55 protein-coding genes and 2 riboswitches (2 of these 57 running past the window's edge) are annotated in these 57671 nt (G+C 46.7%); of the genes, 21 read left to right on the forward strand and 34 right to left on the reverse strand.

Features of this window, described 5'->3' with window-relative positions; translation table 11 throughout:
• The 8 genes from AC58QC_RS21725 to AC58QC_RS21760 all read right to left on the reverse strand — a co-directional run.
• A protein-coding gene (locus AC58QC_RS21725; protein WP_497417165.1) for a response regulator crosses the window boundary here: on the reverse strand, positions 1–1213 show its 5' portion. The gene continues 551 nt to the left of window position 1, outside the view; 1213 of the gene's 1764 nt are visible here — the first part of the coding sequence; it begins with the start codon at positions 1211–1213; the stop codon falls past the left edge of the window.
• Between the two features lie 59 nt (positions 1214–1272).
• Entirely contained in the window at positions 1273–1647 is a 375-nt protein-coding gene (locus tag AC58QC_RS21730) for a response regulator (RefSeq protein ID WP_497417166.1), read from the reverse strand.
• A gap of 90 nt (positions 1648–1737) precedes the next feature.
• A complete protein-coding gene (locus AC58QC_RS21735; RefSeq protein WP_497417167.1) occupies positions 1738–2121 on the reverse strand; it encodes a gamma-glutamylcyclotransferase family protein in 384 nt (127 codons plus the stop codon).
• Between the two features lie 100 nt (positions 2122–2221).
• Entirely contained in the window at positions 2222–2509 is a 288-nt protein-coding gene (locus AC58QC_RS21740; protein ID WP_028556449.1) for a CD3324 family protein, read from the reverse strand.
• Positions 2510–3816: 1307 nt separating this feature from the next.
• On the reverse strand, positions 3817–4578 hold the full coding sequence (locus tag AC58QC_RS21745; RefSeq protein ID WP_497417168.1) for a LamB/YcsF family protein: 762 nt from the start codon (positions 4576–4578) through the stop codon (positions 3817–3819).
• 166 nt (positions 4579–4744) lie between these two features.
• The gene (locus AC58QC_RS21750) at positions 4745–5737 is read right to left on the reverse strand and encodes a 5-oxoprolinase subunit C family protein (protein ID WP_497417169.1); all 993 of its coding nucleotides are present in this window, start codon (positions 5735–5737) and stop codon (positions 4745–4747) included.
• Positions 5727–6506, reverse strand: coding sequence for a 5-oxoprolinase subunit PxpB (gene pxpB, locus AC58QC_RS21755; protein ID WP_497417170.1), 780 nt, complete (start codon positions 6504–6506; stop codon positions 5727–5729). The genes AC58QC_RS21750 and pxpB overlap by 11 nt, the downstream gene beginning before the upstream one ends.
• Positions 6503–7306 carry an alpha/beta hydrolase gene (locus tag AC58QC_RS21760; RefSeq protein WP_497417171.1) on the reverse strand — a complete coding sequence of 268 codons (804 nt, stop codon included), beginning with the start codon at positions 7304–7306 and terminating at the stop codon, positions 6503–6505. The genes pxpB and AC58QC_RS21760 overlap by 4 nt, the downstream gene beginning before the upstream one ends.
• A gap of 99 nt (positions 7307–7405) precedes the next feature.
• On the opposite strand from AC58QC_RS21760, the gene AC58QC_RS21765 reads away from it, so the two are divergent.
• Entirely contained in the window at positions 7406–7726 is a 321-nt protein-coding gene (locus AC58QC_RS21765; RefSeq protein ID WP_497417172.1) for a YbjQ family protein, read from the forward strand.
• A 4-nt stretch (positions 7727–7730) separates the two neighbouring features.
• Entirely contained in the window at positions 7731–7967 is a 237-nt protein-coding gene (locus AC58QC_RS21770) for an HD family phosphohydrolase (protein ID WP_497417173.1), read from the forward strand.
• Positions 7968–8051: 84 nt separating this feature from the next.
• Here the strand turns inward: AC58QC_RS21770 and AC58QC_RS21775 are convergent, their stop codons facing one another.
• Positions 8052–9647 (reverse strand): bifunctional metallophosphatase/5'-nucleotidase, encoded by a 1596-nt coding sequence (locus tag AC58QC_RS21775; RefSeq protein ID WP_497417174.1) that lies wholly within the window; start codon positions 9645–9647, stop codon positions 8052–8054.
• A gap of 149 nt (positions 9648–9796) precedes the next feature.
• Here AC58QC_RS21775 and AC58QC_RS21780 point away from each other — a divergent pair, with 149 nt between their 5' ends.
• Both AC58QC_RS21780 and AC58QC_RS21785 read left to right on the forward strand, forming a co-directional pair.
• The gene (locus AC58QC_RS21780; RefSeq protein ID WP_497417175.1) at positions 9797–10774 is read left to right on the forward strand and encodes a phosphate/phosphite/phosphonate ABC transporter substrate-binding protein; all 978 of its coding nucleotides are present in this window, start codon (positions 9797–9799) and stop codon (positions 10772–10774) included.
• Between the two features lie 208 nt (positions 10775–10982).
• Positions 10983–11234 (forward strand): hypothetical protein, encoded by a 252-nt coding sequence (locus tag AC58QC_RS21785; RefSeq protein ID WP_497417176.1) that lies wholly within the window; start codon positions 10983–10985, stop codon positions 11232–11234.
• Positions 11235–11306: 72 nt separating this feature from the next.
• On the opposite strand, the gene phnE is transcribed toward AC58QC_RS21785, so the two are convergent.
• The 3 genes from phnE to AC58QC_RS21800 all read right to left on the reverse strand — a co-directional run bounded on the left by phnE (position 11307) and on the right by AC58QC_RS21800 (position 14851).
• The gene (gene phnE, locus AC58QC_RS21790) at positions 11307–12881 is read right to left on the reverse strand and encodes a phosphonate ABC transporter, permease protein PhnE (protein ID WP_497417177.1); all 1575 of its coding nucleotides are present in this window, start codon (positions 12879–12881) and stop codon (positions 11307–11309) included.
• Complete coding sequence (phnC, locus tag AC58QC_RS21795) at positions 12878–13651, reverse strand: phosphonate ABC transporter ATP-binding protein (protein ID WP_497417178.1); 774 nt, start codon at positions 13649–13651, stop codon at positions 12878–12880. Before phnC ends, phnE begins: the two co-directional genes overlap by 4 nt.
• 168 nt (positions 13652–13819) lie before the next feature.
• Positions 13820–14851: a HoxN/HupN/NixA family nickel/cobalt transporter gene (locus tag AC58QC_RS21800; RefSeq protein ID WP_497417179.1), complete on the reverse strand. Its 1032-nt coding sequence runs from the start codon at positions 14849–14851 to the stop codon at positions 13820–13822.
• Positions 14852–15058: 207 nt separating this feature from the next.
• Here AC58QC_RS21800 and AC58QC_RS21805 point away from each other — a divergent pair, with 207 nt between their 5' ends.
• The 3 genes from AC58QC_RS21805 to AC58QC_RS21815 all read left to right on the forward strand — a co-directional run bounded on the left by AC58QC_RS21805 (position 15059) and on the right by AC58QC_RS21815 (position 17299).
• Entirely contained in the window at positions 15059–15871 is an 813-nt protein-coding gene (locus AC58QC_RS21805) for a sensor histidine kinase (RefSeq protein ID WP_497417180.1), read from the forward strand.
• Positions 15871–16533, forward strand: coding sequence for a response regulator (locus AC58QC_RS21810; protein ID WP_497417181.1), 663 nt, complete (start codon positions 15871–15873; stop codon positions 16531–16533). The genes AC58QC_RS21805 and AC58QC_RS21810 overlap by 1 nt, the downstream gene beginning before the upstream one ends.
• Before the next feature lie 139 nt (positions 16534–16672).
• Positions 16673–17299, forward strand: a complete 627-nt coding sequence (locus tag AC58QC_RS21815; RefSeq protein WP_497417182.1) for a YcnI family copper-binding membrane protein — start codon at positions 16673–16675, stop codon at positions 17297–17299.
• Positions 17300–17766: 467 nt separating this feature from the next.
• Here AC58QC_RS21815 and AC58QC_RS21820 read toward each other — a convergent pair whose 3' ends face one another.
• Together AC58QC_RS21820 and thyA are read right to left on the reverse strand one after the other, a co-directional pair.
• Complete coding sequence (locus AC58QC_RS21820; protein WP_497417183.1) at positions 17767–18249, reverse strand: dihydrofolate reductase; 483 nt, start codon at positions 18247–18249, stop codon at positions 17767–17769.
• Between the two features lie 32 nt (positions 18250–18281).
• Complete coding sequence (gene thyA / locus AC58QC_RS21825; protein WP_497417184.1) at positions 18282–19076, reverse strand: thymidylate synthase; 795 nt, start codon at positions 19074–19076, stop codon at positions 18282–18284.
• Positions 19077–19298: 222 nt separating this feature from the next.
• Positions 19299–19342, forward strand: a riboswitch (PreQ1 riboswitch).
• An 11-nt stretch (positions 19343–19353) separates the two neighbouring features.
• Here thyA and queF point away from each other — a divergent pair.
• A complete protein-coding gene (queF, locus tag AC58QC_RS21830) occupies positions 19354–19851 on the forward strand; it encodes a preQ(1) synthase (protein WP_497417185.1) in 498 nt (165 codons plus the stop codon).
• 74 nt (positions 19852–19925) lie between these two features.
• On the opposite strand, the gene AC58QC_RS21835 is transcribed toward queF, so the two are convergent.
• The 6 genes from AC58QC_RS21835 to AC58QC_RS21860 all read right to left on the reverse strand — a co-directional run bounded on the left by AC58QC_RS21835 (position 19926) and on the right by AC58QC_RS21860 (position 27907).
• Positions 19926–23315 (reverse strand): cadherin-like beta sandwich domain-containing protein, encoded by a 3390-nt coding sequence (locus tag AC58QC_RS21835; protein WP_497417239.1) that lies wholly within the window; start codon positions 23313–23315, stop codon positions 19926–19928.
• 194 nt (positions 23316–23509) lie between these two features.
• Entirely contained in the window at positions 23510–23755 is a 246-nt protein-coding gene (locus AC58QC_RS21840; protein WP_497417186.1) for a hypothetical protein, read from the reverse strand.
• A gap of 52 nt (positions 23756–23807) precedes the next feature.
• Positions 23808–25865, reverse strand: coding sequence for a molybdopterin oxidoreductase family protein (locus AC58QC_RS21845; RefSeq protein ID WP_497417187.1), 2058 nt, complete (start codon positions 25863–25865; stop codon positions 23808–23810).
• 94 nt (positions 25866–25959) lie between these two features.
• Entirely contained in the window at positions 25960–26844 is an 885-nt protein-coding gene (sdaAA, locus tag AC58QC_RS21850; protein ID WP_497417188.1) for an L-serine ammonia-lyase, iron-sulfur-dependent, subunit alpha, read from the reverse strand.
• Entirely contained in the window at positions 26841–27521 is a 681-nt protein-coding gene (sdaAB, locus tag AC58QC_RS21855; protein WP_497417189.1) for an L-serine ammonia-lyase, iron-sulfur-dependent subunit beta, read from the reverse strand. Before sdaAB ends, sdaAA begins: the two co-directional genes overlap by 4 nt.
• Positions 27522–27664: 143 nt before the next feature.
• The gene (locus AC58QC_RS21860; protein WP_497417190.1) at positions 27665–27907 is read right to left on the reverse strand and encodes a hypothetical protein; all 243 of its coding nucleotides are present in this window, start codon (positions 27905–27907) and stop codon (positions 27665–27667) included.
• A 297-nt stretch (positions 27908–28204) separates the two neighbouring features.
• Between AC58QC_RS21860 and AC58QC_RS21865 the strand changes: the two genes are divergently transcribed.
• Positions 28205–28636, forward strand: coding sequence for a VOC family protein (locus AC58QC_RS21865; RefSeq protein ID WP_497417191.1), 432 nt, complete (start codon positions 28205–28207; stop codon positions 28634–28636).
• A gap of 412 nt (positions 28637–29048) precedes the next feature.
• Here AC58QC_RS21865 and AC58QC_RS21870 read toward each other — a convergent pair whose 3' ends face one another.
• The 3 genes from AC58QC_RS21870 to AC58QC_RS21880 all read right to left on the reverse strand — a co-directional run bounded on the left by AC58QC_RS21870 (position 29049) and on the right by AC58QC_RS21880 (position 30274).
• A complete protein-coding gene (locus tag AC58QC_RS21870; RefSeq protein ID WP_497417192.1) occupies positions 29049–29573 on the reverse strand; it encodes a DinB family protein in 525 nt (174 codons plus the stop codon).
• Between the two features lie 98 nt (positions 29574–29671).
• Positions 29672–29917 carry a hypothetical protein gene (locus AC58QC_RS21875; RefSeq protein WP_497417193.1) on the reverse strand — a complete coding sequence of 82 codons (246 nt, stop codon included), beginning with the start codon at positions 29915–29917 and terminating at the stop codon, positions 29672–29674.
• A 129-nt stretch (positions 29918–30046) separates the two neighbouring features.
• Positions 30047–30274: a spore germination protein gene (locus tag AC58QC_RS21880; RefSeq protein WP_497417194.1), complete on the reverse strand. Its 228-nt coding sequence runs from the start codon at positions 30272–30274 to the stop codon at positions 30047–30049.
• Positions 30275–30351: 77 nt separating this feature from the next.
• On the opposite strand from AC58QC_RS21880, the gene AC58QC_RS21885 reads away from it, so the two are divergent.
• On the forward strand, positions 30352–30513 hold the full coding sequence (locus AC58QC_RS21885) for a hypothetical protein (RefSeq protein ID WP_497417195.1): 162 nt from the start codon (positions 30352–30354) through the stop codon (positions 30511–30513).
• A gap of 242 nt (positions 30514–30755) precedes the next feature.
• Here AC58QC_RS21885 and AC58QC_RS21890 read toward each other — a convergent pair whose 3' ends face one another.
• The gene (locus AC58QC_RS21890) at positions 30756–31352 is read right to left on the reverse strand and encodes a sulfite oxidase-like oxidoreductase (RefSeq protein WP_497417196.1); all 597 of its coding nucleotides are present in this window, start codon (positions 31350–31352) and stop codon (positions 30756–30758) included.
• A 33-nt stretch (positions 31353–31385) separates the two neighbouring features.
• Positions 31386–31775: a glycine cleavage system protein GcvH gene (gcvH, locus tag AC58QC_RS21895; RefSeq protein ID WP_497417197.1), complete on the reverse strand. Its 390-nt coding sequence runs from the start codon at positions 31773–31775 to the stop codon at positions 31386–31388.
• A 155-nt stretch (positions 31776–31930) separates the two neighbouring features.
• Positions 31931–32027, forward strand: a riboswitch (glycine riboswitch).
• A 211-nt stretch (positions 32028–32238) separates the two neighbouring features.
• Between gcvH and gcvT the strand changes: the two genes are divergently transcribed.
• The 4 genes from gcvT to AC58QC_RS21915 all read left to right on the forward strand — a co-directional run bounded on the left by gcvT (position 32239) and on the right by AC58QC_RS21915 (position 38535).
• Positions 32239–33333, forward strand: coding sequence for a glycine cleavage system aminomethyltransferase GcvT (gene gcvT, locus AC58QC_RS21900; RefSeq protein ID WP_497417240.1), 1095 nt, complete (start codon positions 32239–32241; stop codon positions 33331–33333).
• 35 nt (positions 33334–33368) lie between these two features.
• Complete coding sequence (gene gcvPA, locus AC58QC_RS21905) at positions 33369–34721, forward strand: aminomethyl-transferring glycine dehydrogenase subunit GcvPA (protein WP_497417198.1); 1353 nt, start codon at positions 33369–33371, stop codon at positions 34719–34721.
• Complete coding sequence (gene gcvPB / locus AC58QC_RS21910) at positions 34718–36175, forward strand: aminomethyl-transferring glycine dehydrogenase subunit GcvPB (protein WP_497417199.1); 1458 nt, start codon at positions 34718–34720, stop codon at positions 36173–36175. Before gcvPA ends, gcvPB begins: the two co-directional genes overlap by 4 nt.
• Positions 36176–36435: 260 nt before the next feature.
• Positions 36436–38535, forward strand: coding sequence for an AAA family ATPase (locus tag AC58QC_RS21915; protein WP_497417200.1), 2100 nt, complete (start codon positions 36436–36438; stop codon positions 38533–38535).
• 105 nt (positions 38536–38640) lie between these two features.
• On the opposite strand, the gene AC58QC_RS21920 is transcribed toward AC58QC_RS21915, so the two are convergent.
• The 3 genes from AC58QC_RS21920 to AC58QC_RS21930 form a co-directional block, all read right to left on the reverse strand.
• Positions 38641–43068 (reverse strand): OmpL47-type beta-barrel domain-containing protein, encoded by a 4428-nt coding sequence (locus tag AC58QC_RS21920; protein WP_497417201.1) that lies wholly within the window; start codon positions 43066–43068, stop codon positions 38641–38643.
• A gap of 495 nt (positions 43069–43563) precedes the next feature.
• On the reverse strand, positions 43564–44490 hold the full coding sequence (locus AC58QC_RS21925) for a Gfo/Idh/MocA family protein (RefSeq protein ID WP_497417202.1): 927 nt from the start codon (positions 44488–44490) through the stop codon (positions 43564–43566).
• A 1-nt stretch (position 44491) separates the two neighbouring features.
• Entirely contained in the window at positions 44492–45769 is a 1278-nt protein-coding gene (locus AC58QC_RS21930) for an MFS transporter (protein WP_497417203.1), read from the reverse strand.
• Between the two features lie 129 nt (positions 45770–45898).
• On the opposite strand from AC58QC_RS21930, the gene AC58QC_RS21935 reads away from it, so the two are divergent.
• The gene (locus AC58QC_RS21935) at positions 45899–46453 is read left to right on the forward strand and encodes a hypothetical protein (protein ID WP_497417204.1); all 555 of its coding nucleotides are present in this window, start codon (positions 45899–45901) and stop codon (positions 46451–46453) included.
• Between the two features lie 144 nt (positions 46454–46597).
• On the opposite strand, the gene AC58QC_RS21940 is transcribed toward AC58QC_RS21935, so the two are convergent.
• The 4 genes from AC58QC_RS21940 to sigI form a co-directional block, all read right to left on the reverse strand.
• Positions 46598–48106, reverse strand: a complete 1509-nt coding sequence (locus AC58QC_RS21940) for a leucyl aminopeptidase (RefSeq protein WP_497417205.1) — start codon at positions 48104–48106, stop codon at positions 46598–46600.
• Between the two features lie 333 nt (positions 48107–48439).
• Entirely contained in the window at positions 48440–49453 is a 1014-nt protein-coding gene (locus tag AC58QC_RS21945; RefSeq protein ID WP_497417206.1) for an aldo/keto reductase, read from the reverse strand.
• Between the two features lie 249 nt (positions 49454–49702).
• On the reverse strand, positions 49703–51064 hold the full coding sequence (locus AC58QC_RS21950) for an anti-sigma factor domain-containing protein (RefSeq protein ID WP_497417207.1): 1362 nt from the start codon (positions 51062–51064) through the stop codon (positions 49703–49705).
• Positions 51065–51083: 19 nt separating this feature from the next.
• Positions 51084–51872, reverse strand: a complete 789-nt coding sequence (gene sigI / locus AC58QC_RS21955; protein ID WP_497417208.1) for an RNA polymerase sigma factor SigI — start codon at positions 51870–51872, stop codon at positions 51084–51086.
• 317 nt (positions 51873–52189) lie between these two features.
• Between sigI and AC58QC_RS21960 the strand changes: the two genes are divergently transcribed.
• Complete coding sequence (locus AC58QC_RS21960; RefSeq protein ID WP_497417209.1) at positions 52190–52831, forward strand: helix-turn-helix domain-containing protein; 642 nt, start codon at positions 52190–52192, stop codon at positions 52829–52831.
• Here the strand turns inward: AC58QC_RS21960 and AC58QC_RS21965 are convergent.
• Positions 52781–53431 (reverse strand): hypothetical protein, encoded by a 651-nt coding sequence (locus tag AC58QC_RS21965; RefSeq protein WP_497417210.1) that lies wholly within the window; start codon positions 53429–53431, stop codon positions 52781–52783. The genes AC58QC_RS21960 and AC58QC_RS21965 overlap by 51 nt on opposite strands.
• Positions 53432–53617: 186 nt before the next feature.
• On the opposite strand from AC58QC_RS21965, the gene AC58QC_RS21970 reads away from it, so the two are divergent.
• The gene (locus AC58QC_RS21970) at positions 53618–54391 is read left to right on the forward strand and encodes a LytR/AlgR family response regulator transcription factor (protein ID WP_497417211.1); all 774 of its coding nucleotides are present in this window, start codon (positions 53618–53620) and stop codon (positions 54389–54391) included.
• Positions 54392–54410: 19 nt separating this feature from the next.
• Entirely contained in the window at positions 54411–54845 is a 435-nt protein-coding gene (locus tag AC58QC_RS21975) for a copper amine oxidase N-terminal domain-containing protein (RefSeq protein WP_497417212.1), read from the forward strand.
• A gap of 267 nt (positions 54846–55112) precedes the next feature.
• On the opposite strand, the gene AC58QC_RS21980 is transcribed toward AC58QC_RS21975, so the two are convergent.
• On the reverse strand, positions 55113–55535 hold the full coding sequence (locus AC58QC_RS21980) for a hypothetical protein (protein WP_497417213.1): 423 nt from the start codon (positions 55533–55535) through the stop codon (positions 55113–55115).
• A 192-nt stretch (positions 55536–55727) separates the two neighbouring features.
• On the opposite strand from AC58QC_RS21980, the gene AC58QC_RS21985 reads away from it, so the two are divergent.
• From AC58QC_RS21985 to AC58QC_RS21995, 3 genes are all read left to right on the forward strand, one after another.
• Positions 55728–55940, forward strand: coding sequence for a KTSC domain-containing protein (locus AC58QC_RS21985; RefSeq protein WP_497417241.1), 213 nt, complete (start codon positions 55728–55730; stop codon positions 55938–55940).
• A 241-nt stretch (positions 55941–56181) separates the two neighbouring features.
• A complete protein-coding gene (locus AC58QC_RS21990; protein WP_497417214.1) occupies positions 56182–56736 on the forward strand; it encodes a DUF4912 domain-containing protein in 555 nt (184 codons plus the stop codon).
• Positions 56733–57671, forward strand: the 5' end (the start) of a protein-coding gene (locus AC58QC_RS21995) for a 1,4-alpha-glucan branching protein domain-containing protein (RefSeq protein ID WP_497417215.1). Its footprint extends 2073 nt past the window's final position; the window shows 939 of its 3012 coding nt (coding positions 1–939); the start codon lies at positions 56733–56735; its stop codon lies off the right edge, out of view. Before AC58QC_RS21990 ends, AC58QC_RS21995 begins: the two co-directional genes overlap by 4 nt.

The following is a 57671-nucleotide window of genomic DNA, read 5'->3' on the forward strand; positions in this document are numbered from 1 at the left end:
AAAACGTGATAGAGAACGTTTGACCATCGTTCTGAGCTACTGGTTTCATACGTACTATATCTAATATATCTTGCATAATGGAACGACCTTGTTCCACAGAGGTATTCGGAAGTGCAATGACAAACTCCTCACCGCCAAAACGCGCCAATAAGTCCGTCGATCGCAGATTGATCTGCATCAAGTGAGCCAAGCCTTGGAGCACCAGATCCCCTACGTGATGTCCATACGTATCATTAACGCTTTTGAAGCTGTCAATATCGATAAACACAAGAGAAATTGGCGCTGGGTAGCGCTCAATCCGCTGGAGCTCTAGGCCGATCTGCAGATCGAAATATCGGCGATTGAACACACCTGTAAGTGGGTCGCGGAAAGCTAACTGTTCAAAATTCCGAGTCCGCTTAAGGAGTCCATAAATGCGTGCCGCCAATTCCTCATACTGGAATGGCTTGGTCACGTAATCATCCGCTCCCAAATGAAAACAGCGTACTTTATCACTGACATCGTCACGTCCTGATAATACAATAAGCGGAAGCCATTTGAGCGTAGGATCTTCCTTCAGGAACTCAAAGAGCTCATAGCCAGACTGCGGGTGCATCATCAGATCTAACGTAACGAGATCATACGTATGCTCACGAAGTAATTTTTTAGCTGACTCCACGTCAGCCGCCTCATCAACCATACAATCATCCAGCTGCAATCTTCTTGTCAAATAGGAGCGCAGGGCATCGTCATCATCAACAAGCAATATGCGGCTTTTCAAAGTTCGAAGCATGGAACTCACTGTAGGATCCTGCTGCTCATCCATCTGAATTTCTGTTAAGCCGATATCCAGTTCCATTTTCAATTCAAGCAATAATCCAGCTGTTCGCTCTATGCTTTCATAAACAGGGTTCGTTGACGAGAGCAGCTCATCTTCCAGCATATTAGTCGCTAGTGTCCATTCCCACATCCGTACCAGGTCTTCCGCCAGTTTTCCGATTCTCACATAACCAAAAACGGGCGCACTGCCTTTGAGCGTATGCGCAATCCGATAGCACTGTTGTAAATCCTCTAGGACAGGCTCCACTTGAACCGCTGTCAGTAAAGTCTGCAGTTGCTGCAGCTGCTTGTCATATTCACGAATAAAAAGCTTTTTTCCTTGTTTAAGAATCCTTGCATCACGATCAGATTCTGAACCTGCATCTTTGGATCTCTCTATGTTACTATGGCTCATAACAGACAATCACCCTTTATAAGCTTAATTAAACTAATCTCATCACTTATCTGTTCGACCTATCGTTGCAACAGTTGCCCTATGGTGTCTAATAATTGAAGTGGACTGAAAGGTTTCACAATGTACGTGGTGACACCCGCTGCCTTAGCTTTCTCTTTATCTTTCTCTAGCGCTTTGGCTGTCAAAAGAATAACCGGCAAGTCCCGATTCACATTCTCACTTTGTCTCAACCAAGCGCAAACTTCGACGCCCGTACGCTCCGGCATCATGTAATCAAGAATGATTAAATCGTAGGCTTCCTTGCCGAGTTGATCGATCGCTTGTTGACCATCTTCAACCTCTGTAATGACGTAGCCTTCATCAGATAACGTTTCCGTCAGCAGAAAGCGAAGCGCCAACTCATCATCGGCAAGCAAAATTTTGTAAGCTGACATGTTCTCTCTCCTCGAGTCTATGAATTACGATTAATTATAGCACCATCGCAGGAGCCTAGATAGGAAAATGTCGGAAAAACTCGAAAGAAATCACACTTCCTTATCGTGAAGGTGGACCTTCCATGACGAGCCTTTTATTTCCGGCAATCCGCGAGGGCTTGTCCAACAATAGACCCAGCCTTCCCGCTCCCCATTGACATCCTTCACCCAAATCCGTTCGTAATCATTGTCCTCATGATCGGGACCAAAGTACGTTTCCAAGACATCCATGGCGGCTAAGCCTTCTTCGGTAACCTCGAGCCATTCCCCAACAACCGTATGATCATCTCCCGTACGTACTAGTGCTGGGTATGGTCCTACATCAAATAAACGTCCTTCAATCGCTCCAGGTTGCACGCCAAGTAAATACGGAGAGACAACAAAATGATTACTTTCTCCTACAAGTAACGTACCATACACAAATACAGCTATCATTTTCTGTTCCTCCCTGCCTTTATTTGCGTTATGTACATAAGTTCGTTAAGGAGTCTATGGATTCCTACAAAAAAAAGCAGCATCACGATGGATGCTGCTGCTATGCCTGATTGGCTGTTAATTCACGTGTTTTAACAATAATTTTGCGGATGCTGTCTTCGGACAAATGAAACACCTTGATCAGCTCCAAAACCGTCGAGCCCGTTTGGTACAAACGGAAAATCTCACGATTTCTCCGCTCAATGATGATGCGAGTGCCGTTGTTTTCTCCCCAGCCAGCACGTTTCTGCTCTTTCTTAGGGATATACACGATTTCGCCTTGGATATATTCTTGTAATTGTTTTAATAGGTTAGGGGGAAGAACATCTTTCCCGTTCTTGTAACTCATGGATGAAAACCTCCTCAAATTGTGCAAAGCTTACTTGACTTTGACTGATTTGCAGAGAGTATCTTCATCGCCCCTTAACCTCCTACCATTCTCAAAAATGGAATAAAAAAAACACGATCATAATCGTGCCTGTCGGTTGTATATGCAATTATACAATTCAGGTGAACGGTTATTCCACGAATGATATTCAGTTAGGAGACGAGTACCTCTGCGGCGGCCGCAACATTCATCGCTACTGTCATTGTCATTGTGTTCATTAAAAAGCACTCCCTTCACCGTAGTTTATTGTTGTGTTCACTTCGTGTTCACAATTCTCATTATATGTAAAAAGCTTCTCGCTGTCTACTCGTTCGTAAAAATTATGCGAGGGCCTAGGGGCCCCCGCTTGGAACAGTGATCTCTGCTTACGCAGAGATCACCTCTGTTTGCGTTGTAATCACCTTGATCACTCCTTTCCGAAGGAATTAGCCGGCCGGCTACATCTCTATATTACTCATATTGCCCAGCGCCTCTCAAGTGAAAGAATGGTTATAGGGATTCTTTCCTTGAGAGGGGTTGAAAATTGAGTGCGGACTGAGGAATGACGAAGGAATGGGAAAGAATGAGCATGGAGTGAGTACGGAGTGAGTACGGAGTGAGTGAGGAGTGAGTGCGGAGTGAGTGCGGAGTGAGTACGGAGTGAGTACGGAGTGAGTACGGAGTGAGTACGGAGTGAGTACGGAGTGAGTACGGAGTGAGTGCGGAGTGAGTGCGGAGTGAGTGCGGAGTGAGTGCGGAGTGAGTGCGGAGTGAGTGCGGAGTGAGTGCGGAGTGAGTGCGGAGTGAGTGCGGAGTGAGTGCGGACTTTCGTTGCGCATAGCTCACGGCTTCTGAGAATTAGCTGGAAAAACTCCAGTTATTTTCTTCATTTTTCGCTGAAATGCCCATTTAACTGGAAAAACTCCAGTTAAATTTGGAATATAGACCACTTTATAAAGCAATCAGTTAAATTAACTACAGGAAATCCAGTTATTTCTTCAAAAAGAGGAAAACCAATCTGATTAGCTGTAGTTATTCCAGTTATTTTACTTTTGAGGACATTTTTGAATGAATAAGGTAGCGGAACCAGCTAGGCGAGTGGGATTGTAGAACGTTTCTGTAATAGGAGGAATTTGTTAAGAGTAGGTTAGGGTGATGGTTGGATGAGTAGTGAGTGATTGGATGAATAGTGAGTGGTTGGATGAGTAGTGAGTGATCGGAGTTGATTGGTGATGCTGGATGAGCGGAGTTTGAGTTGTTTCAAGTGTAAAAAGGACCTAGCATTTGCGCTAGGTCCCAAGCGGCATGACGGCGATGCCGCTGCTGTTCAACAGCGCGCGGATATCGCGCGCGAACTCCACGGCGTGAACGCCATCGCCGTGGATACAGATCGTGTCCGCGCGCATGCTCAGGTCCTCTCCCGTGAGGGAGAGCACCATGCCTTCGCGGACAAGCCGCTCCACCTGCGCCGCAGCCTCGGCGGCGCTCACAAGCAGCGCCCCCGCCTGGTCGCGGGGCGTCAAAGAGCCGTCCCGCTGGTAGCTGCGGTCCGCGAAAGCTTCGCTCGCGGTCCGCAGCCCCGCGGCGGCGCCCGCCCGCAGCAGCTCGCTGCCGGGCGGGCCATACAGCGTCAGCTCCGCGCTGACGCTGGCCGTTGCAGCCGCAATCGCGGCGGCTAACTCATGGCGCTTCGCAGCCATGTGGTAGAGCGCGCCATGCGGCTTGACGTGCTTCAGGCGTCCGCCTTCGGCATGGACGAACGCCTGCAGCGCCCCGAGCTGATACAACGTCAGCTCGTAAGCCTCAGCCGGCGTGATTGCGATCTCGCGCCGGCCAAAGCCTTGCAGATCGGGTAGGCCCGGATGGGCCCCGATCGCAACGCCCTTGCGCACGCACAGCTGTACCGTGCTGCGCATGGTTGCGGGGTCGCCTGCGTGGAACCCGCAGGCGATGTTGGCGGAGCTAACGTAGTCGAGCAGCTCCGCATCGCGGCCGAGAGAGTAAGCGCCGAACCCTTCACCCATGTCACAATTCAAATCAATGCGTAGCATTTCCATCACACTCCCACCGATGATTTTGCCAACTCATCTTCGTCATTTACCTATGCACTGCCTCGCAGAATCAGCATCTCAAGACTTTCCCTATGCCTTCCCCGCAGAAAAGCATGTTATCCCATTCCTTTATGCCTCGAAGAATCAGCATCTCACGCCATTTTCCCTACGCCATGCCCCTCAACCAAGCCTTCATACCCGCCTCCAGCAGCTTCAGATCCATCGCCTGGAGCAACAACTGCTCTTGTGCTTCGAGATGCGTAACCTCTTGGAAGCGCAGCTCTCCACCTGGCTTCACCTGAGCGACCAACGGAAGGTCGGCCGTGATCACATGACCAATCCGTGGATATCCGCCTGTTGTTTGGCAATCAGCCATCAACAAGATGGGATTTCCACTTGAAGGCACCTGAAGCGTCCCCGCAACTACAGCTTCGGAGATCATTTCATAGGACATGCCTGCTTCAAGCTCAAGCTTGGGCTCACCCAACAGCCGATATCCCATGCGATCCGATTGTGAGGACACTAGAAAGCTCTGGGAAAGCAATCTAGTCCAACTTACTGTTGTAAATAAGGTGGCTTCCTTCCCTCTGACGATCCGTATTACAGGATTGTCACGGTAATCAGGACGAATCCATGGACTCACGGACTTGGATCGAAGCTCGACACTCTTCATGAGCTGAGAAGACAGTTCATTTTTCTCGATTTCCAGTTCATCCCCAGCACGAAGAGCTCTTCCCTCATATCCACCCATACCCGCTCTCTGGTAGGTACTGCGACTTCCCAGTACGTAGTCCGCCTTGAAACCACCATGCACAGCTAAATAGGCTCTACAACCGTGTGTTGCGTAGCGAAATTGCAGCTCACTTCCTGTACGAAGAACGAAGGGGCGCCACATTGGCGCTGAACTTCCATTCACTTCCGCTTCCATCTCTGCACCGCAAATGGCAATTAGCATATCTTTCTGGGCAACTATTGTAGGCCCACTAAGAGTCATTTCTAAGGTCACCGCTTCGCGACCATTGCCAACCAACAAATTCGCTGCACGATGGGCAAACCGATCCATCGGCCCTGCCACGATCACACCATGTTTCCGATAACCATAGCGCCCCTCATCCTGTAAAGTGGATAAAAGGCCAGGTTTTATTACTTCAAAGCCCATGGCTCGCATTCCCTTCTTCAAACGCTTGAAACTGCTCGGATGTGATGGCCACAAATTTCACTTGATCTCCAACTTTAAGTAAGGAAGGAGGAACGGTCTCCGGACGAAACAAGCGGAGTGGTGTTCGACCAATGAGCTGCCAACCACCTGGTGATTCAAAAGGGTAGATGCCTGTTTGCGACCCGCCAATGCCAACAGAGCCGGCTGGAATTTGTGTGCGAGGCACTGATTTGCGCGGTGTCGCTAGCCTTTCATCCATACCACCCAAATAAGGAAAACCAGGTGCAAAGCCAATCATATACACCGGATACACGCGAGAAGTATGCCAAGTCACGATTTCTTTTGTACCCACCTGATGATATGCCGCTACTTCCCTAAGATCAGGACCATATGCCGCCTCATAACAAACAGGGATCTCAATGATCGTTCCCAACTGCCCGGCAAAGCTACCGTCATTTCTATAGGCATCTAATAGCCGCTCTATGTACTGTAAGACATGATCATAGGGAAGCCAAGTCGCCGCCCTATAAGTACGCCCACTTTTTAACACAACTTCGGAAGAATAGTTATAAATACGGAAAGCATCATAATAAATTGTAATGGTTGTATACGCGGCCACTAGCTCAATGAAACCATTATGCCAGTTATTTTCCAAATAATTCGCTACTTGCCTGACCTTATGAAGATTCAATAACGATATGTCATCTCCTAATCGAATCACAATCGCCGAATCCCCTAGCGGATAGCATTCGTATACTAGCTTGGTCATGCAAATCGCTGCTTTTTCAACCAATTCGCACAAACCTCAGGCCAGATATACGCTTCTGGATGATCATCTGCAATGCCAATTCCGTGACGTCCCGACTCGAAAACATGCAGGTCAAAAGGAACTTTATTGCGGCTTAGTGCACTAGCAAAAAGCAAGCTATTTTCGACGGAAACTGCCGCATCATCGGCTGTATGCCATAGGAAGGTTGGCGGCGTATCTGCCGTTACTTGAAGTTCATTGCTCAAATCCTTGACTAACTCATCGCTGGCATTTTCACCAATCAGATTAATTCGCGAACCTTGATGAGCATTCATACTGAATGAAATGACAGGATAACACAGTACCATTAGATCAGGACGGGAGCTATGTTGCTCAATCGGATCCGCGGAGTTCTGATCTCCCGCATCGTAGTGTGTCCCCGCTGTTGCTGCCAAATGACCACCTGCAGAGAAACCAAGAATACCAACGCGGTTTGCATCGACTCCCCATGCCTCAGCATGATGTCTCACGGTTCGGATAGCCCGCTGCGCGTCTTGCAAAGGTATAGGATGTTTATATGGTGCTACACGATAGTTCAACACGTAGGCAGATATACCAAGCCCATTTAGCCATTTTGCGATTGGCTCTCCTTCATGAGGGGCTCGTACGCCGTAACCTCCACCTGGACATACTATAACTGCTGCACGCAAGCCATCTCCCTCTACTGGATATAAGGTTAGGCTTGGGCAGCCTTGATTCTTCTCACCTTGACATTCTCGCGTAGCTCCAAGCCATAATTCAATCGTTGTCCCTGCGTTCAACCTTGAAACCCCCTCATGCGAATAACGTACTAAGTTAATAATAGCCAATCCTTATCAAGTAGAAAAGCATCTATTTCTTCTATAAAGGAGCGATTCAAAATGATTGTAGTTACAACAGAAAACATTGCCAGTTATGAGGTCACTGAAGTTTTGGGAAGTACATTTGGCGTCGTGGTGCGGGCCAGAGGCATTGGCGGGGATATTATGGCCTCTTTGAAAGGCTTAATTGGCGGAGAAGTCACACAGTATACGCAGATGGTCGAAGACGGCCGCAGGCAAGCGATGGACCGACTCGTCAAAAATGCAGCTGCCATGGGCGCTGATGCTATTGTGATGATGCGTTTTGATAGCGGGGATATTGGTCAAAATATGAGCGAAATCGTCGCCTATGGCACAGCTGTTCGGGCGCGAAGGCTATGATCGAATGTCAACCATTTTGCTAGTATACGGCGTGTGGATTGTTGGCTTCATTATTCTATTTCTTCTAGGCTATCTAGTTTATGACAAACGCTACAAAACAGAGGGTGCCGCGACGCCCAAATCGCCTCCAAACGGCTTTGTATTTACAACCGAAGTGTTCATTGATCCCAAAGACGGATTCACTTATCGGGTCTACTACAATCCTCGAACGGGAGATCGTGCTTATATTCGTGAAAAGTAACTTTTTTACAAACTTAAAAAGCCTGACAAGAACTGAGACCTTAGATTCTCTCGCTCTTGTCAGGCTTATTGTATGCAGCAATAGCTACGCCCAAATCACTTTCCAGTTATGATTTACACTCGCTTCTATCGTACCTCGCTCCATGATATATCCCGCCAATAGCTCAGCTACGTCCGTTGGAATATCCTTGATCACCGGCTTATTCTGGAACATCGCATAATTACCTCCGCCTGCAGCGCGATAATTATTCATTACCACATCGAAAGAGGCTTCGAGCTTAATCGTTTCCCCCTCATAATCCAGCTGCACAACACGATTCCCGACAGGACGGGTAATATCTAACGTGTAGGAGATTCCCTCCCACATATCATAGTTGTAATGAGCAGGCTTCGGATCCATAAAAGCCTTACTTACTTGTAGATCTCCCTTTTCCGTCAATTCAAAATATTCCGCAGACTGCTCCAACGCATCCTTAATATCCTGACCGGAGATTCGAATGACCTTCAGCGTGTTCGGATAAATATAGTTGGAAACAATATCCCGCATGGTAATATCCGTTGGAAATCCAGGTGAAAAGTTATCAAACAACGCGGTGTTAGATATCGGGGCACCTGACAGCTCCATTTGGACTTTGTTTATAAACTCAATTAACGCATTGTCCTGAGTACGAATCTGCATAGGATCTCTCACGAGCATGTCCCCCGATAGCTTTCCGATGGGTTGATCCAGCCACAATTGGGTCTTCGACTCATAGGAACTGATTTGCTCCAACAAGACCCTATCTGCCTCAACATTCGCAACAGTTAGAAGCTCTGATTGCTTGGAAACAATACGCCAGCCCCCTTCAACTTGCTCCAGAGCGATGTTCACTTTCCCAAGCGTAACGCCTGCTGTACCTGGTTGAACGATGGTTACGCCATTAATGTCCACACCAGCGATACTTCTATGCTGATGACCTGTGAGTAGAACATCGATACCCGCTACTTCCATACAAAGCTGATAACCCTGATTCTCGCCTGTTAATGGCTCTGTAGGCTCTCCAGTTGCGATATCTCTTTCAAAACCGCCATGGTAGGAAACAACAACGACATCTACATGCTCCTGCTGTTTGAGAAACTGCACCCATGTACGAGCTGTCGCAATGGGATCTTCGAAACGCAAGCCGACAATATGCTTCGGGTCTTCCCAATTCGGAATGTAGGGAGTTGTCAATCCAAGAATCCCTACACGCAACCCTTCAGGAAATTGTTTAATGAGATACGGCTTTCCAAAGAATGGCTCTCCCGTCTCTTCGTTCACAATATTGGCACATAACCAGGGAAATTCAGATTCTCTGACTGCTTTCTGCAGGACATCCATACCATAATTAAATTCGTGATTCCCCAGCACAGCTCCATCATAGTTCAAATAGTTCAGACCCAGCACCATGGGATTCATAGGCTCATTATCCAAACGTGCGTGGTGATAAGCTAGCGGAGTGCCTTGAATCAGATCACCGTTGTCGATCACAATTACATGCGCTTCCTTCGCTCGTTCTTGTGCAATTAATGCTGCTATTTTCGACAATCCCACCTCATTGGGATGATTATTTGCGTAATGAATGGGAAGCATATTCCCATGGAGGTCGCTCGTTTCTAAAATCGTAATATGACTTATTTTCCCTTGCCCTGTCTGCGTCAAGCGATTCACTCCATTGCATTTTATTGTAAAGTTTTACATATCAATTGTCAGTTTAACAAATACTTCACACTATCTTCCATATCTCTTATGATAATGTTATAGTACAACATAGATAAAAAGTAAATATTTAAACGGAGGTCAAAAAAAACATGAAAAAATTAACAGTACTTAGCTTGTCCATGGTTGTAGCTGCAGGTGCACTTGTCGGCTGCGCGAAAAAAGAAGAAACAAAACCATCTGCTTCAGCTACTGCAGCAGCAACAGCGGCGGCAACGGCTACTCCAGCAGCAGCTGCAGGTTTCATTCCGAAAGAACTGAAAGTACAATTCGTTCCTTCCCAAAATGCAGAAACTCTTGAAGCAAAAGCTAAGCCGCTTGAGAAATTGCTTGGAGATAAACTAGGTATCCCGGTTAAGGTTTCTGTTTCAACGGATTACAACGTAGTAATCGAAGCGATGTCTTCCAAACAAGTTGATGTTGGTTTCTTGCCACCAAGTAACTATGTTGTTGCCCACGATAACCGTAAAGCTGCTGATCTACTTGTACAAGCACAACGTTTTGGCGTTGATGATGCAACAGGTCAACCAACGAAAGAGCTTGTTGATTTCTACAAATCCGAAATTCTTGTTAAAGCGGATTCCCCAATCAAATCCGTTGCTGATCTGAAAGGTAAGAAAATGGGCTGGCAAGGTGTTACATCCGCTGCTGGTTACGTTTACCCAGGTCTTGTTTTGAAAAACGCTGGTGTAGATCCAGTTAAAGATGTAACAGGCGTTCAATTCCAAGGACATGATAAAGCAGTTATCGCTCTTCTGAATGGTCAAGTTGATGCAGTAGGCGTGTTCCAAGATATTCGCACAAACATGTTGAAGGATTATCCTGAAATCTTCAAACAAACGAGAGTTCTTTCTTTCTCCGATAAAATTCCAAATGATACGATCGCTGTTCGTTCCGATATGGATGCAGCTTGGAAGAAGAAAATTCAAGATGCTTTCATCGCGATTGGAAACGATCCTGAAGGTAAGAAAGTAATCATCGATGTATACACACACCAAGGTTATGTTGCTACTACTGATGATAAATTCAACATCGTTCGTGAAGCTAACAAAGCAATGGGCTTGAAATAAGATTTCATTCACTACACACAAACAAACCACCGCAGCATGAGCCTTAATCCATGACGCGGTGGTTTTTTCCTTCTAATTTTACATTCTATACCAGACTTTCCTTGCATATTATGAATGTGGCACGCCCGTCCAAGCTTATCGTTTACTTTCAACTATCAAACGTTTACTAGTCGGTCGTGTCATAACTCATTGTGGGGTGAAAAATTGGATGTACGAAATGCTGATCATGCGTAAAACAGAAGTTATTATTCGGTGCGGCACCGATGAAGTACAGGGAGTCATTTCGCAGTATTACCCAGAATTCCAGCTTTTAAAAATAAACAACATTATGATTCCTCTCACGTTAATTGACCAAATTGAAATCTTGGGGCCAGACGAACGTCTCTCTCAAGCTTCTCATCGTCTTCGTGAGCCTCGTATTCTCCACTTGGTTGCGCAAGGTGGGAATGTTCATTCATGAATAAAAGGCAGTTCTTGAAGGTCTACAACCTTCAGGAACTGCCTTTTGCTTTGTAATGAATAGTTGATCGCTTTAAACGATCCGTTTACGCAATGTGCCCGAGATATAGTCAATGACGGAGACTGTAACAATAATCCCAATCAAGATAATACCGACTCGCGGCCATTGCCTTGCATTCAGGGCGAAGATTAACGGTGTTCCGATCCCTCCTGCACCAATGACCCCAAGCAAGGTCGCAGAACGGACATTGATTTCGAAACGGTACAGCGTATACGAAATGAAATCTGGTATGACCTGCGGAATGACGGCGAACGACATCCGCTGCCAGAAGTTCGCTCCTACGGCCGTCATAGCCTCTGTAGGCCCCATATCCATGTTCTCAATAGCCTCGGCATAGAGCTTGCCTAACATGCCCACAGAGTGCAATCCCAGCGCCATAACGCCCGCATATGCATTCGGACCTACCGCTTTAATAAAGATCAACGCCATAATGATTTCCGGAATCGTACGAACGACGCTGAGAAATAGTTTCCCAGTGCCAGAAACAGCACGGTACTTACTCATATTCGCCGCGGCCCAGAAAGCAAAGGGCAGACAGACAATCGCTGATACGAAATTTCCTAAATAGGAAATGGACAAGGTTTCAAGTAGGGAACGAAGTAAATCTTCGCCTTCAGGAATATAGACATATGCCCAGTCAGGATGGAATAATCCATTGATCATTGCTTTGGTCAGAATCCAAGTAGTTGGTTGGAAGCCGGTTAATTCCAAGCCAGTTAACGCCCATACAAGTAGAGCGATCACAGCCACTAAGCCAATAATTTTAAACGTGTTTGCTTGCGTTTCAGACATCGGCTTGGCACTGCCTTTTAACAAATACGTACGGAATCGTGTGCTCACCAAATCAATGATGACGACGATCAGCAACGTATAAATAACAATGGCACAAGACTGATCGTAACGGAACAGATCCAGTGTGTTTTTGAGCAATAAGCCGATACCTCCCGCGCCAACCAAACCGAGGATTGCGGAAGCACGAATGCTCACTTCAAACGTGTACAGAAAATGCGCTAGATACGTAGGTGCAACTTGTGGCAAGACACCGAAACGGATCAGCTTCAGCTTATTAGCTCCAACTGCGGTCATCGCTTCAAGCGGACCAGGATCGATGGCTTCCGTTGATTCATAAGAAAGCTTTGAAATAATCCCAAACGTAAAGAAAATTAGCGCTAACGTACCTGCTGTTGGACCAAAGCCTACTAATACGGCAAATAATGCTGCATAGAGCAGATCAGGAATGGTACGAACAAAATTCATAATAAAGCGAGCTGGATACGACAACCATGGTGAGGTTGTTACGTTACGAGCAGCCAGCAGCGCCATTGGGAACGCAAATAGAGCTCCAATGATCGTGCCCAGGATGGACATCTGTATGGTTTGTGCCATCGGCTTCCAAATGTCTGCGAAGAATAGCCAGTCTGGCGGAAACATTTCTGCGACGAATTTCAAGATCTCCGGCGTTCCCGTAGCTAATCTAGTCAGCGTCGCATCCGTCTGATAAATGCTGCCGATCAAGAATAGCACCATGATCGCGATGATCATATAAAACTTTGTGCGCGGAGGCTTTTTGACGGTTGCTACACTCATTCCTCCTGCACCCCCAGCAGCTCATCTTTCTTGATGGCGCGGCCGTAGATCTCGGAGAACACATCGTCCGTCGCATCGGCAACAGGTCCATCATAGACGACCTTACCTGCACGAAGTCCGATAATGCGTGTTGCGTACTCGCGAGCCAAGTCAATAAAGTGAAGGTTGACGACGGTTGTAATGCCGAGGTCCTTGTTAATTCGTTTCAGGTCATCCATAACTTGACGGGTTGTGAGCGGATCCAGTGAAGCAACCGGCTCATCTGCAAGGATGATTTTGGCTTCCTGTGCGAGCGCTCTTGCAATGGAAACACGCTGCTGTTGACCGCCGGACAATTCGTCGGCGCGCGAATACGCTTTTTCCCTAATGTTCACGCGTTCTAATGCTTTGAGTGAAAGTTCCATGTCCGCTTTAGGGAACAAGCCGAACATCGTCCGAAGTGTTGAATGGTAGCCAACGCGACCGGAAAGGACGTTGCGAATAACTGTGGATCTTTTGACTAGATTAAAGGTTTGGAAAATCATCCCGATATCTCTACGCATCCGACGCAGCTGCGCGCCGTTTGCTTTGGTAATGGATTTCCCATCGATTAGAATTTCACCGCTTGTAGTCTCATGCAGACGATTAATCGAACGAAGCAGTGTTGATTTTCCAGCCCCTGATAAACCTACAATAACTACGAATTCCCCCGGGTGTATGGTAAGGTTAATGTCATTCAAACCAACAGTACCATTTGGATATACTTTTGAAAGATTTTTAAACTCAATCATATTCGTCCTACTTTCTTTTACTCAATTTCTAATAGCTCGACAGACTACTTTCAACGAATAGATGAAAAATCCTTTTTTCTATCATTACCTTTAGAAAAAATTCATATTCCATTGTTCACCATGCACAATAAAATGGCCTCTTGCACGCTAGCAAGGGCCATTTTCTTCCTATGGATTGTACTTTGCACCCCAACGTTCCTCGATCTTCATCCCTCTCCAGACGGCAATCGAAACGATCCACGCGATGACGAACATCCCAACCAGAATAAAGCCTAACGTACCAAAATCAATCTCTTGCAGCCACGTCCAGAATGTACCTTCCATGCTGAACTCTTCGGAAAGCACTTGTCCAAGCTCGATCACACCAATGATTAATGCCGCAACCACCGCGAGCGCAGTAACGGTCAAATTATAGTAAAGCTTACGCACTGGCGTGTGGAATGCCCACTTGTAGGCTTTGGTCATGAACATGCCGTCCGCCGTATCGAATAGGCTCATCCCCGCTGCGAACAAGAGTGGAAGTGAGATCACACCGATAAAAGGAATTGCATCCTTCGCCGCGTGCGCGGAAATAGCCAACAACGCGATTTCACTTGCAGTATCGAAGCCTAAACCGAATAGAAAGCCTAACGGATAGACATGCCAGCTTTTGGTGATGAACGAGAATAGCGGTTTAATCAGGCGTGCAATAAAGCCGCGTGACTCCAACAGCTCTTCAAACTCGTTGTTGTCGTACTTGCCGGTGCGAAACTTCAGAAACATTTTATATAGGCTAATAAGAATGATCAAATTAATGATGCCAATGATGACGAGGAATAGTCCAGAAACAGAAGCCCCAATCACGCCGCCAAAGCGCTGCATCCAAGGAAGCTCACGCGCAGCCCATTGCACCGAGAAGGCAGTCACAATCGCCATGACGAACACGACTGACGAGTGACCTAGCGAGAAGTAAAAGCCAACACCTAGTGGGTTTTTCTTCTGTTGCACAAGCTTCCGAACCGTGTTGTCTATAGCCGCAATATGATCAACGTCGAACGCATGACGCATCCCTAACGTATAAGCCAGGAGTCCAATTCCCCAGAAGGCGGGCGATGTTTTGGCAACGGAGTATAAACCGATCAGCCCCATTACGTGAAGAAGGATAATAACGCCAACGTATCCGCCCCAGCTTTTTCTCTCTCTCAGCAAAGATTTCCACATAGGTATTCAACCCCACCTTTCCCATTCGTGTTACGATTTATTAATAATGTAGCACACGTGTGCATGAATTGAGAAGTACCGGGCCGATTATTTGTAAAGAATTCTAAATGAGATCTGATATAATAGAAACCGTTCCAAAAACGACACCTCATTTATCTTGTGAAGCCTATATATTTTTTTTATCTCGAAAAGGAGCTGACCCGCTGCATGTCCATGCGTAAGTATAAGCTTTTTACGGTGCTGGTGCCCGTCCTTATTATTGGTGGTTTTGAATATATCCGTCATGAATATTTACTACGCTATCTAACAATGGAAGCCGGTAATTTCACGATTACGGTGATTACGCTGCTCTTATCGTATCTCTTCGCCTCCTGGATGTTTGGAAGCATTGAACGCAGCAATGAGAAAATTCTGCTCAGTGAAGCCCGTAGAGCGGTCTTTGAGGAGCGTGAGCGGTTGGCTCGAGAATTACATGACGATTTGGCTCAAACACTCTTCTTCCTCAATGTGAAGCTGCGACAAGGGGACATTGAAGAAGCGAAAGCGGCTGTTTCCGAGATTGACAATTCGCTTCGTCAGGCTATTTTCAATCTACGAACGCCGCCAGAAGAGGGCACTTCATTTGGGCAACGGATTCATACCTACTTAGAGAACTGGCGGTTGGTAACCGGCATTGAGCTTCAGAAGACCGTGCAGATCACAGATCACAGCTTCTCACCTAGTGAAGAAGTTCAACTATTCGGCATTATGCAAGAGGCTTTCACGAACATTCGAAAGCATTCTATGGCAACAGATGCTACCTTTCATTTGGAAGCTGGAAACGATCACTGGAGACTACTCATTACGGATAACGGGTGCGGTATGGAGCTTAAATCGGCAACGGATGATAAAGGCAAAACCTACGGCATTGACCTCATGCAGAAACGGGCAGCCGAGCTTGGTGCAACGCTTGCGCTTCAGAGTGAGAAAGGCGCCGGCACGAAACTGATCGTACAAGCCGAAAGAAAGGTGAACAGCTAATGCCCGATCTCATGCCATTTCGCGTACTTATTGTTGATGATCATCCCTTAGCCCGCAAAGCGATACGAAGCATGCTGGCGCCGTGCTCAGATTTCTTCATCGTTGGAGAAGCCAGCACTGGAGAAGATGCCATTCGACTTTGCGGGGAGCTTGCTCCCGACGTCGTCTTAATGGACATTCATATGTCGCCGATGGACGGATTACAAGCCACACGGCACATTAAACAAGCGTATGGCGGGATACGCATCGTTATGCTAACGGTTTCGGATGATGTTGCCGATCTCTTCACGGCATTGCAGTTCGGCGCACAAGGGTATTTGCTCAAAAACATGGATCCCGATGAATGGCTAAGCTATCTGCGTGCCCTGCTTGACGATAATTCGGAGGTGGCCAGAGGAATGGCGGACAAGCTATTCGGACGCTTCCGCTCACCGATAGGAGCAAACACAGAAGGTCCAAGCCCACATATGCTCACTTCACGTGAACAAGAAATTACCGCTTATGTCGCACAAGGGGACAATAATCGGGTGATTGCCGAAAAGCTGCTCATCTCCGAGCATACCGTGAAAAATCACATGAAAAATATTCTCGTGAAGCTATCTCTAGAGAATCGCGTCCAGCTCACCGCATTCGCCATTAAGCACGGACTGACACGAAAATGAAAATATGAAACACATAAATGCTACTATTTAGACAAAACTAGTCGAAAAAATAGCCCAGTCGAGTCATACTCTTATGCTTGTCTATCAGGTAAGATGGACAACATGGTAAGAGTTGATATTGAAAGGGGAAATGAATGCCATGTTTAAAAAACTTATGTTAACCGCAAGCTCGATGATGATCGCATCTATGCTCCTCGTGGGAATTGCAAGTGCCCACGTCGTCGTCTATCCGAAAGAAGCCACACAAGGCGGCTATGAAGTTTTCACTGTGCGTGTACCTTCCGAGAAGGACAGTGCTACTGTTAAAGTTGAGGTCAAATTTCCAATTGATTCGGTAGCTGTTTCGCGTTTTGAACCTAAAGCGGGTTGGAAGTACGACATTGCCAAGGACGCTGCTGGGAAAATTACTGGCGTCACATGGACAGCAACAGGAGATGGACTAGGAAGCACGGAGTTTGGTGATTTCAGCATGCAGGGTAAAGTTGCTGATAACGCTACGCAAATCATCTGGAAGGCCTACCAGACCTACAAGGATGGCTCTGTTGTGGAATGGGTTGGGGCGAATGGCTCAGACAAGCCAGCATCAGTAACAACCGTTAAAGCCAAAGCAGCAGCTGGCGCAACGACAGATAGTCATGGGAATGTAACAGCCGGTGCGGCAGGAACGGCGGATTCAGACTCGAATACCTCGCTGTACCTTTCCATTGCTGGCGTGGTGCTTGGCGCGCTAGCCTTGATCGTATCGTTGGTTAGAAAACGTAGATAAGTGCGTGTAATGCCTTAATTCAGAAAGCCTCGAGACTCTCTGTGTGAAACAGAGGGAGTGCTCGAGGCTTTCTTGTTAGATCAGATCTTGTTCTTGTTCTTGTTTTTGTTCTTGTTCTTGTTCTTGTTCTTGTTCTTATTCTTGTTCTTGTTCTTGTTCTTGTTCTTGTTCAACGCTTTTTGCTACCTGCTCTTGTCAACAACTCATCCCATTGGATATATACAGTGTAATATCGGAATAGACGTCGAAAACGATTGCTTCATTGGACTTATCCAATGGAATAAGACCCAAAAGGGTCTATTTCCATGATTCGAGTGGATTTGTCCAATCAAATCACTTTTTTGGTGGCAAATTAGTGCAAATCAGTGGATTTATCCAATGGAACCGAGTTGCATACCATTTAACAAAAAGCCCTGAGCTATCTGGAAGATGCAGATAGCTCAGGGCTTCACTCTTACTCCAACTAACTAATTCCGTTCGTAAATCCGGAAATAGTACTCGTAGGGATTCTTCTCATTGCGCTCGCCTTGCTCACTTGACACTAAGGTCCAAGCAGACAAGTCCAAATCAGACATAAAGGTGTCGGCTTCGAACTCGTGCTCAATGAAAGTGATGTACATGCGAGTCACGCTAGCGGCAAAAAGATTAAAGATTTCTGCCCCGCCGATCACGAACAGTTCCTGGTCACGGAATGCTTCAATCGCTTCGTCTACCGAATGAAAAATTTCACAACCTTCAGCTTGATACGCGGTATTTTGCGTGAGAATGACGTTGCGTCTTCCAGGAAGCGGCTTGCCGATGGATTCGTACGTTTTGCGCCCCATGAGGATGGGGTGACCCATCGTCACGTTTTTGAAAAATTTCAGATCACCTGGCAAATGCCACGGCAATGTATTATTAACACCGATCGCTCGGTTGCGATCCATGGCAAATATAAATGAAATACTCAACGGGAAACACTCCTTTCGTTACAACACCTTGCTTAAATCGCAATCGGCGCCTTAATGCCCGGCAGAGGCGTGTAGTTCAGAAACTCAAAATCATCGAATTGGTAATCGAAGATGGAAGCTGGCTTCCTTTTGATATGAAGAGTTGGCAGCTCTTGTGGCTCTCTCAGCAGCTGCTTGTTCACTTGTTCAACGTGATTCTGGTAAATATGCACATCGCCGCCGTTCCAAATCAAATCCCCGACTTCCAGATCGCACTGTTGAGCAATCATGTGAGTTAAGAGGGCATACGACGCCAGATTAAATGGCAGACCTAAGAACGTGTCCACCGATCTCATCTGAAACATGCAAGATAACTTACCATTTGCTACATAAAATTGAAACGCATAATGACATGGCGGCAACGCCATGTGGTCCACTTCGGCAGGGTTCCATGCGGATACCAAGTGTCTGCGCGAATCGGGATTCGTTTTGATTTGATGAATCAGCTTCTCGATTTGATCAATAACCTGCCCGTTCGGCGCAATCCACGTACGCCACTGTGCGCCATACACGCGGCCAAGATTTCCGTTTTCATCAGCCCACTCGTCCCAGATTGTTACACCGTTGTCGCGCAAATATTGAACATTCGTGCTGCCGCTCAAGAACCACAGCAGTTCATGAACAATGGATTTGATATGCAGCTTCTTCGTTGTCAAAAGTGGAAAACCATCCTTAAGATTGATTCGCATCTGTCGTCCAAAAACAGAAATCGTTCCTGTACCCGTGCGATCTCCCTTCTCTACGCCTTGATCTAAAACATCTTTAAGCAGTTCCAAATAAGCTTTCATAATTCAACTATTCACCTCATAGATTAGCTCTCATCGCGATTTATTTTTCTATTATAAACATTATCCTTCTTATTGAACATCCACTTCGACAATTCATTCCAAAATCCACTGAACTGTAATAATTGCCACCCCGCTGCAAGGTGCTTTTTCCTGCGGAGTATGATACATTTTTTAAGAAATAGGAAGTCACCTCTATGAGCGGACCTACGGACCTATCTGCTAATAGAAGAGGTTCGCAAACTCCCTCTCTAAAAAACTATGAAATGAGGATTTACCCATGGCAGGCAGAAGCAATGAAGATTTGAAAGAGATTACCTTATTAGGTAATCAAGGCACGAAGTACATTTTCAATTATGACCCTACACTCTTAGAAGCATTTGATAATAAACACCCGGACCGGGCTTATTTCGTCAAATTTAACTTCCCTGAGTTCACGAGCTTATGTCCTGTAACCGGACAACCGGATTTCGCAACACTCTACATTTCGTATATTCCAACGGTCAAAATGGTCGAGAGCAAATCCCTGAAGCTTTACCTATTCAGCTTCCGCAATCACGGTGATTTCCACGAGGATTGTGTCAATATTATTATGAATGATCTGATCGAGCTGATGAATCCGCGTTACATCGAGGTTTGGGGCAAGTTCACGCCTCGCGGCGGTATTTCCATTGACCCTTATTGTAACTGGGGCCAACCAGGTACCAAGTACGAAGCTATGGCTGAACATCGCTTGATGAATCATGATTTGTATCCGGAGAAGATTGATAACCGTTAATCATGACAAAAGCTTAGTCAATCCCAGCTGTTTGCTGGAAATTGACTAAGCTTTTTTTTATTGCCTTGTCGATCTTATTTGTCCTTGTCCTTGCCACGGATTACCGTCAAGTAATACGTCTTCGTAGATGAATCTTCTGCGGTCACGACAATTTCAATCATATTTTCGCCTGGATGTAATTTAATTGTGTTAGACGCAGCGTTGCTAGTGACAGATACTCCGTCTACGGTCACAGTAGCCGTACTATCTGAGGTAGTTGGTGTTACTTGGATTTTAGAATTCCCAGTAGACACATTCGCTGAATAGGCTGTTAGCATAGGGTCAAATGCAGCAGTTAACGTACCTGAGCTGATAGCTAGGTTGCTTAAATTCGCATTGTCCGACAGTAACCGTGTTACCGTTAGTCGATACGTTTTCGTCGACGTATCTTCTGCGGTAACGACAATTTCAATGACATTCTCACCAACTTGTAGTTGAATCGTATTGGAACCAGATCCGCTAACGAGAGGTGCTCCGTTGATGGTCAACGTTGCTCCACTGTTCGTTGTTATTGGCGTTATGATAAGTTCACTCGTTGTTTTAGGTACGGATGACGAATAGTCTATCACGGCTGGATCAAATGCAGGACTCAGTGTCCCAGAACTGATACCCAAGCCACTTAATGTGTTGTCCGTCGAAGGCCATGCCACCGTAGCCGTTACGTCATCCGCCTTATCATAATTAGTGCCAATATTGTTTAAGATATTTTTACTAACAGTAATATTTGCACCTGCCTGGAGTTGAATCCCATTTGTATTTCCTGTAATCACATTTCCTGCAATTTGTACATTTTGAGGGTCTCCCGCACCGATAAAGTTAGCATTCTGATCTCCTCTATCATGTTCGAGTAAGATGCCCCAATAATTAGTCGCGGTATTATTTCGAATAATGTTATTAACAATACGGGTACCTGGTCCATTTAAAATATTGATACCTACTGCATTCTCGACGGAAGTTGTATTTTCGATGATATTATTCTCAATCAAGGTATCTGGTGTACCCATCGTGACAACAATGCCCTCGCGCGAATTGCTGATCACATTATCATGAATGTGGTTATTTGGGCCGGATTTACTATGATTAGAAGGAGCCGTCCCTCCTGTATTTCCTAGCCCTACGCCACCGCCAGTCCAAATATTCTCGATGGTATTGCCATACACTTCATTTAAGTACTCCAACTCACCATGTAGATCGATGGAGTCTAATTTGGTATTGATGTAATGATTGTTACGCAGAACGTTATTGTGCGCGACATTTTGGATAAGGGAACCATGACGTAAATAAGGTCCTTCAAACGTTGAGTCTTCAACAACATTCCAATACGTATCATTGTCGAAACCAAGTCTATCTACCTTTGGCATCCCTTGAATGGAGGTACCGTAACCCGCTCCTCCTCCGCCTAGATCGGTTGCATTACGGAAGGTACTATGACGAACAACCACATCATGACTATTCTCAATGCGAATGGCCATACGTCTAAAACGCTCGACGGTAACATGATCAATGGTTACATTAAAGGATGGCGCTTCCCCATAATTAGCTACAGCAATACTACTATCTGGACCACCAGCAGCTGGATTATTCGTCGCATGCTCGAGAGAAAATGAGCGATTCCAAGTCGATGTGATCGTCAAGTTAGACACCTTAATATCGTGTTGACTCGATGACTTCACAACGGAACTATTTTTAATATCATCGATGCTGGACTTCAGTATCGTGCCTGTTTCACTTTCTCCGCGTACATTCACACCAGACTTTAGCTTCAAATTTACAAATCCATCAGGTGAAGTGATTAGGTTATACACACCATTTGGCAGGTAGACTTCATCACCTGGTGAAGCGGCATTTATCGCATTTTGAATCGCAACACGGTCATCATTCGCATTATCGGCAAGATCCACCCCATAACTAGTTACATTAATAGTTGCTCCAGTGACGGGGTTCGGAGTATGCAGCGTATGAACAGTACCATCCGGATTTGTTAATCCTGGTTTGGTGAAAGGAACTGTTCCCGGAGGTGCAGTGGGTGTAATATTCGGAACAATAGCAACAGGTGTATCACCGGTCACATATGGCGCATAGATCATGACATCGGTTAAGCTGGTAAACGTGCTGCCATCTGAGTTGCCATGCCCAACGATACGTACGAAACGAGCGTCAGTATCCGGAATATCAAAAGCTTGCATATTCGCTGTGGTCGCACGACTGTTTCCACTCCATACATTTGTCCATGCTATAGCATCATTAGAGGTCTCAATATCAAGTCGAGTCGAACGTAGATCACCTTTATAAAAAGCGATACCAACATAGCCAATTCGTTTTGTTTGACCTAAATCAAACATCACATATTGACCATCGCCCGAGGCAGACCAACGGCTGAATAAGTTGTTATCTAATGTGTTGCTCTCTACATTCCCGTCGCTGCTGCTCGCATTTACATCGACAATCGGAATCGGCGTAACTGGCGCTGACAAGGTTGTTGTGTTGTAAGTCAAAGGTTCTGAAGAGTAATTTCCAGCTACGTCTCCTGCATAGACTGCATAAGATACACTAGTATTCGGTGTCAGGCCTTGAGCCGTATACGTAGTACCACCCGAAATGGTCGCTGTAAGTGCGCTATCTTGGTAGATCTTATAGTTTGCTACGGAGCTATCATCTGTCGCTGCCGGCCATACCAGTTGAACAAAGTCTGTTCCAAGATTGATCGACTTTAAGGCAGCACCTGCAGGCCATTGTGGCGGCGTAGTGTCGCTTTGCACAATGCGCTTCACAAGAAGCTGCGTTTCCGGATTAGAGGCGGAGGTATTATCTTTGGAATAGATGTTTACGGATTTCCCTGTTAATTGCGAATCTGCGACTACAAAGGATACAATACTATCCGCTAAATGTCGTCTTACATAATCAGTGACATCGATATCATGATAAATCGGCTTAGCGCCATTTATGGTGGTAATCGTAAATTGGCCTACCTGCTCCATTTGCAGAAGATCTTTTTGTTGGGCAGATGCATTGTTCCATGTAAACGTACTTTCCTGCCAAGAGCTATCGTTTAATCCGAAAACTTGCAAATCCGCTGGGGGCAGGCTGCTTCCTAGTTTAGCTGATACCTGCAATATATATTTATAGCTTGGGTCTGAAGCAGTTGCCACATCAAACTTAAAATACATTTGTTTCTTTTGAGTACTTGTTGAAGAGATATTGAATAGCCCATCTGTTGATCCATTTCTCTTATCATAGACGGTATCCGCGAGCGTTGGAATAGCCGTATCCGCACTCTTCCACGCGATCGCTGCATCCGCCGCAGGGGGAAGTTTCGTAACTTCTACCTCAAGATCTGCTGCCATTCCTGCTGCAGGAAGCAACATAAGCGAAAATATCATTGAAAAAATCAACATCATGCTTATCTTACTTTTGAACACATGCATTTTCACTATTCAAACCCCTTTTCATTCTAGCTAAGTTGTAAGCGTATACAAAATTATAATACATGCTATCCTTGCGATTGAATTGTCATTTATTTAGGTTGAGGAGTGACTAAATTAGGATTTCGCACAAAAAAACCGATCCAGAAGGATCGGTTACGTGTACAAGTTCATTTATTTTCTCCCCACTTAACTGCTTAGTACAACGGCTGTGATGGATACACAGGCGGATACGGCTGCGGGCATTGCGGGTATGGCAAAATATCTCTCACTTGATTGAACGTATAGTGCTTGGTAGCAAATTGCGTATGGTATAAATATTCAATTACATAAATAGAGCCACCTTGTACACTGCACAGAATGCCAGATACGCCGGTACCATCCATCAGGGAAATACCAACGGGTCTCCCGATTAAGGCGTAAGCTTTTTGCTGAATGGGCATAAGTCATCATCTCCTGATGTACCCTATGCGATAACTCGCCTATAGGTTCAAGCTATTTCAACTTTTCTACGCCTACCCTTCCTGAGAAAAAGGTCGCCCCTCCGCCCATATCAGCAACGCGATCTGGGGTCAGGACGTTCACGCGAGTTTTGCTGCCTGGCGCATCAGCCCAAAGCCCTTGACTAACTACAACGCCGCTTCGCACATCGCGCCCTGTCATAACGACTAGTTCACACTCGCCGCGCTCGTTCCACACACGTGCGAGATCGCCGCTCGCCAAGCCCAAAGCAGATGCATCGTCTTCATGCATGTGCAGCTTTGGCATTTTCTCCATACGGATATGCTTCTCATTATGTGCAAAGGTTGAATTCAAGAAATTATGATTTGGCGCTGGAATGAACATAAATGGCAAATCGCTGTCTTCGGCAAGCGGCACATATGTCGGAAGCGCTGGAAAGCCCTTGCTCGCCATTTCGGCTGAATACAGTTCGATTTTGCCGCTAGGTGTCCGCAGCTCCCCAGGAAATAAGGGCATGGTCGCTGCCTTCATGAATCCGGAATCCAACAAGGCATCGAACGATATGTCAGCTAAAGCTGGATTTCCAGGATGATTCAAAGCCTGACGAACCATGTCCTCATCACTGTCCCGCAGCGCTTCATCCTCGTAGCCCATCTTCTCTGCAAGCAGTCGGAATACGTCTACATTCGCTTTGCTCTCTCCATAAGGCTCTATCACAGGGAGCTGAAGATGTACATAGTGATGCCAATAGGAACGATAAAAGTCCGTATTTTCAAAAGAGGACGTCGCTGGCAGCACAATATCCGCATACTTGGCTGTCTCTGTTAGGAACAGATCATGCACGACGGTAAATAAATCCTCTCGCTCCAGCCCCTCCTTTACTTTATTGGCATGGGGAGCGACCAGAGCCGGGTTGGAATTATAGACGTACAACGCGTTAATAGGCGGATCTAGCTCGAGCAAGGCGCTGCCAATCAGGTTCATATTGATGAGACGCGCTTCCTTCGATCGCAAATCAGGCCGCTGCAAAGCCGCAATGTTGTGCTCCAAATAAGCGCCATTTCCTTTGATCGCACCGCCGCCTGGATGCAGCCATTGGCCCGTAAGCGCTGGTAAGCAGGCGATTGTCCGTACACACATGCCGCCGTTATCGTGGTGTTGAATCCCGTTTCCGATTCGGATAAAGGATGGTGAAGACTCACCATATAAGCGAGCAAGGCGATAAATATCCTCCACAGGCACGCCTGTAATCTCGGATACGCTCGCAGGATCGTATTGCTTGACATGCTCCCTTAGCTCCTCGTGCCCAATCGAATATTGCTGTAGGAATGCTTCATCCGTCAACTTCTCAACGAATAGAATGTGCATCATACCAAGTGCTAGAGCCGCGTCCGTTCCAGGCAAAATGGGAATGAACCAGTCCGCCCAGCGACCTGTTTGATTCTTATGCGCGTCTATGACGATGATTTGCGCGCCATTTTTGCGGGCTTTCTCAGCCAGCATTACCTGATGCATATTCGTGCTGACCGCATTGATGCCCCACATGATGATCAGCTTCGCATGAACCGTCTCCTCAGGATCGGTCCCATAGCTGCCGCCCATCGTATATTTGTAGCCCTCCGTGCCGGCTGATTCGCAAATCGAATACATCAGACGGCTGGCTCCCATGCGATGGAAGAAGCGACGATCCATGCCTTCCGTGCCGATCCGTCCCATATTGCCATAAAAGCTATAAGGCAAGATGGATTCTGGGCCTTCCGAGGCGATCAGTTCCTTCCAGCGGCTCGTGATGGTGTCCAATGCCTCATCCCAGGTAATGCGTTGGAATGAGCTCTCTTCCCCCTTGGGGCCGATACGTTTCATCGGATACTGCAATCTTTTATCATCATAAAGACGTGCCGTCATGTTGCGAACTTTGTTACAAATAGCCCCCTGCGTCACGGGGTGATCAGGGTCTCCTTCTATTTTAACAATCTTCCCGTCTTCTTTATGAAGCAGCAAGCCACACTGATCTGGGCAGTCCAGAGGACAGACAGCAGGGAAGATACCTTGTTGTTTTTCAATCATTGATGTAGTCATTGTTGTACGCATTCTCTTCTTCCTTTCCACTTCATATGTCTACTATATACCGAAATGAAGGGAAGTTAAAACAAAAAGCCTGTGGAGATGCCCACAGACTTCACGGTTACTTTTTTTTCCCTAGGTTGAGTTCCTTCATAATTTTCCGGCCTGTCGGTGTCTGGGCCAAGCCGCCTTTGGCGGTTTCCCTGTGCTTCTCCGGCATGGCCGTGCCCACTTCATACATCACTTGGACGACCTCATCCGACGGGATGACCGATCTGACACCTGCCAAAGCCATATCGGCTGCTGCCATTGCATTAACCGCACCGAAGCCGTTGCGAACGATGCAAGGGATTTCCACAAGTCCGCCAACAGGATCGCAGATAAGTCCCAGTGTGTTCTTTAGCGCTAGCCCTACCGCATGCATCGCTTGCTCTGGTGTGCCGCCGCGCAGCTCGACAAGTGCGCCAGCCGCCATCCCAATTGCAGAGCCGACTTCCGCTTGGCATCCTCCCTCGGCACCGGAAACGAAGGAATTATTGGCGATCACATACCCAATCGCACCCGCACATAGCAGACCATTGACCAAATGATCATCATCCCACCCAAAACGCTGCTGAGAACTGATAAACACACCAGGAATAATTCCGCATGAACCCGCAGTTGGCGTGGCGATGATTCGCCCCATCGATGCGTTAACTTCCGAGACTGCAAGGGCATAAGCCATAGCCTTGCAAGCCTCTTCACCGAGCGAGGCTTCCGTTGTCGTGAGGTAGGTGGCGACACGCTGCGCATCCTTCCCCGTTAACCCGCTCCGTGAAGTCGTGTCCTCGGTCAAACCTTTGGTCACGGCCTCTTTCATAATTTGATAATAGGCACGCATTTTGTCAAACACATACTCGGGCGGTTTTCCAGATTCGTGACTTTGATCAGCCAGCATCACTTCAGCAATCGTCAAACCTTCCGCCACACATACCTCGGCTAGTTGCTTTAATGTCCGGAATCTCATTCGTCGCCTCTTTCTGCAAGATCCACTTTTCTAATATCGGTGATCATACTTAAACGCAAAAGTTGTTCAATAAGCGAATCCGGGATAGCTGCATCCGTCTCAATGACTGTCATTGCTTCCCGATTGCGCCCCTTCCGATCCAAATCCATGAATCCGATATTGATCTGATTGGTGCCTAAAAGCGTCGTGATATCCGCGATCATCCCAGGCCGGTCATGATGTGAAATAACTAATGTCGGATAATTCGCAGTAAATTTCACGTCAAATTGTTCAACACTGTTAATCTCAACATTGCCGCCACCGATTGAAGCCCCCCTCATGCTAACTTTCCGTTTTTCTGAGGTAAGTACAATTCCCACCGTGTTCGGATGGTCTGCTTTATCTTTACTAATATGAAAAACTATTGCTACCCCTGTCGCTTCCGCTACTTCAGCCGCTTGAGGAATTCGTGGATCGTCCGTTTCAAAATCCAATATCCCGCCGATCAACGCGAGATCCGTCCCGTGTCCTCGGTACGTATCTGCGAATGACCCGTATAATGTGATTTCTGCCTTAAGCGGCAGTTCGCCTAGCAGCTGCCTTGCAACGCGGCCTAATCGAATCGCACCCGCGGTATGCGAGGAGGAAGGACCGATCATCGAGGGCCCGATGATGGAAAACACATCTTTAAAACGCATCACACAGCGCTCCAATCCTAAGGTCTTACTTACTATCTTCTCCTATTGTATGAAGGGAATATATAAAAGACAAGACTTTAATTTGTCGATATGCACGAGGGTGTGGACTAGCTCGATTTCCGAGCTTATTTCCGGGGGCGCGGCTATTTAGGCTCGACTACTTTCGTCACACTGCGGTTGGAACCAATATCAATCGTCAAGTTTTCGGTATGGTTCGCAGTCAGGCTGTTATTACTGGTCCAACCCATGGAACCTGTCACCGAATTTCGCCCGCCGTCATTCACTTTGCTCGTGGAGTAATTGCTATTCTCCAACGAACTGCTCGCTGAAATGATAGCTCCGGATGTTTGATTGGCAGCGTAGATTTCTACCTCTGGAAATGACAAAGGTAAACCATATGCGATGTTTTAATGAAAAGTAATGGAACATGCGTGGTAGCCACTACCAGATAGCAAACTTCTTATTCACAGGCGACGTTAGCACCTTTCCTGTGTGTGAAGATAGTCTTTATCTATACTATTAACTTTCTGGAGGCATGGGGAAAATTCAAGATGGAGGGCAACTTTTTCTTGATTTCGCTCCAAAATAGAACATATGTTCTTTATTTTTCCGGGTAAATGTGGTAATAATAAGAGGTAGACTTTTTACATTTCAAATAACTCGATCTAAGGAGCTGTTTATTTATGTCCATCCGTTTAACTCCGTATTTAGTATTGCCTGGAACCGCTGGAGAAGCTATTGCATTTTATGAGAAAGCATTGGACGCGCAAGTGCTGTTTAAGCAAACCTTCGGTGAAATGCCTGCTAACCCTGAATTCCCGCTTGCGGATGAACAAAAAGGACTCATTGGCCATGCCATGCTGCAAGTCGGCGAAAGTCAACTGATGTTCTCGGACACCTTCCCAGGTCAACCGGTTCAACAGGGAGATCATGTAACGATCTGTATTACAACGAAGGATGCCAGCAAATCCAAACAATTTTTCGAAGCGCTCAAAGAAGGCGGCACGGTCATCATGGACCTGCATGAAGCATTCTTCAGCCCAGCTTACGGACAAGTGAAGGATAAGTTTGGCGTGACCTTCCACCTATTCACAGAAGGCGAAACGATGAATTAAATATGAAAAAAGGCTCTGTTCGCAAGATTTTGCGACAGGGCCTTTTTGTTTGGAAACGCAACTGGCTGCTGTAGCAACCACTGATCACGAGGGATGTAATCCGACTACCGTCGGAACATTTCACAGGCTATTTCTTCACCCCATTGGATAAATCCATTGTATTCCCACAAAATAAGCAGGAAATTGTCACTTCATTGGATTTTTCCAGTAGGATAGCGCTCAAAAGCATAAGAAAACGATTTCATTCAGCGATTGAGTGGATTTATCCAGTCAAACTCACATATGTGCTCCTTTTTAGAGCAATCTAGTGGATTTATCCAATGGGATCATATGCAACTAGATTTGAATGAGGTGAAATGTAATACAACACGTGAACAGGCGATCGTGCTCGTGTAGCGAAGCTATGACGTTTTTAAGTGAGTGACGCCTCTCCTGCGCCTGCATACCAGAACAGTGCAAATTCCGTCATGACCGAGGCATAGCCCATTTGACGCAGCATGGCCGTTACATTTCCACGGTGATAAGTAGCGTGATTTACTACCTGTAGAACCATTTCAGCCAAACTTGTTTCCCTTACGCCTGCATAGGGATTATCGAGGGTGACTTTCTTTTCCAAATCAGGCTGATCCTGTAGAAATGCTTTAAAACGCATCGACAACTCAGTATACATGGCCTCTAGCTCATCTAGGCTTTTGCTTTCTGTTGCTTCAGTTAGTTGCCAAGAGGCTGCCATAGCCGCCTGCATGCTCATTCCTCCAAGAATATCTAACCAACAGCTATCTGTGAGGTAGATATGCGCAATCACTTTCGCAACCGTCGGAAACACACTCTGAATCTCTTGCCTGTATACCTCTGGCGGAAGTTCCTTTAACCTATTTATCAGCGTTTGATTGGCCCATACGTGATAGTCATACATCCGAATCGAGGTCTGCGTCATATTTATCGTCTCCTTTGATTTATGTGCTCATTACCAGTTATATCCTGATTGTAAAACAAATACCCTGACACCATTATGTCAGGGTATTTCTATTCATTTTAGTAAAACTGTCGGAGTACAACCGAATCAAAGTGTTTTTTTTCGTCGATTTTACGCTGCTCACGGTTCACTTCAAGCCATGAACTCACACAGACGGCAACAATTCCCGCAAAGAGTAGGAAACCTAGTATCTTCCACCAAAAACTGCCTGCGACAGAAGGATTGACCCCCATGATCAAAATCAAGATTGGAAGGAACCACATTAAATTTCCAATATATATCCGAATCACTTTTCGTTTTAACAAGCTGCTCTATCCCCTATTTATATCTGATATGGTTTCACGTTCCGTATATCTTTCGCAGCACCATTTCACTTTAGGACCGTCGCCATCGGCTTGGAAATCGTCCAATTTGTGGAAGTAGACATAAAGCAATTAAATCGTGTTATTCGGTGTATCCACAAGATCAGGATCAACCGTATTCGTGCTCCCATTAAGCACATTCTGAATACTTCCAAAGCTGTCTCCCGGCGAAAATGAGTTGGCTCCCGCAAAGATTTTGGAGCTGCTGGTAAGATTAATTGCAAAGGTATCGCCAATCTGGACATTGGAGCCCTGAGCGACGTTGAGGATTTTGATTCCACCATTAATAATTGCAGGCATGCTCCGGCCACTCCTTTCCAACTCTTAACCATAGTATGTGTTCAAGTGCCTAATGGTCACTTGTAGGTGAGTTAGAAGTGGGTGAAGGTTATGGACAAGCAGCATTGGTGCCTAGAAGAGATGAATTTTTGTTTACAGTCGGGATATTTGGGGGATTCGCACGGATTGGTAGCTGTAAGCGTGTTTTTCACCGTTACAGCCAGGTCTTCGGCCGACTCGGCGCGGATCCGAGGCTGTAGCGTGTTTTTCACCGTTACAGCCAGGTCTTCGGTCGTTTCGACGCAGATTCGGGGCTGTAAGCGTGTTTTTCACCGTTACAGCCAGGTCTTCGGCCGACTCGGCGCGGATTCGGGGCTGTAAGCGTGTTTTTCACCGTTACAGTCTGGATATTTTGGAAGGCAGGCGGGCAAGGGATATACAACCACAAAAAGCCCACTCAAATGACTTTGAGTGAGCTTTCGTAAACTTATATCTGAGCTGCTTAGTCGAAATCGTAGCGTTCCTCTTTCCATGGATCACCATACATGTGGTAGCCGTTCCGCTCCCAGAAGCCTGGCTTATCCTTGGACATAAACTCAATGCCACGCAGCCATTTGGCGCTTTTCCAGAAATACAGATGCGGCACAACCATCCGCACGGGAGCTCCATGATCAGGCGTTAGCAGCACGCCATTATGTCGAATGCCCAGAAAGGATGTCTCGAGCAAGAAATCGGCCAGCGGTAGATTGGTCGTCCAACCATGCTCAGCATGCAGCATCACATGCGTTGCTTCTGGCTTCAGCTTCACTTTGCTCATCAGCTCAGATACAGCAATGCCTTCCCACACATTGTCCAGCTTGGACCACGTGGTCACGCAATGAATATCGTTGGCAAATTCCTTGCGAGGCAGCGCCATAAAATCCTTGTACGAAATGGTGAACTCTTCCTCCACCAACCCGAACAAACGCAAATCCCACTTGCTCATGTCGTTATAGTAGGGCACGGACCCATAGTGCAGTACAGGCCAGCCTTGTGTCAGCGTTTGCCCAGGAGGAACACGATCACTCGGATCCTGCGGCTGCTTTTGCCCAAATTGCATGGAATACCCTCCATCCGTTCTACTTTCCGAATCCTAGTCGTTCCCGATATAGGAGCCGTATTCCGCAGCGCTCAACAAGCCTTCCAAGGCTTCTGGCCCTGAGATTTCAACCTCAACCATCCAGCCTTCACCGAAGGACGCACTGTTTACGAGTTCTGGCGAGCCTTCCAACGTGTTGTTCACAGCCGTTACTTTGCCTGAAACAGGGCAGAAAATATCCGAAACCGTTTTGACCGATTCCACGCTGCCAATGCTCTCATTCGCTGTAACAGAAGCACCAACCTTCGGTAGCTCCACGAATACAATATCTCCCAACTGATCTTGCGCAAAATCGGTAATCCCTATGCGAACCACCGTATCCGATAGCTTCTCTACCCACTCGTGCTCTTTGGTGTATAACAAATTGGCTTGTACGTTACTCATCAGTCCACGCCTCACTTACTTACAAATTTTGCTTATAGCTTAATCTACTGTGAACATCAAAGTCAAGATGGACGTCGCGCCAAAAAGTTACTGTTGACAATTCACACCGATTTAGGCGCATAATGAATATAATAAGGCTAATTAAATATTGGCGAATGAGGATACAGGGAGAGACTGCGGAGCATGTTTGCAGCGCCGAAGGAGTAAGCCCGATGTGGTGAATCTCTCAGGCAAAAGGACCTGTATCGGACGCGACTCTGGAGAGCTTCGAGGACTCGTTAATCACGAGAAATCGGACACCCAAGGGGAAACTTAACGGTTGAGTGTATAAATTCACCCGTTCTAGGCAACTCTCAGGTACAAAGGACAGGGGCAAAAGGTATGTTTGTGTTGCATACCTTTTGCTCCTTTTTGCATTTCCGAAATAAGACCAACGGGTAATTAGTCGATTGAAGGTGAGGTAATACGCATGTTGAAACGAACACCGCTCTTCCCGATTTACGCAGAATATGGCGCGCGAGTTATTGATTTTGGCGGCTGGGAGCTGCCTGTGCAGTTCACGGGCATTCAAAAGGAGCATGATGCTGTCAGGCAGCAAGCTGGGCTTTTTGATGTGTCGCATATGGGCGAGGTACGTGTCCAGGGCCGGGATGCCTTTGCATTTATACAACGACTCACGACGAATGATGCAGCTAAACTGGTAGATGGTCAATGCCAATACAGCCTCTTGTGCTATCCGAGTGGCGGTGTAGTAGATGATCTGCTCGTTTACAAGCTGAGTGATCTCGACTACATGCTGGTCATCAATGCATCCAACATCGAGAAAGACATCGCTTGGCTGCAACAGCACCTCGCAGGTGATGTTCAGCTGACTAACATTTCCGAGGAAACCGCCTTGCTTGCGCTGCAAGGGCCTCGGGCAGTTGATATTTTAGCTAAACTGACAGACGCACCGATTCAATCCTTGAAAACGTTCCATTTCCTCCCTGAGGTGAACGTCGCTGGCGTGACCACATTACTTTCTCGTACTGGCTACACGGGTGAAGATGGCTTCGAGCTTTATGTTGATCACAAGGATGCGATCTCCCTTTGGCAAAAGCTGCTAGAAGCTGGTGATGAGCATGGGCTCATTCCCACAGGACTAGGTGCTCGGGATACGCTGCGCTTTGAAGCAAGACTACCTCTGTACGGGCAGGAGCTATCCGCCGACATAACGCCGCTTGAGGCGGGACTTTCTTATTTTGTGAAGCTAGATAAAGGTGATTTCATTGGGCGGGATGCCCTTCTGGAGCAAAAGGCAACCGGCGTGCCACGCAAGCTCGTCGGCATTGAAATGCAAGAACGCGGCATTCCCCGCCCTCATTACGCCGTATATGCAGAAGGTAAGCAGATTGGTGAAATTACAACAGGCACGCAATCACCTACCTACAAAACGAACGTAGGCCTGGCTTTAATCAATTCCGCGTATAGCGCTATTGGTACAGAAGTATTCGTTGAAATCAGAGGCTCGCAAGTGAAAGCGACAGTCGTCTCTACCCCTTTTCATAAAAAGAAATAATCCCCGAATCCGGGTCGGAAGGAGCATCTTTTGTTATGAAACATCGTTATTTACCTATTACGGAGCAGGATCAAAAGGAAATGCTGGAAACGATCGGCATCTCCTCCATGGAAGAGATGTTTAGCGATATCCCGCAGCAGGTGCGGTTTCAGGGTGAACTTCAAGTTGGTCAGGCGCTCAGCGAGCAAGGTCTGCTCCGCTATATGCGCGAGTTGGCGGGGCGCAACGCGGACTTTCAGCGCTACGCCAGCTTCCTTGGCGCTGGCATCTACGATCATCACCTTCCGGTGGTGATCAATCATGTCATCTCGCGGTCCGAATTCTACACCGCGTACACGCCTTATCAGCCGGAAATCAGCCAGGGTGAATTGCAGGCGATTTTTGAATTTCAGTCGTACATCTGTGAGCTCACCGGCATGGCCGTCGCGAACGCTTCAATGTACGATGGGGCCACGGCGCTGGCCGAAGCCGGCGCCCTAGCCAGCGGCGCGACGAAGCGCAGCCGCCTGCTCGTCTCGCGCGCGGTGCACCCGGAAGCGCGCGCCGTCTTGCGCACGTCCGCCCGCGGGCTGAACTTGGACGTCGTCGAGATCGCAGTTACACCTGAAGGTGTAACCGATCTGGACGATCTCGCGTCCAAGCTCGAGAGCGACGCGGCCGCCGTCATCCTCCAATCGCCGAATTTCTTCGGCTGCTTGGAGGATATCGCGGCCGTGGAGCCGCTCGCGCACGGCGCGGGCGCACTGCTCGTCGTGAGCGCGAATCCGCTCACGCTTGGGCTGCTCGAAGCGCCGGGCAAGCTCGGCGCTGACATCGTCGTCGGCGATTGCCAGCCGCTCGGTATCCCAGCTGCGCTGGGAGGACCGAGCTGCGGCTACTTCGCCGTCGCGGAGAGCTGGATGCGCCGCATGCCGGGGCGCATCGTGGGTCAAACCGTCGACCGCGATGGCAAGCGCGGTTTCGTGCTTACGCTGCAAGCGCGGGAGCAGCATATACGACGTGAGAAAGCCACGTCGAACATCTGCTCCAACCAAGCGCTTCTCGCGCTTTGCGCATCCGTGTACTTGTCCACGATGGGCAAACAAGGGATCCAGGACGTTGGCAAGCTCAACGTCCAGAAGGCCCACTACGCGGCGAATCGCCTCACCGCGTCAGGACTGGAGCTGCCGTTCACAGGCAGCTACTTCAATGAATTTACCGTCAAGCTGCCGGACGGCATGAACATCGAGGAGCTGAATCGTCAGCTCCTTCATAAAGGCTTCATCGGCGGCTACGACCTCGGCCGCGACTACCCAGAGCTAGCCGGGCATATGCTGATCGCCGTCACCGAGCAACGAACACGCGAAGACATTGATGCCTTCGCAGCCGCATTGGAGGTACTTGTATGAGTAACGATAAAGATCTCATTTTCGAAATGAGCCACCCTGGTCGCGTCGCGTATTCCTTGCCGGAATCTGACGTTCCAGAAGTCAACATGGATGAGCTTCTTCCTGCCAAGTTTCGGCGTCAGCTAGAGCCAGACCTACCCGAAGTGTACGAAGTCGATGTCATCCGCCACTACACGGCACTTTCTCGTCGCAACTTCGGCGTGGATAATGGTTTCTATCCGCTGGGCTCGTGTACGATGAAATATAATCCCAAAATCAATGAAGACGTTGCCCGCTTCCCTGGCTTCGCTCATATTCACCCGTATCAGCCGGAGGAATCGCTGCAAGGTGCGATGGAGCTGTTGTACAATCTCCAGCATGATCTTGAAGCGATCACGGGCATGGACCGCGTAACCTTGCAACCCGCTGCTGGTGCGCATGGAGAGTGGACTGGACTCATGATGATCCGTGCGTATCACGAAAGTCGCGGCGAGCACCGTACCAAGGTCATTTGTCCTGACTCGGCGCATGGCACCAACCCAGCTAGTGCGACCGTTGCCGGCTTCCAAACCGTCACGATCAAATCGGATGAACGCGGCCTCGTGAATCTCGAAGAATTGCGCCGTGCTGTCGGCTCCGACACCGCTGCACTCATGCTCACGAACCCAAACACACTCGGCCTGTTCGAAGAACAAATCGTCGAGATCGCCGAAATCGTGCATGCCGCAGGCGGGCTGCTCTACTATGATGGCGCGAACGCGAATGCCATTATGGGCATCACGCGGCCAGGGGACATGGGCTTCGATGTGGTCCATCTCAACTTACACAAAACGATGAGCACCCCGCACGGCGGCGGCGGACCTGGCGCAGGCCCAGTCGGCGTCAAAGAGCGGCTGATTCCCTTCTTGCCAACGCCGCTCGTGGCCAAACGTGAGGATAATAGTTTCTATTTTGACTACAACTATCCACAGTCCATCGGTCGCGTCAAAGGCTACTATGGCAACTTCGGCATCCTTGTTCGTGCCTACACGTACATTCGTACGCTGGGTCCGGAAGGCTTGCGCAAAGTATCCGAATACGCCGTGTTGAACGCCAACTATATGCTGGCTCGGTTAACACCTTACTTCGATGTACCGCATCCGCGCTTCTGTAAGCATGAATTCGTGCTTTCTGGCAATCGGCAGAAGAAGCTGGGTGTCCGTACGCTCGATATTGCCAAAAGATTGCTCGACTTCGGCTATCATCCGCCAACCATCTACTTCCCGCTCAGTGTGGAAGAATGCATTATGATTGAGCCGACGGAAACAGAGAGTAAACAGACGCTAGACAGCTTCATCGACACGATGATTGCCATAGCTAAGGAAGCGGAAGAGAATCCTGAGTTGGTTAAAAATGCCCCTTATACGACTGTCGTCAGTCGGATGGATGAGGCGTTGGCTGCGCGGAAGCCTGTTTTGAACTGTACCTGCGGGTAAATGAAGAAGACAAAAAAGAAGGCGCTTGAACCAGACTAAACTGGCCCAAGCGCCTTCTTTTTCTCAATGCGTTAGTTTACGCAAGATCAACAAGCGAGAGTCTCAAACGCCGCCGAGGTATGTCTCCGGTTTCTCCGAAATATAGCCATTTATAATCATAAAGGCCTATCATGAACGAGAATATTCACTTGTATAATACAAGGTATAAACTTCCATAACCAATACCATTCCACTACCAATATTGCCGGGAGTGATTCCTCATGAAGAAGGTTGGCCAACTGCTGAATGAATTGCAACAAAGACGTTTTGTTAGCAGAGAAAGAGAGCTCAGCATTATGCAGCAGGAGTTGTGTGCCAATGAGGACGGCTGGCGGATGCTTCACATCTATGGACCTGGTGGAATCGGTAAAAGCGCTCTGTTGAGGGCCTTCCAAAGGACAATACAAGATCGGCTTATTTTTCTAATTGATGGTCGTTCCTACTTGCATCCAGCTCAATTTCTAGAAGCGGTTCGCATCCAGCTCGCAATGAAATCTATTCCTGTAAGCAAATCGGAGGATGACGCGCGTTTAGGTGAATGGGAAGCAGAAGCGTTAAACCGAATCGGGGAAGAAAACAGGGGCGTCGTCCTGCTTTTGGATAGTATGGATAGATGCAGAGCGGTCGAAACATGGCTGCGGGACTGTTGGCTGCCTCTTTTGAACTTACGTGTTAAAGTTTGTTCGGCTGGGAGGTATCCGCTGGATGAAAGTTTGTTGACGGAAACAGGCTGGAACAGTATCGTTCGAAGTATCAGACTCTCACCATTAAACAAAAAAGAGATTGCTAGTTTTATGACGTCTTACGGTATCACCAGCGATAAATTGCGCGATGCCATCGAGCGATTCTCTGGCGGGATCCCACTTGCACTTTCTTTGGCATGCGAATCGGCATTACAAAATGGAGAAACCTCGTTTCTGGAGGGAAGACAGACCAATTCCATCATCGCTTTAATAGATCGTGCATTTTTCTATACAGGAGATGAACCTTCACAGAACAAACGGTTACTTGCTGCCGCGTCACTCGTGTGGCGATTCGATCAAGACATGCTGGAGTCCATTCTCAGCGAGAAGATTCCTCAACGCTTGTTTAGCGATTTTTGCAATTTGCCTTATGTAACCATCATTCGGGAAGGCGGATATTGCATTCTGGATGCCGTTCGTAAATGGATGAATGCTGAGCTCACCCATCGCGCCCCTGAAACCTACGCTCTTTACAGAAAAAGGGCTATTGCCGCGGTGGAACATCGTTGGATAAAACATACATCCCATGATGAGGCGTATAAAGTAAAGCTGCGATTTGAGAAATTGTTCCTTCTTTCCAACTCCTTTTTGCAAAATTATTATTTTACCGGGGACGGGCAAGGCTTCGAAGTCAGAGCTGCAAGGAAAGAGGATATCCCCCTCTTAGCCCCGATCTATCAGCAAACCCATGTGGCTTTCCCCCCTTATTTGCCAGACGACACTGGGCAGTATTCCTTTATCGAAGCCATTTGGAAAGAAGAACCATCTTCGTTGCGAGTCTTTCAGTATGAAAACAAACTGGCCGGATTTCATATCTGTTTACCGTTAAATGAGAAAATGAGGGCAATTCTAGCTGATAACTGCATTCTCCACAATTATTTGAAGAGATCCCCACCGATGGAATTGGAATATCTAAATTGGATAGGTGCCATTGCGCCAGAGTTCCATTTAGACGCTATGAGTTTCTTCATCCAACATATTCTGTGTCATAGCATGACAGGCAAATTAGTGTTTACAACGATTCCATTCGAGGGTCCAGTTGACTCGATGTGCGAACTCGGATTCGAGCGTTTGCCATGGGCAGACTTCCATTCTCCCGGAGGACTGCACTATCAAGCCTGCCGAATTGATCTTAGGAAAGATGACTTTTTCACTCATATTCATCCTACTGAAGTCGGGGACATCGGGCAGGTCATTACTCCCGAAACTCGTATGCAGCTGATTAAACAAGCGTTGGAACGATACCATACGTTATCTCGAGAAACCGCCTTTCTCGATACGATTAGAAGATTGCAACCTGGGGATTCGCCTAAACTTTCGGACGAAATGGTAGCAAAGAGAACGATAGGCCTTGCCGAAAAATCGCTTGAACGTTTGGCAGAGGGTAAATTTCAGGAACAAATGCAAGAACGAATTCTGCGTCTTTTCTACATAGAACAGATCGGTTCCCATGAAACTGTTGCTCTACGTCTTGGCCTTCCTATAACGACGTACTATCGATATTTAAAGAAAGGGATCGGACAATTGGCTAATGACTTGATTGCATGTCCGATCTTCACACCAAAGCAGCCGAATTAACAAGGTCAATTTGAATTCTGCCCCTTAGATAAACCAAAAAACACCGTTTCAGGCTGGCATAAAGCCAGCTGAAACGGTGTTTTTGCTTAAGATGGCAACAAGAATTTACTCACCTGACCATTGCTCGATCAATGCGTTTGCATCAGCAAGAAAGATAGCTTTTACGCCGCTGTTATCAATATCTTCTCCAATTGCTGCTTTATTCAGATGTTTCACAAAGTCCTCCATATGCTTGGCTGCCTGATCCGGCCGGTTCATATCCAACTTATGCTCTGATTGCTTGAGGGCATTGCTCAACTGAGATGTTAAGGACTTGCTTAGAGAAGCATTATAACGATTAAGCAACTGATTCATGGCAGTTATGCTGGTCGTCACATTGATTTGGAAATTCTTAAGCAATTTATTCCCTGCTCTATCTTCAACCATGATAGATACATGATTATTTCCAACTTTTCCCGCTAAATCGATAACTAAGCTTGATCCCTTTGTCAGATCTAACGCATAGACCGAGCCGCTAACCGTGATCTGTGCAGAAGCTAATCCGGATAGATTATCGGATACTTGGAAGGTTAGAGGCAGATGATCATCAAAGGAGTCTCCCTCCATTAACTCATTGCCATTGATCAAAAACTTATAGCTAGGCAGTGTTACATCAACATGTACTGTCTGCTGTTTCACTTCTTCAACATTGCCTGCCCTGTCCACGGAGTGGTACTGGATTGTATAAGTACCATCTTGGAGTAGTGTAAACGGTCCCGAATACTCCGTCCAATTTGTCAAATCACCAAGTGTGTATTCCGTCTTGGCTACACCAGATAAGTCATCGGCAGCATTCAGCGATACGACATTCGTGGTGTACCAGCCCATGTTAGCCGCTTTTGCCATTGCAAATTCGGTAACTGGCTTCGTTTGATCCAAGAGGATCGAGACTGAATCTGACATTGGCGATTCGACAGATGCGCTGGTAGAAGTAACCTTATAGTAATAGCGTACAGCAGGGTCAACTCCACTGTCCGTGAAAGTTGCTGCCCCTCCCTGATAAATCGGCGCATAGGTGCCATCTATACTAGTTGATCTGTATAGTGTATAGGAGGTTGCCCCAATCGCTTTGTTCCAGGAAAGCTCTGCAGAATTGGATGTTGTCGAAACAACCTGAAGTCCCATTAATGGATCATGAGTCTGTGTAGAGTCAACAATCATCAGCCAGTTGATCAACGGATCCTGTGAGGCCGTATTTCTCACTGTAACGGTGATCGTGCCTTCCGTCACATCAACAGAATGTCCATAGACCGTATTGGATATAAACGTGATTGCATTCTTTTTAACCCCATTGATATATAAGTCTGCCTTTCTGGAGGCATTATTCCATATATCATTAAAGCCTGTGAACACCATGTAGGAACCATTTTTCACATTGAACTTGTAGGTCAAGTCCGTACCCGCAGGGGAATTACTAACATTGCCACCATTCAAATATCGAAGTGTTGAGAAAATATCCCCACTGGCTGAACCTGCTGAATTCGAATTCGTTCCTACATAGCCCCAAGCAGCCGGATCAGCTGAATTGTAAGCCTGTTCAACAGTGCTCTTATTCATAAGGGTGTCTTGAAGATAGGAGGTCATTAGATTGTAATCACTCGTCGCATAACCACCGCTATTCACAAAATAGATCGTCTTATCAGGAACGGCGTAAATTTTAAAACGCAACGCTTTATTATTAAACTGTGGAAGAACAGCCTGTAACGTATAGACACCAGGAAGTGCAAATGTACTCGCTGATAGGGGCTGTGAATTGACTGACCACGTAACAGGTGTTGTCGTTGCAACCGCAGCTCCACTTGGCGTAACTTCGATTTGACTCGGTAATCTCAACAGGCTTCCGGTTGCAACAACCTCAGGTAATTTAACATTGATGTCCATCTTACCCATGCTGTTTAATACATCTGTTGTCCAGCTGCTATACCATCTTATTGAGATATCCGTACCTTGACCAAATTCAATCGGCAGCCAAATATATTTGGCACCGCCATTCGTCGTGAACTGCCCACCATTCCAATCATCCCCCACATAGATGAATTTGCCTTTCGCAGGGTCAACCGGAATTACGGCTGTCGTTTGAGATTTGAAGGCAGTCTGTGGATCAGGATCCGATGTAGTTGTTCTAACAAAAGGATTAACTGGCGTTGACCATGGACCAAACATCGTATCCGCAACGCTGAATTTATTTTCATTCGGAGACCATCCTGTTGCGCCAGAAGTTAACATGTAGTACTTCCCATTGAATTTGAATATCGCTGGAGCTTCACGCTGAGTACCCGGAAATACTCTTACGTAATCTGAGCCGTAAACAGCCTTATAGCTTGTATCTCGGATAGGTTTGCCATTGGCATCTACAAGGCCATCCGTGTGCCAGCCAGTCACGTCAGAGTAATCATCCAACAGCTTGGAAATATAGATCGTTAAGTTTTCTTCGCTGGAATAGATGAGATAGGCCGTACCATCATCATCTTTAAACAAATTCATATCACGTGCCATGCCGGGGTTGCCAGGCTGATAATCGATCTGCCCCGCTGGTGCTTGATCCATACGATAGCTCTTCTGGTAGATAAACGGACCTATTGGTGAATCACTTATGGCATAACCGGCTTGCGCTTTTCCATAGTTTGCATTGTTATTATTCGGATCTTTATCTCCATCAATATGAGCCCACATGACATATTTCTTGGTTTTATCATTATAGATAACTTTGGGTCTCTCAATAATTCGGCCCGTTCGTATATCTGCCCAGATGTTCAACGTATCCGTTCTACCGGCATAGAGAGCAGAAATGAAAGGATCATTCGTAAAATCGTCCATCGATTTTACCATGGTTAGTGCCATGCCTTCATCTTTCCAATTGTACAGATCCGTGGAAGAGTAAACTCTCACACCCGCTGAAGGCCATGCACCTTTGTGGTACTCACCATACCAGTAATATTTCTGCGTTTTCTGATCAAACATGATACCTGCTCCATGGGCATCAATAGGATTACCACTGAGATCTGACCATACCGTACCAGGTGTAATGGCAGTTCTCAAAGTGCCTACGCCAAGCGGATCTGATAAGGCTGATGTTACCCCATCTATAACCGCAACTAGTTTATAAAAGTATCCTGTACCTTGCGTTAAGCCTTTATCGATAAACACGGTGTTCATACCGCTGTATATCTGGCTATAAGTTCCAGTCGCGCTTGAGGATCTGCTGATCTTATAGGTAACGTTTGTTCCTTGTACGCTGTCCCAACTTAAATCTGCTGATGTGGAGGAAACAGAAGCAGCTGCAAAGCTCCCAGGCGCATCATACTGATAGGTAGTAGCCAGTACAGCCGCGGATGGTGATTCTCCGATCGTGTTATAAGCGGTTATACGATACGTATAGGCTGTGTTCGCATTTAGCCCAGTATCTGTATAGCTTAAAGCCGCTCCGTCATACACTTGGGTGAACGTATTACCTGCATCTGATGATCGGTATACTCGATAACCTGTCGCTTTCAACGCTGCAGCCCAACTCATACTTATTTTCGAGGAATTTACGGCTACTGCGGTCTGCCCCGTAGGTGCAACTGGTGGTGCTGGCGTAGTCCGAGTACTGAGTTCAGTTGACCATTGGGATTCCGTCAGACCGCCATACACAAAGGCAATTTTATAATAGTAAGCGGTATCAAAAAGTAACCCCGTATCCACAAAGCTGTTGGTTGAGCTATTGGATACAAAGGTATAACCGCTATTTGCCGTCGTTGAACGATAAATATTGTAACTTGTTGCTCCATCGACAGGAGACCAATTTAACGAAATCGACGAAGTGGTTTGAGTGGCCGATTGTACGACTGAAGTGTTGACAGCCGGTGCGTCCGTTACCTTCACATTATCCAAATAGATGGCTTGCCATTTATTTCGGATTCCGATCTTACCACTGGGGAAAGTCGTATCCGTCGCATTAAAAACGAGCTTATCCGTTCCATTATTAACGATATAGCAGGTAATGTTATTGCCTACCAATGTCATCTTAAGTGTATACCATGTATTTTGGTTCATGGCATAACTAAGGCTTTTTATAACCGTATCCGTACCGTTGATCCTTTTTGAAAGAACCAAAGTATCGGTCTTTTGCATTTGAAAATAATAAAAGTTTCTATAGTCTTGAACACGCGCCAGTATTCCTGGATAAGCTCCACCAGCACCTGTGTAGAAACGCATAGTAACCGTAGAATCCGTCCATGTAGAATCTCCTGCAGTAATGATACCTTCCCCAGCGTCCGTCTGATTCAACATTTTATTACTAGCATCAGTCGGGTCCGTATTCACTTTCCATGTTCCGGACGCTGGTGTCCATACTGGATTAGCCGTATAATCACCATCCGAAAAATCATCCTGGAAATAAGTCGTTGGTGCTGCTGGCGCGGCCAAAGCTTCCGATTGTTTGGTGAGATTAAGAGATGTAATGGCTATCAACAGCAAAAACCATCCTAACAGTTTGTGCTTTCTATGCATCATGCTCCGTCTCCTTTTGTGGTTGAGTTGAGTGATGAGTCTTGTATCCCCCCGTACGCCGAATTTCGCAAAGCGATGTCATCACTGCTTGTCTATATGTTAGAACGTAAGCCCTTCTACGTGTAGTCAACATTCCGTCGAAAACTGAACAATACTTCATTTTGTAGTGTGAACAAAACCTACTTATATGAACTCTATCGATTTCTTCTGCATGTAATCTTGGATTCTATCATTGGACTTTCTTGCGCAATCATGAAAAAGCCCCCACCTTGTCACCAAGATGAGGGCTTTATTCCTTTATCCCACTCACGTCAACCGATACGGAACTAGGAGTCACTATTTCGTGAATTTCAAGCGTTTTGGCTGAGATGCGGAACGTAAGTCCGCTATTCTTTGCATGAGGGTGCTTTTTGATGTGAAAACGACGAAATAGCATCCCTTCATTCCGTTAGAAGCTGAAATCAAGCTAGTTTGGCCAAATAGCACACTGACGTTCCGTTATTTGTGGCACAGCCTCTCAACCAGCTGATGCGAAGCCAGCACCAGATCCCCCCGGATGCCGCAAGCATTCGGATTATCAAGCGAAGCCAAGAAATGCTGAACAACGCCGGCGAAGCCTCTACGCTCCAGCACCGTATCCCAGCTGCCAAAGGTACGCAGACGCGGAGCAGCATTTTTATCATAGAAGACCGCTGACTCCAAATTCGTCACCTCGACGGATCTACCGCTGCCGTGCAGCTCGACTTTTTCCAAATCAACACCTGCTAGTCTCACCATACTGTAGGAGCCGATCGCGGAACCGAATCCCAGCGTGCCTGACGCATGTAGCAGCTTGCCACTGTCATCCACCTGTTGATGAGAGGCTCTCACCTCGTAAGGACGCTCACCCAACCAAAGCAAGGTGTCCAGCATATGAATCAAATCGTCATAGAGCGTTTCTTTGGCGCCGTGCCCCTGAAGCTTGGTACGATGCTTAACGGCAGAAGCCACATCAAATCCACCCGCTTCCTGCAGCCACATCTTCGCCTCAATATATAGTGGTGCGTAGCGACGGTTGAAGCCCGCAGCGAGCAGCACACCTTTTCGCTCCGCATAGGAGGCCATTTCCACTGACTCTGCCCACGTATAAGAAAGCGGCTTATCTACATATACCGCTATGCCATGTGCCATACATTTCATCGCAATATCAAAATGTGTCGACGTCGGACTATGCACGAAAACAGCATCCAACCCAAGCGCTAATAGTTCATCCAACTGCGTCGTCCCGAACGGTACTCTATACTTCGTTTTCATGCGTTCAACGGTCGCAGGCGTAGAGCTCATAATCCCTACGAGTTCCACTTGTTCATTGATGGAAAGCAGCGGTAAATATACTTTTTGTGCGATATCGCCTAAGCCGATAAGGCCTATTCTCTTTCTAGACATACTAAACGCCACTCCTTATCTCTGTTCGTAATACGTAACGTCCTACCCACAATCCTAGTATGAGCAAAATAGCACCAACCAACGTAGACACGCCATACACCTGCACCCACATAGGTTGATCCGCAATTAAGGCGTAAATCTTGCCACCTGCAACAGGTCCCAAGAAAGCCGCAAAACCAGTGATCGCCGAGTACGTCGCAATATACATCGGACGCTCACTCTTCGGTGTATCTCCAATCGTAAAAGCGAATACCATTTGATTGAAGCCTCCCAAGCCAATACCCAGCACAATATGAACGGCAAACAGGACAACAACTGCTGGAACGAAGGCGATCGCTCCCCATAAGAGGCAGGCCAAGGCAATAATCGGCAAAGACCATAATAGCAAGGTTTGAGCCGAGAATCGCGCGTTCAAATTTCCCCATACATAATAGCTAGCCATCATGACCAAGGTATGGACCACTGTAATATAGGAAACAGTTCCATACGTAATGTTCATCAGCTTCAGCATGACATAAGAGAATAGAGGCACGGTCAGTCCCTGAACGAAGAGGAAAGCTGCCAGAAAAATAATTGCTTTTAGAAAAGCGCGGTCCATTAGAGGCTTCCGTATCATCCCCACGGGATTCGATGCCGTTGATGGCTCGAAAGGTGGATTCGGATACAAAAAGTAAGCAATCACGTTCAAAACCACACATACACTAACGATCATAAAAATATATGTAAAGCCCTGCTCACCGGGATATTTATCAAGAATCTGACCACCTATAAAAAGCGCCAGCGAGCTAACTCCCCCTAAAATGGTATTGCGCAGCCCAAAATACCGTCCCCGAATCGGACCAGGTACCGCGTCGCTGATTAAGGAGGTCCACACAATTCCCCCAGCAGCATTCCCTAGATGAGCAGCCGTGTACAAAATCATATAGGTGATGACCCAATACTCTTGCGGTAAGACAAAAGGGATAAGGCCTACACAGGCCCATAGTATTCGATGCGTAGATCCGAAAATAATCAGCATACGTTTTCGATTTCGGAATTTTTGCATGATGACCGCCATCGCAATTTGAACGATGTTCACGACGGTGGTGATCGCTAGAATAAAGCCAATCTCGGTTGAGCTTGCTCCCAAGTAAATCAAATAACCTGTTAAGAACGGTCCACCTAGCAGTTGAAAAATGATAACAGCAGGGAAGCCCTCAAATGTCGCGACTAATAAGCTTTTACGGTATGTGGACATTTTTTTCTTCGGCTTACGCGCGTTCGGATCGAATAATTTCATAGGCATAAACCTCCTTTTGTCTGTCTAGCAAGGTTAGCAGGATCTAATAGTTTACAACCTATGGGTTGCTTATGGTAAAATAGGTAGGACTACCTAATCTATCATGTCAGGCGGGATCTTCGTAAACTTATGAAACCTAAACTTTTGGGTCTACTTGCAACCTTGTTGCTCTTTTTGACTTTCATTGTACTCTCTATCAAGTTTGAGTCAACTACTTATTTGTATATCGCTAGTGTTTGCCCGCTTCTGGTCGTTCCTTTTCTTCCAGATATTCGTTCTAATCAATATATTAAGCCAAAGGCTAACGGCGCCGTACGTCTCATTTCGATGGAAAATAAGGACGGCGGAGATTCCGATTTTATTGTGATCCTTTTTGAACCAGGGGATATCAAATGGAATGGCGGCAAGCTTTTCTTCAATCTGGCGGATAAAATGAAGGATGTGTATGTAAAGCCAGATCCATTTGCGGCAACGCTTACGGTTCTAAAATATGATTTACTCACGCATAGCCGCAAAAAGAACTGGGTCGGCATTTCCTTATCACAGCTCGAGCAGCGCACAGAACAGCTCTCTTATACAACCAATGAAGTAAACCGTTTAATTATTCGTATTTCGGATATTCAAGAGTTGCAACAAACCAACATCAACCACCCTGCTTCCGTAGGGCAACAGGTTGGTGCATAACAGATCGCTAGAACGCATAAAATCACCCGAAGTTTGAGTTCTCTACTTACCTGCAATCAGGCAAGTAAGAAGAGGCTCAGGCATGGGTGATTTTTTTGGTGGAAAGGATTAGGGAAACCAGATTTTACATTCTTAGTGAAAAGACTAAGTAAGCTGCTCACCGCATAAATACGCGGCTAACGTTCGGACCATGACACCCGTTGCCCCTTTAGGTTCAATGCCTTTGGCCGACCAAAGCCAAGCTGTACCGCCTGTATCCAGATGGATCCACGGCGTTTCCTCGGCAAAATAACCGATGAACAAACCTGCAGTAATCGCGCCTGCCCAGCGGTCGGAGGAAGTCGCGTTTTTGATATCCGCTACTTCACTCTTCAGCATCGCACGATATTCGGGGTAGTTAGGAAGCTGCCATACTTTCTCACCTGCAGCTGATGCGGCTTGCAAAAATGGCTTCAAGAACTCGTCGTCATTCGTTACGGCCCCTGTCGCGATATCCGCAAATGAGATAAGGATTGCTCCAGTTAATGTGGCTACGTCGATCAGACGGTTCGCTCCATGCGCTTTCGCGTAAGTGATTCCCTCTGCCAAAATAATACGGCCCTCCGCATCGGTATTCAGTACCTCCACAGAATGCCCGCTGAGCATTGTGACGATATCTCCTGGGCGGTACGCGCCACCCGACGTCATATTTTCCGCTGCCGGAATGACCACAACGAGGTTCACCTTCGGCTTCAATTGGCCAACGACATGCAGGGCTCCAAGCAGTGTTGCGGCTCCGCCCATATCACTGATCATTTCCTCCATGCCGTCGGGCTTTTTCATCGAGATTCCGCCGGTATCGAAGGTCACTCCCTTGCCGACGAGGCCCAGCACGTCGGCATTGTCGGGATCACCCGTGTAACGCAGGGTGATCATGCGGGGCGGGTGGACGCTGCCCGCGCCCACCGCGATGAGGCCGCCCATCCCGCGGGCGGCGATCTCGTGCTCATCCAGCACTTCGCAAGCGAAGCCATAGTGCTGGGCGAGTTTGATGGCTTCCTCTGCGAGGGAAGCCGGTACAAGCTTGTTGCCCGGGAGGTTCGTGAGATCCCGGGCATAGTTCGTGCCCTCCGCAACCGCCTCTGCGGCTGCGATCACTTTCGGCAGAAGCGCTGCATCCGCAGCCGCTTCTGTGAGCAACACCGCCTGGCGCAGCTCCGCGCGCGCAGGCTCGTTCTTGCGGTACGCCGCGATGCGGTACGTACCGAGGAGCAGCCCTTCGGTCAGCGCCGAGGCGGCTGACCGGCTGTCAAAGCCGCTTGGCAGCTTCAGCGCCAAGCGTTCGAACCGCAGCGCGAGCATCTTGCGCGCTGCAAAGACCGCGGCTGCGCGCAGCGTATCACGCGTGCCTGCGGGGCCGAGCCCCGCAACGAGCACGTACGCATACGGCAGCAGCCCGTGGGTCGGCAGCGCCTCGAGCTCGCCTGAGGCGCCGGTGAATAGGCCCTTTGCGCGCATGCGCTCAAGGGCCTGATCGAGCTGCGGCTGGCCGAGGACGCCGTCCTGGCGCAGCTCCGCTTCTGTGAGGCAGACGAGAATCGCGTCTGCCCCTGTTGTATTATCCGACAACGAGGTGTAAACACGCGTTGTGATGTCCGTTATTTTTGTAAACATAGGAAAATGTCCCTGCCCTCATCCATATTTCGAGTCTTTTCATTGATCCCAGATTCCCAATTAACTGGAAAAACTCCAGTTAATTATTCAATATCTCAGCCAAAAACAAAAATAACTGGAAAAACACCAGCTAATTTTGCCATTCTAACCGATTATTGCCCAAACCGAGCAAATTAACTACATAAAATCCATTTATTCCTCGCAAAAGAGGAAATCCGTTTGAAATAACTGTACATTTTCCAGTTATTTGCTACGCCCGCGATCCCGCACAACGTAGACGGCAGGCGGAGCATTGCCTGATCTCTATCTGCCTCTAATCTAGCTGTCACCATCCTAATAAAACGAAGCTGCCTTCTGCACCACCGACTGCATCGGCAATTGGTACGGACACTTCGCTTCGCAAAGTGGTACCACCTTACATGGGTCATGGTCTGCACAGCCTGTTATTCTATCCTTTTGCCGTTGGAAGAATCCGTCCCCCTTCGGCAGCAAGCCAAATTTCTCTCTGAACTTACTCGCGATCATCACATCAGGGATCGAAACTTCCAGTGGACACGAGCAATAGTTACAGCGTCTGCAATCATGCTCACCTAATTCAAGAGCTAGCTGCTCTAACTCATGGCGTTCCACTGGCCCTACTTCCTTCTCTTGAGCATCCAAATTCTCTTGTACTTCCTGGACGCTTATCATTCCAGAAATGGTAACATGCACATCTTGGCTATACGGATACCGAATCGCCCGATCCACAGGTTGAATGAATCCACCCGACAAAGGCTTCATTGCTACCCGCATCAGATCCATCTCGGACGCTTTGGGAATCAACTCATCCAGCGCGAAGGGCTGTGCCAAATTCAAATGGAATAGAATTTGCGAGAATTGCCCCTTCGCAATCCATTTGACAAGTAGATCTGGACGGTGTCCGGAAATGCCGATAAATCGCACCTTTCCTTCTCGCTGAGCCTCTAGCGCAGCCTCATAAGCGCCACCGACTTCCATCGCTTTCTTGTATTCCGTCACATTATTCACATAGTGTATTTGCAGCAAATCCACATAATCGGTCTTCATACGCACCAAGCTTCGCTCAATTTCCGCTTTCGCGGTTGCATAATCGCGTGCTCCTGTTTTCGTTGCCAGGAAATACTCCTGTCTCCGATGCGAGATACACTCGCCAATAATTTCTTCACTATTCCTATAGGCAGCAGCCGTATCTATATAGTTAATGCCATGATCCAAGGCATAATTGAGTGCTTCTCTTGCTTGTTCTAACGGTACACTTGGCAGATTCATTGCGCCGAATCCTAGCGACGACACTTTATAGCCTGACTTCCCAAACGTCGAATATCTCATGGCCTATTCCCCCTTAGGTTTACTGCTACGTTATCAGATTAACTAGATTAACTTGCTCTCATCATGCTCTCCCGCATGATCATAATCCTTTACTACACTTCAACTATTGTAATACAACTCGGTTGCACTTTCCATGCGTGTAATCGGATTTCAACATGCAAAAACACCTAAGGCCTTCGCCTCAGGTGTTCTCTCTACTTCCAGACAGCATCAATCGTAATCCCTTCTGCCTTCGCTGACAGGTGATTACTACCGTCTTCCCTCATTATTATTCCCATTGTCGTCCCGATCATTGTTTCCCCAGCCCCATGTTACTCCTGGGAATCGCCCCAAGTCATCTCTGGATTGCTGGAAAGGCTTTACCGTTGGTTTACTTGAGCTTGTCGGCTTCACAGTAGGCTTAGCGGTTACCTTAGGTGTTGGAGTAGGCCTCTTCGTAGAGGATGAGTTCTTATCATCGTCGTCATCCCTACGATCCGGCTTTGGGGTCGATTTATTATCATTATCTTTATTGTTTTTATCATTACTGTTGTTCTTGTCATTTCCGTTGTTATTCTTGTCATTTCCATTGTTCTTGTCATTGTTGTTGTTTCTATCATTATTCTTATTATTATCTCGATCATTCTTCGATGTTGGCGTCGGCGTAGGTTTACTTGTCACTTTGCCCGGGGTATTACTCCCTGAGCTATTCCCTTTGCCGTTGTTATTTTTGTTTTTATCATCATCTTTATTAGATGAATTGCTCGCACCGGATCTTGCATTTTGCGTCTGTTGTACGCGCTCACTAAGCTTGCCGGATTTTTCGTCAGCCAGTAGTCTTTGTAAAGAAGACTTATCTATCGGCTGTTTGACGAATGATTGAATACCACCGTTGTCCTTCGCAAGTTGATGAATGGAAGTGGTCTTGATGTCATCTAGCGATACTTTCACACCATTATCAATGGCGTTTAGATAGATGGCATATTTCCCTGCGGAAACCCCACTCGCTTGCGCTTCCTTCCTGACCTCTTGCGGAGCAGCGAAGGCTTGCACCTCATAATTTTTCACTCGATCCGGATGGCTATCTTCGATGTGCTTAGCGACCTGAGCTTTTAGCCTCGTCGCAATGGCTTCGTCGCTCACTGTTGTATTAGAGCCAACAACTGTGGAGGAAATAATAATATCTCCCTCGCCTTTAGCCAATGCACCCTGCTCGGCTTTATCTAGAATATCAGACGTTACGTCCTCTAACGATTTGCCTTCAAAGACTAATGCTTGAATCAAATCATCGCCGTCAGTATTTAATCCGTGCAGGTCACGAACAATCTCATTATTATCGATCCCAATTTCAACACTTGGATTAATATCAATGGTTACGTACGCAACAACGCTATTGCCTGGTACCCCCCCTGACAAGGTTGAGACTAGAACGAAGCATACCATAATCGCTGCAGCTAATCCTGAAACGATCGCCATTTGCGGTACCCTTAACCGACGTTTCACTGGCGCGTAGAGAATCTCTTCTCCTAACTCACAGCTACGTGTCCCCCTTGGAAGCTTGTCAAAACGACCCTCTGAATTCATTACAATAATGGAGCTCTCGCTTAATTCCATTACGATCCCCTTGTTCATGCGCTGTTCTTCCTTTCATTCAACTTTCGTCATCACGAATATGTAAGTAATCCCGTAAATACGGATATGGACCGTTAAAAATAAGTGCAATTGCAATGATGTACTTACGATTTCGTTCCAAGGTTTTCCTAGATACTTGAACCTGCTCGAGCAGCTCTTTAATAGGCAGCTGTCGTTTCGTCAACAGAGTGCGCATAAGCTCTGAATCCTGTGCAAGTGTGCGGCCAATACCGAACAGCATCTGCCTTGAGTCGTCATGCTTGGGAGAGGCATCCGTCAATTCCGAAAAACTAATTTCGAAATCACTCAAACAGCGATTAAAATCAATAATTTCACTTCGTCTTTCTTCTAAACCCTTCTGTTTCTCATAGGCTTCAATCGCTTGATGAACCTCAATGGGATTCATTAAGTTATCTTCATCATCTTCCTGATCAAATGAGCTGTAAGGGATCTGCCCTTTGAAACGTTGCTCCTTACGAATAAAATCAATTAACCTCCGCCGGATAACCGTCTCTGCAAAACCTAGGAAAGACCTTCCCATAGCCGAAGAGTATTGGTTAATAGCTTCATTAAAAGCGGCTAATGCAATACTAAATTCATCATCCCTGGCGGGATCAATAAATCGTTTACAGAATCTGCTCGTCACTTTCGCTACATACGGCTGATAATCCGCAATAAATTGATTCCTTAGTCGTAGGTCTCCTGATTGAATTTGATGTATGGTGACCTCGAGTGAAGAGGCTTGCGGTTCATTTTTTCCATGGGACTCATTCTTTCCCAGAAACTTTTTGAATAGTACCAGTAGCACCTTTCCACCTCACAGTATAGTAGTTTCGTCCCTATGTATAACAATTCGGGGGGTACACGTGATGAAAATCGAAAATAAATTGCTGATTCATTATAACATAGATCTCTAAATGAGCACCTACTGGCAAATAAACCCTTGTTTACGGTTTCAATTACTTAATCAATCCTTTATAATATTAAGATAACCTTTATCGATGCCATGCTGGGTAAGCACGGCGTTAAAGCTAATTTATAAAAATGCCAATCAGAAAAACTTCGGTTTCGAAACTCGATAACTTGTATTATTCTTAAAATGGTAAGATTGGGGGGTGTTTCATAATGGAAGCTAGCAATCAATTCGGTAAGTTTCTTGAAACCTTACGAGGCAAAGCATCACTGCGTAAAGCAGCTAACAAAAGCGGTTTATCTCACGCTTATATCAGGGATCTGGAGTTAGGTCGTAATCGAACGACCAATGATGTCATTAAACCCTCTCCTGAGACCTTAAGAAAATTGGCTCACGCCTATCAATATCCGTACACCGACTTACTTAAAAAGGCAGGATATTTAGAAGAAGCTGCCACTTGGTCTAAACCAGCTCAGGTAAAACTGGATAACATCTGGTACGTCGAGTTCGGAATTCAAACGATCCTCTATGTATCTGAAGAAGGGATGAAAGAAGAGCAGGTTGAATCTCTCGTAGCCTTCACCCACTTCATTGAAACATTAACGGAGAACCACTTTGTTAAGTTAGATATGCATCTTTTCGTAAATCTGAACAAAATAAAAAAGTATGCCTCCTCAGAAGGCAAACTTTATTTTGATACCTATGAAAATGCACCTTTCATCATTGCCGCAGCCATTCCACAGAAGAAGTATCATCAAACGATTCTTGATTACGTTGCTCTGAATAATGGACACGCTGTGGAATCATTGGGTTCCCTTTGCCCCTCTTCTTTGAAGGCTAAATTCCTTACTTAGCATGACATAAATAAAAAGGATTGTTGCCATACTCAATATCTGAATTGGCATAATAGCACTGAAAACATTATCGCGAAATGCATGTCGGTAAATCATACCTGTGAAAACTACGACCATGTATAGATACACAGCTGTATTCTCAGCTACGAACGCAATTCTCGTATAATTCGAGAGGAAGGTAAATCCTAATCGTTGTTTGTAGAGAAAGAGAAGCAACCCACATTTTGCCAACAAAATGAAGATACGCGTCACAATGGAAATGGTGAGGTCGTCTTTGATATCAATATAGGCTCCTGCTTGTGTGAAATCTATGCACACGATCACAGTAGTAGACACAAGGGCAGACATCATGTAGCCTGAAAGTGCAATAAGTAATGCAGGTACAAAACGATATTTCCAAACGCACATAAGTAATATACATATGAGGCAAACCAATAATAAAGGCGAGTCCGTGATCAAGGCGAACATAGATCCTGCCAGCACAGCAAGTGATATTTGTTTCCAATATGGCTTTACTCGAATCCGAAATAGCAACAAAGAGAATAAGAGCATGGGAACAAAATGAATAATACCTAGTATCAATTTTACCCATGTAAACAATTGCGGTTCCCCTCATTTCTAACCAAAGACATCATTCTATGGGCAGCCTGACCTTTACCAATCACACTTCGAAGTATACAAGATAATCGTACTCTTGCCTGCAAAGTGGACTAAGTTGGCTGTTAACGCGTATAAGATGACATCGTTCGTGCTGTTGTATAGAAAGGATTGGAGTGAGATCAACAAATGAAGCACGGCTTTACAGTCGCCATCGTAGAAGATAACTACTGGGTAGGTCAATTACTTGAAAGCTATTGTCAGCAATGCGGATTAGAAGTCCTTTCTATTGTGTCAGACGGTGAACAATTTCTACTGGATTACGACAAGCTTCAGCCTGATATTGTGCTCATGGATATTGGACTTGAAGGTAATTTGGATGGAATAAGCGTCGTTCAATCCTTACGCATGGCTGGCTATCAGCAAAAGGTGATCATGGTTAGCGGAACAACAAATATGGATCATATTTTGACGGCCTTTCACGAGCTAGACTCTGTCTATTTTCTTTCCAAGCCTGTCATGCTTCCTAAATTTCAAGCCGCCATTCGAAAAGCCGTCGCCGAAATTCAATTAGATCGCAGCCGCGTGCTGCAAGATCCCCAGCCAACCTCAGCAACTTGGATCACCATTAAAAATCAGAAATCACAGCTGCCCATCTCCGAGGACGCCATTCTTTTCGTCGAGAAGGAAGATAAGCGACACACTAGAATCCATCTGGTCAACGGTGCTCAAATGGAATCCAGTTCTAATTTATCCGATATTCTAGCTCAAAGCACACCTCATATGTTCAGCCCTTTCAAGGGCTTTCTAGTTAATTTGCGGCATGTCGTCTCTTTTGTGAAAGAAAGTGGCTTTCCCACTTCTCGGAGATTCCTGATTCATTTGAGGCATACCTCCGTCAAGATTCCTTTGAGTCGAGACTTACAGAAGGATTTTGCCAGATTGCTTCAGGAAATCAAGTAAGTGTTGATGTACAATTTAGTTGAGCCCGCTACCAGTAGTAGCGCGGCTCTTTCTATTTTCTGCAACCAAGAAAAGATGTTGTAGGGAATTCGCAGCCTTTGGCAAAAAGCATATTCAAGTCTATGTAGATAACATAAGCATGCCATTAGCTGATGCGCCACTTAACAAAGATGGCATAGTTCTAGTCCCCTTCCGCTCCTTTTTCCAGCATCTGGGCCTTCAAATAGAATGGGAACCTAGTAGTCATACCATAACTGGATCAAAGGAAGGCTTATCTATCAAGCTATCCATAGGTGACCATTCGGCTTTCGTTAATGGACAAGCTCAGCAATTAGCGGAAGCGCCTATAATTATAGAAAATCAAACCTACGTGCCACTGCGTTTCGTTGGCGAAGCATTGCAAAAGAAAGTTACTTGGGACGGAGAAAACTCATCTATTAACATTGAACGATAAATCTTATTTACTGTAAAAACTCCCGTTATTTTCGGCAAAATTCCGTCTCTACGCCAAATAACAGGAAAACCTCCCGCTATTCTCTGGGATTTGCTTTGAACACAGCAAAAACCAGAAAATTAACAGGAGGTTTTCCATTAAAACGGAATTTTCTTCTAGAAATCAACGAATTAGCTGTAGGTTTTCCAACTAACACAGTTGATAGCTTCATGCAGTGGCAGGATTTCGCTCAATTTGGGAACTACCCCCCACCATGTATTTGCACCTCTAAGTGTTCTTAGAGGTTTTTTTATTTTTCAGCTTGTCACGACGCGCGCTTAGCATTTTTAACCGTTTCATAAGTTGATCTTCCCATTCCTGATCGGCAATGGTTTTCGCGAAGCCCAATAAATCTAACGCCATGTCAATTTGACAACGCACGATATCCATCGGCTCTTCACCTTCGTGGTTTACACAATTATCGTGCAACAGATGATCTTTGCCATCTACGTACTCAACAAAATCGACTTCAGCAGCTCCATCTCCATGGGCGTATTCGGCGAGGATTTCATACTCGTTCTCAACCAAATAATGAACCTCAATATGGTGACATACCGGGCAGAAGAGAATGGGCACATTGTGAATTTGTGTACGTATGTGCTTCAAGGTACCTTTTGTTCCAATCATACTGGCTCCACAGCAAAAACTCATGGAATTCCCTCCTAATCATTGAACCCGGATTAATTTAATATATTCGTTACAAATGTGTGAAATTCCTTTTTCATATGAGAGCTAGCTTATGTCAAATCATTCTAAATGTGTTTGAATAAGCATAAATATAGTAATGATCGATCCAATTCGTGTTTTCCGAATTCTTAAGATGAAGGGGAGAGCGGCGTGAACATGATTCCGAGTGTTTCCAGACAGATTGCTTTTGTCCAATATGACGATCAATCCTCCAGCATGACAGTTCAGTATCATACCGGATTCAGAGCCTCCTACACCAATGTGAAACAAGATGAGTATCTCTTGGTTTTTACATCGGCGAATCGGTATGATTCTCTAATGAGACTTACGGAAAGTAGGTACATGGAAGGTAACATTTCAACCAAGTAACGCGTATGCAGGCAATCTCCCCCCTTTCTATATGGGTGGAGATTTTTGGTTTATATGGCGCATATGCTACAATTGAACATAGGTTTAGCACAAACGTGCTTTCTTAAACGAATGGCTCGATAAAGGTTTTCTTATTCCCCTAACATATATATAGGTAGAGCATCCTTCTTGTGTAGTGCATGTATCACGAAATAACGCCATATTATTGTGTAAACTTTGAATTCTGATATTTTGAGAAAAGGTGAGTCTGATCTCTATCCAAGCACACCCCTTTGTCATCAATCGCGATACGCTTTATTTACTAGCACAGTCCCCTTCGGTTCAGTTTATTTATTGGCAGCTCTCAACCAGTAAGCAAATGCTCCTACAGGAGCATTTCCAGAAGGATTGGCGTTCATTAACACCCTCACTTCGTTTTCATGAAGTGGACGATCCATCTCACAGCAAGCCACAGGAACCTGCAGTGCGGGTCTTAGAGCTGCTACTTCCCCTTGGAGAATCCTGCTTTGTAAGCGGGTTAAACGCCGGTCAAACGTACTTCGCAAGTCTCGGTGTTCGGAATGAGCAAGGCCATTTCATTCCGATCCTACATTCCAATACCATTCAACTTCCAGCCATTGAGCTGCCTAGCACTAGTTATCCAGCCCTATCTGCTCAGCCTTTCATCTACCAGCTGGCGGCCCTTCATTTACCGCAAGTAACGCCCGATGTACATGCGTATTTCTCGGCCTATTCGGTGTATGTCCCGAAGAACACTTACCTAGTAGATATGGAATCCGGAGGCGATACTGATTGAGCACTAACGTACAAGGCTATGTTGCTTTGCTCTTGCATGCCCATATCCCTTATGTTCGCCATAATGCATCTGAGATTACGTTGGAAGAACGCTGGTTTTTCGAAGCTGTTGTCGATACGTATCTTCCTCTCATCGACATGATGGAGAGGCTCCTTGAAGATCATGTCCCATTTCGACTAACGTTGTCCTTGTCTCCGCCGTTGCTTGCCATGTTAGAGGATTCACGTTTACATTTGCGACTTCGCAAGCACCTATCCTCGCTTTGCCAGCTGGGGCAGCGTGAAGTCATTCGCCTGTGGGGCGATGAAGTCTTCGGCCCGTTAGCCAAGCTGTACGCTGATCGGTATCACCGGCTCAGCCTTCTCTACGATCGCCTACACGGCGATCTTATTGCGAAATTCCGCAGCCTCAACAGCACAGGCTGCTTAGAATTAATTACTTGCGCCGCTACGCATGCGTTCTTGCCTTTAGTAAAGAACGAGGCTGCATTACGCGCACAGCTCGAGGCGGCGGTGCAGGAATTCCGCCGGCATTTTGGTGTCGCTCCTGCAGGCATCTGGCTGCCGGAGTGCGGCTATTCGCCAGCGCTTGAGCCTCACCTGCAAGCATTAGATCTACGCTACTTCGTCGTTGATACGCATGCACATGCGTTAGCACATCGCGATCGAAGTGCAGACATCGCTGGCTTGCCGCTGCGCACGCCAGGCGGCGCCTGTGCGTTCGCCCGGGATCCCGAGGCCGGTGCCCATGTCTGGAGCGCCGACTCCGGGTACCCCGGCGACCCCGACTATCGCGAATATTATCGCGATATCGGCTACGACCTCGGCCGCGAAGGCGGGGCCGAGTGGGCCTACTTGAAGCCCTATGTGCTGCCAGACGGCGCACGCATCAACACGGGCTTCAAGTACTACAGCGTCACCGGTGATGGTGACGCC

Source organism: Paenibacillus sp. J22P51 (assembly GCF_059692215.1).

Bases quoted from the DNA above. Each gene is read 5' to 3' on its own strand.
- AC58QC_RS21925 (WP_497417202.1), bottom strand. From the start codon at position 44,490: ATGTCTAGAAAGAGAATAGGCCTTATCGGCTTAGGCGATATCGCACAA.
- AC58QC_RS21920 (WP_497417201.1), bottom strand. From the start codon at position 43,068: ATGATGCATAGAAAGCACAAACTGTTAGGATGGTTTTTGCTGTTGATA.
- AC58QC_RS21940 (WP_497417205.1), bottom strand. From the start codon at position 48,106: ATGTTTACAAAAATAACGGACATCACAACGCGTGTTTACACCTCGTTG.
- AC58QC_RS21915 (WP_497417200.1), top strand. From the start codon at position 36,436: ATGAAGAAGGTTGGCCAACTGCTGAATGAATTGCAACAAAGACGTTTT.
- AC58QC_RS21750 (WP_497417169.1), bottom strand. From the start codon at position 5,737: ATGGGCTTTGAAGTAATAAAACCTGGCCTTTTATCCACTTTACAGGAT.
- phnC (WP_497417178.1), bottom strand. From the start codon at position 13,651: ATGATTGAGTTTAAAAATCTTTCAAAAGTATATCCAAATGGTACTGTT.
- AC58QC_RS21845 (WP_497417187.1), bottom strand. From the start codon at position 25,865: ATGCGTACAACAATGACTACATCAATGATTGAAAAACAACAAGGTATC.
- AC58QC_RS21985 (WP_497417241.1), top strand. From the start codon at position 55,728: ATGATTCCGAGTGTTTCCAGACAGATTGCTTTTGTCCAATATGACGAT.
- AC58QC_RS21740 (WP_028556449.1), bottom strand. From the start codon at position 2,509: ATGAGTTACAAGAACGGGAAAGATGTTCTTCCCCCTAACCTATTAAAA.
- pxpB (WP_497417170.1), bottom strand. From the start codon at position 6,506: ATGACCAAGCTAGTATACGAATGCTATCCGCTAGGGGATTCGGCGATT.
- AC58QC_RS21780 (WP_497417175.1), top strand. From the start codon at position 9,797: ATGAAAAAATTAACAGTACTTAGCTTGTCCATGGTTGTAGCTGCAGGT.
- gcvH (WP_497417197.1), bottom strand. From the start codon at position 31,775: ATGAGTAACGTACAAGCCAATTTGTTATACACCAAAGAGCACGAGTGG.
- AC58QC_RS21930 (WP_497417203.1), bottom strand. From the start codon at position 45,769: ATGAAATTATTCGATCCGAACGCGCGTAAGCCGAAGAAAAAAATGTCC.
- AC58QC_RS21935 (WP_497417204.1), top strand. From the start codon at position 45,899: ATGAAACCTAAACTTTTGGGTCTACTTGCAACCTTGTTGCTCTTTTTG.
- gcvPB (WP_497417199.1), top strand. From the start codon at position 34,718: ATGAGTAACGATAAAGATCTCATTTTCGAAATGAGCCACCCTGGTCGC.
- phnE (WP_497417177.1), bottom strand. From the start codon at position 12,881: ATGAGTGTAGCAACCGTCAAAAAGCCTCCGCGCACAAAGTTTTATATG.
- sdaAA (WP_497417188.1), bottom strand. From the start codon at position 26,844: ATGAGATTCCGGACATTAAAGCAACTAGCCGAGGTATGTGTGGCGGAA.
- AC58QC_RS21890 (WP_497417196.1), bottom strand. From the start codon at position 31,352: ATGCAATTTGGGCAAAAGCAGCCGCAGGATCCGAGTGATCGTGTTCCT.
- AC58QC_RS21865 (WP_497417191.1), top strand. From the start codon at position 28,205: ATGTCCATCCGTTTAACTCCGTATTTAGTATTGCCTGGAACCGCTGGA.
- AC58QC_RS21815 (WP_497417182.1), top strand. From the start codon at position 16,673: ATGTTTAAAAAACTTATGTTAACCGCAAGCTCGATGATGATCGCATCT.
- AC58QC_RS21960 (WP_497417209.1), top strand. From the start codon at position 52,190: ATGGAAGCTAGCAATCAATTCGGTAAGTTTCTTGAAACCTTACGAGGC.
- AC58QC_RS21840 (WP_497417186.1), bottom strand. From the start codon at position 23,755: ATGCCCATTCAGCAAAAAGCTTACGCCTTAATCGGGAGACCCGTTGGT.
- AC58QC_RS21805 (WP_497417180.1), top strand. From the start codon at position 15,059: ATGTCCATGCGTAAGTATAAGCTTTTTACGGTGCTGGTGCCCGTCCTT.
- gcvPA (WP_497417198.1), top strand. From the start codon at position 33,369: ATGAAACATCGTTATTTACCTATTACGGAGCAGGATCAAAAGGAAATG.
- AC58QC_RS21945 (WP_497417206.1), bottom strand. From the start codon at position 49,453: ATGAGATATTCGACGTTTGGGAAGTCAGGCTATAAAGTGTCGTCGCTA.
- AC58QC_RS21745 (WP_497417168.1), bottom strand. From the start codon at position 4,578: ATGCTACGCATTGATTTGAATTGTGACATGGGTGAAGGGTTCGGCGCT.
- thyA (WP_497417184.1), bottom strand. From the start codon at position 19,076: ATGAAAGCTTATTTGGAACTGCTTAAAGATGTTTTAGATCAAGGCGTA.
- queF (WP_497417185.1), top strand. From the start codon at position 19,354: ATGGCAGGCAGAAGCAATGAAGATTTGAAAGAGATTACCTTATTAGGT.
- sdaAB (WP_497417189.1), bottom strand. From the start codon at position 27,521: ATGCGTTTTAAAGATGTGTTTTCCATCATCGGGCCCTCGATGATCGGT.
- AC58QC_RS21870 (WP_497417192.1), bottom strand. From the start codon at position 29,573: ATGACGCAGACCTCGATTCGGATGTATGACTATCACGTATGGGCCAAT.
- AC58QC_RS21735 (WP_497417167.1), bottom strand. From the start codon at position 2,121: ATGATAGCTGTATTTGTGTATGGTACGTTACTTGTAGGAGAAAGTAAT.
- AC58QC_RS21800 (WP_497417179.1), bottom strand. From the start codon at position 14,851: ATGTGGAAATCTTTGCTGAGAGAGAGAAAAAGCTGGGGCGGATACGTT.
- AC58QC_RS21730 (WP_497417166.1), bottom strand. From the start codon at position 1,647: ATGTCAGCTTACAAAATTTTGCTTGCCGATGATGAGTTGGCGCTTCGC.
- AC58QC_RS21980 (WP_497417213.1), bottom strand. From the start codon at position 55,535: ATGAGTTTTTGCTGTGGAGCCAGTATGATTGGAACAAAAGGTACCTTG.
- AC58QC_RS21770 (WP_497417173.1), top strand. From the start codon at position 7,731: ATGTCAACCATTTTGCTAGTATACGGCGTGTGGATTGTTGGCTTCATT.
- AC58QC_RS21970 (WP_497417211.1), top strand. From the start codon at position 53,618: ATGAAGCACGGCTTTACAGTCGCCATCGTAGAAGATAACTACTGGGTA.
- AC58QC_RS21835 (WP_497417239.1), bottom strand. From the start codon at position 23,315: ATGCATGTGTTCAAAAGTAAGATAAGCATGATGTTGATTTTTTCAATG.
- AC58QC_RS21950 (WP_497417207.1), bottom strand. From the start codon at position 51,064: ATGAACAAGGGGATCGTAATGGAATTAAGCGAGAGCTCCATTATTGTA.
- AC58QC_RS21810 (WP_497417181.1), top strand. From the start codon at position 15,871: ATGCCCGATCTCATGCCATTTCGCGTACTTATTGTTGATGATCATCCC.
- AC58QC_RS21765 (WP_497417172.1), top strand. From the start codon at position 7,406: ATGATTGTAGTTACAACAGAAAACATTGCCAGTTATGAGGTCACTGAA.
- AC58QC_RS21785 (WP_497417176.1), top strand. From the start codon at position 10,983: ATGTACGAAATGCTGATCATGCGTAAAACAGAAGTTATTATTCGGTGC.
- AC58QC_RS21880 (WP_497417194.1), bottom strand. From the start codon at position 30,274: ATGCCTGCAATTATTAATGGTGGAATCAAAATCCTCAACGTCGCTCAG.